At 45.5% G+C, this 57671-nt stretch carries 55 protein-coding genes and 1 other annotated feature (2 of these 56 only partly in view); of the genes, 21 read left to right on the forward strand and 34 right to left on the reverse strand.

All coding sequences use genetic code 11. From position 1 onward, the window contains the following. Window positions 1–540: the 3' portion of a HEPN domain-containing protein gene (locus A8L45_RS02300; RefSeq protein WP_068898795.1), read on the forward strand. Its footprint begins 1143 nt before the window's first position; only the last 540 of its 1683 coding nucleotides appear in the window; its start codon lies beyond the left edge, outside the window; its stop codon occupies window positions 538–540. A 327-nt stretch (window positions 541–867) separates the two neighbouring features. Beyond that, window positions 868–2073 (forward strand): threonine--tRNA ligase, encoded by a 1206-nt coding sequence (gene thrS, locus A8L45_RS02305; RefSeq protein ID WP_083228153.1) that lies wholly within the window; start codon window positions 868–870, stop codon window positions 2071–2073. 57 nt (window positions 2074–2130) lie between these two features. On the opposite strand, the gene A8L45_RS02310 is transcribed toward thrS, so the two are convergent. The 5 genes from A8L45_RS02310 to A8L45_RS24385 form a co-directional block, all read right to left on the reverse strand. Continuing rightward, window positions 2131–2916 (reverse strand): LytR/AlgR family response regulator transcription factor, encoded by a 786-nt coding sequence (locus A8L45_RS02310; RefSeq protein WP_068898799.1) that lies wholly within the window; start codon window positions 2914–2916, stop codon window positions 2131–2133. Then, window positions 2913–3968: a sensor histidine kinase gene (locus A8L45_RS02315; RefSeq protein WP_068898801.1), complete on the reverse strand. Its 1056-nt coding sequence runs from the start codon at window positions 3966–3968 to the stop codon at window positions 2913–2915. The genes A8L45_RS02310 and A8L45_RS02315 overlap by 4 nt, the downstream gene beginning before the upstream one ends. Window positions 3969–4247: 279 nt before the next feature. After that, window positions 4248–4676: a hypothetical protein gene (locus A8L45_RS02320; protein ID WP_068898803.1), complete on the reverse strand. Its 429-nt coding sequence runs from the start codon at window positions 4674–4676 to the stop codon at window positions 4248–4250. A gap of 13 nt (window positions 4677–4689) precedes the next feature. Beyond that, the gene (locus A8L45_RS02325; RefSeq protein ID WP_068898805.1) at window positions 4690–6198 is read right to left on the reverse strand and encodes a S8 family serine peptidase; all 1509 of its coding nucleotides are present in this window, start codon (window positions 6196–6198) and stop codon (window positions 4690–4692) included. Then, window positions 6090–6743, reverse strand: a complete 654-nt coding sequence (locus A8L45_RS24385) for a hypothetical protein (protein ID WP_068898807.1) — start codon at window positions 6741–6743, stop codon at window positions 6090–6092. Before A8L45_RS24385 ends, A8L45_RS02325 begins: the two co-directional genes overlap by 109 nt. Before the next feature lie 320 nt (window positions 6744–7063). Between A8L45_RS24385 and A8L45_RS02335 the strand changes: the two genes are divergently transcribed. Beyond that, on the forward strand, window positions 7064–7951 hold the full coding sequence (locus A8L45_RS02335) for an AraC family transcriptional regulator (RefSeq protein ID WP_068898809.1): 888 nt from the start codon (window positions 7064–7066) through the stop codon (window positions 7949–7951). 58 nt (window positions 7952–8009) lie between these two features. Here A8L45_RS02335 and hisIE read toward each other — a convergent pair whose 3' ends face one another. From hisIE to A8L45_RS25455, 12 genes are all read right to left on the reverse strand, one after another. After that, a complete protein-coding gene (gene hisIE, locus A8L45_RS02340; protein ID WP_068898811.1) occupies window positions 8010–8642 on the reverse strand; it encodes a bifunctional phosphoribosyl-AMP cyclohydrolase/phosphoribosyl-ATP diphosphatase HisIE in 633 nt (210 codons plus the stop codon). Then, window positions 8639–9412, reverse strand: coding sequence for an imidazole glycerol phosphate synthase subunit HisF (gene hisF, locus A8L45_RS02345; protein WP_068898813.1), 774 nt, complete (start codon window positions 9410–9412; stop codon window positions 8639–8641). Before hisF ends, hisIE begins: the two co-directional genes overlap by 4 nt. Beyond that, window positions 9394–10131, reverse strand: coding sequence for a 1-(5-phosphoribosyl)-5-[(5-phosphoribosylamino)methylideneamino]imidazole-4-carboxamide isomerase (hisA, locus tag A8L45_RS02350; RefSeq protein ID WP_068898815.1), 738 nt, complete (start codon window positions 10129–10131; stop codon window positions 9394–9396). Before hisA ends, hisF begins: the two co-directional genes overlap by 19 nt. Window positions 10132–10139: 8 nt before the next feature. Continuing rightward, window positions 10140–10739, reverse strand: coding sequence for an imidazole glycerol phosphate synthase subunit HisH (gene hisH, locus A8L45_RS02355; protein WP_068898817.1), 600 nt, complete (start codon window positions 10737–10739; stop codon window positions 10140–10142). 2 nt (window positions 10740–10741) lie between these two features. Beyond that, on the reverse strand, window positions 10742–11815 hold the full coding sequence (gene hisB / locus A8L45_RS02360) for a bifunctional histidinol-phosphatase/imidazoleglycerol-phosphate dehydratase HisB (protein WP_139122286.1): 1074 nt from the start codon (window positions 11813–11815) through the stop codon (window positions 10742–10744). Between the two features lie 25 nt (window positions 11816–11840). Further along, the gene (hisC, locus tag A8L45_RS02365) at window positions 11841–12881 is read right to left on the reverse strand and encodes a histidinol-phosphate transaminase (protein WP_175401888.1); all 1041 of its coding nucleotides are present in this window, start codon (window positions 12879–12881) and stop codon (window positions 11841–11843) included. Window positions 12882–12886: 5 nt separating this feature from the next. After that, window positions 12887–14200, reverse strand: coding sequence for a histidinol dehydrogenase (gene hisD / locus A8L45_RS02370; RefSeq protein WP_068898823.1), 1314 nt, complete (start codon window positions 14198–14200; stop codon window positions 12887–12889). 6 nt (window positions 14201–14206) lie between these two features. Continuing rightward, entirely contained in the window at window positions 14207–15103 is an 897-nt protein-coding gene (gene hisG / locus A8L45_RS02375; protein ID WP_068898825.1) for an ATP phosphoribosyltransferase, read from the reverse strand. 18 nt (window positions 15104–15121) lie between these two features. Continuing rightward, window positions 15122–15256 (reverse strand) — a sequence feature (His leader region). Between the two features lie 286 nt (window positions 15257–15542). Next, window positions 15543–15743 carry a hypothetical protein gene (locus A8L45_RS02380; RefSeq protein WP_068898826.1) on the reverse strand — a complete coding sequence of 67 codons (201 nt, stop codon included), beginning with the start codon at window positions 15741–15743 and terminating at the stop codon, window positions 15543–15545. Between the two features lie 128 nt (window positions 15744–15871). Next, window positions 15872–16348, reverse strand: a complete 477-nt coding sequence (locus A8L45_RS02385; RefSeq protein ID WP_083228155.1) for a YchJ family metal-binding protein — start codon at window positions 16346–16348, stop codon at window positions 15872–15874. A 78-nt stretch (window positions 16349–16426) separates the two neighbouring features. Next, entirely contained in the window at window positions 16427–17329 is a 903-nt protein-coding gene (locus A8L45_RS02390; RefSeq protein WP_281181480.1) for a glutamine synthetase family protein, read from the reverse strand. Next, window positions 17233–17835, reverse strand: coding sequence for a type I glutamate--ammonia ligase (locus A8L45_RS25455; protein WP_281181479.1), 603 nt, complete (start codon window positions 17833–17835; stop codon window positions 17233–17235). Before A8L45_RS25455 ends, A8L45_RS02390 begins: the two co-directional genes overlap by 97 nt. A 312-nt stretch (window positions 17836–18147) precedes the next feature. On the opposite strand from A8L45_RS25455, the gene A8L45_RS02395 reads away from it, so the two are divergent. The 7 genes from A8L45_RS02395 to A8L45_RS02425 all read left to right on the forward strand — a co-directional run bounded on the left by A8L45_RS02395 (window position 18148) and on the right by A8L45_RS02425 (window position 25999). Beyond that, window positions 18148–18996: a gamma-glutamyl-gamma-aminobutyrate hydrolase family protein gene (locus tag A8L45_RS02395; protein WP_245680627.1), complete on the forward strand. Its 849-nt coding sequence runs from the start codon at window positions 18148–18150 to the stop codon at window positions 18994–18996. Then, complete coding sequence (locus A8L45_RS02400; protein ID WP_068898828.1) at window positions 18971–20317, forward strand: glutamine synthetase family protein; 1347 nt, start codon at window positions 18971–18973, stop codon at window positions 20315–20317. The genes A8L45_RS02395 and A8L45_RS02400 overlap by 26 nt, the downstream gene beginning before the upstream one ends. A gap of 112 nt (window positions 20318–20429) precedes the next feature. Then, on the forward strand, window positions 20430–21818 hold the full coding sequence (locus tag A8L45_RS02405) for an aspartate aminotransferase family protein (RefSeq protein ID WP_068898830.1): 1389 nt from the start codon (window positions 20430–20432) through the stop codon (window positions 21816–21818). 131 nt (window positions 21819–21949) lie between these two features. Then, window positions 21950–23050 carry a polyamine ABC transporter substrate-binding protein gene (locus A8L45_RS02410; RefSeq protein ID WP_068898832.1) on the forward strand — a complete coding sequence of 367 codons (1101 nt, stop codon included), beginning with the start codon at window positions 21950–21952 and terminating at the stop codon, window positions 23048–23050. 86 nt (window positions 23051–23136) lie between these two features. After that, window positions 23137–24258 (forward strand): polyamine ABC transporter ATP-binding protein, encoded by a 1122-nt coding sequence (gene potA / locus A8L45_RS02415; protein ID WP_068898835.1) that lies wholly within the window; start codon window positions 23137–23139, stop codon window positions 24256–24258. Next, complete coding sequence (locus tag A8L45_RS02420; protein ID WP_068898837.1) at window positions 24255–25178, forward strand: ABC transporter permease subunit; 924 nt, start codon at window positions 24255–24257, stop codon at window positions 25176–25178. The genes potA and A8L45_RS02420 overlap by 4 nt, the downstream gene beginning before the upstream one ends. Then, window positions 25175–25999 carry an ABC transporter permease subunit gene (locus A8L45_RS02425; RefSeq protein ID WP_068898839.1) on the forward strand — a complete coding sequence of 275 codons (825 nt, stop codon included), beginning with the start codon at window positions 25175–25177 and terminating at the stop codon, window positions 25997–25999. Before A8L45_RS02420 ends, A8L45_RS02425 begins: the two co-directional genes overlap by 4 nt. A 56-nt stretch (window positions 26000–26055) precedes the next feature. Here A8L45_RS02425 and A8L45_RS02430 read toward each other — a convergent pair whose 3' ends face one another. Both A8L45_RS02430 and A8L45_RS02435 read right to left on the reverse strand, forming a co-directional pair. Beyond that, window positions 26056–27075 (reverse strand): DUF6670 family protein, encoded by a 1020-nt coding sequence (locus A8L45_RS02430; RefSeq protein WP_175401885.1) that lies wholly within the window; start codon window positions 27073–27075, stop codon window positions 26056–26058. Window positions 27076–27318: 243 nt separating this feature from the next. Further along, window positions 27319–27867, reverse strand: a complete 549-nt coding sequence (locus A8L45_RS02435; protein ID WP_068898843.1) for a cupin domain-containing protein — start codon at window positions 27865–27867, stop codon at window positions 27319–27321. 353 nt (window positions 27868–28220) lie between these two features. Between A8L45_RS02435 and A8L45_RS02440 the strand changes: the two genes are divergently transcribed. Then, entirely contained in the window at window positions 28221–29531 is a 1311-nt protein-coding gene (locus A8L45_RS02440) for an NAD(P)/FAD-dependent oxidoreductase (RefSeq protein WP_068898846.1), read from the forward strand. Window positions 29532–29597: 66 nt separating this feature from the next. Here the strand turns inward: A8L45_RS02440 and A8L45_RS02445 are convergent, their stop codons facing one another. From A8L45_RS02445 to A8L45_RS02470, 6 genes are all read right to left on the reverse strand, one after another. Then, window positions 29598–30191: an NAD(P)H-dependent oxidoreductase gene (locus tag A8L45_RS02445; protein WP_068898848.1), complete on the reverse strand. Its 594-nt coding sequence runs from the start codon at window positions 30189–30191 to the stop codon at window positions 29598–29600. A gap of 752 nt (window positions 30192–30943) precedes the next feature. Continuing rightward, window positions 30944–32440 carry an aldehyde dehydrogenase gene (locus tag A8L45_RS02450; protein WP_068898851.1) on the reverse strand — a complete coding sequence of 499 codons (1497 nt, stop codon included), beginning with the start codon at window positions 32438–32440 and terminating at the stop codon, window positions 30944–30946. Window positions 32441–32748: 308 nt separating this feature from the next. Further along, the gene (locus A8L45_RS02455; RefSeq protein ID WP_068898853.1) at window positions 32749–33567 is read right to left on the reverse strand and encodes an SDR family NAD(P)-dependent oxidoreductase; all 819 of its coding nucleotides are present in this window, start codon (window positions 33565–33567) and stop codon (window positions 32749–32751) included. A 133-nt stretch (window positions 33568–33700) separates the two neighbouring features. Then, window positions 33701–34519 carry an SDR family NAD(P)-dependent oxidoreductase gene (locus A8L45_RS02460; RefSeq protein ID WP_068898855.1) on the reverse strand — a complete coding sequence of 273 codons (819 nt, stop codon included), beginning with the start codon at window positions 34517–34519 and terminating at the stop codon, window positions 33701–33703. Between the two features lie 27 nt (window positions 34520–34546). Then, on the reverse strand, window positions 34547–35338 hold the full coding sequence (locus A8L45_RS02465; RefSeq protein ID WP_068898857.1) for an SDR family NAD(P)-dependent oxidoreductase: 792 nt from the start codon (window positions 35336–35338) through the stop codon (window positions 34547–34549). Window positions 35339–35406: 68 nt separating this feature from the next. Next, on the reverse strand, window positions 35407–36870 hold the full coding sequence (locus A8L45_RS02470) for a flavin-containing monooxygenase (protein WP_068898859.1): 1464 nt from the start codon (window positions 36868–36870) through the stop codon (window positions 35407–35409). Between the two features lie 109 nt (window positions 36871–36979). On the opposite strand from A8L45_RS02470, the gene A8L45_RS02475 reads away from it, so the two are divergent. From A8L45_RS02475 to A8L45_RS02485, 3 genes are all read left to right on the forward strand, one after another. Continuing rightward, window positions 36980–37645, forward strand: coding sequence for a TetR/AcrR family transcriptional regulator (locus A8L45_RS02475; RefSeq protein WP_068898862.1), 666 nt, complete (start codon window positions 36980–36982; stop codon window positions 37643–37645). A gap of 299 nt (window positions 37646–37944) precedes the next feature. Then, the gene (gene aptA / locus A8L45_RS02480; RefSeq protein WP_068898864.1) at window positions 37945–39279 is read left to right on the forward strand and encodes an omega-aminotransferase AptA; all 1335 of its coding nucleotides are present in this window, start codon (window positions 37945–37947) and stop codon (window positions 39277–39279) included. 40 nt (window positions 39280–39319) lie between these two features. Beyond that, window positions 39320–40804 carry a CoA-acylating methylmalonate-semialdehyde dehydrogenase gene (locus A8L45_RS02485; protein ID WP_068898866.1) on the forward strand — a complete coding sequence of 495 codons (1485 nt, stop codon included), beginning with the start codon at window positions 39320–39322 and terminating at the stop codon, window positions 40802–40804. A 314-nt stretch (window positions 40805–41118) separates the two neighbouring features. Here A8L45_RS02485 and A8L45_RS02490 read toward each other — a convergent pair whose 3' ends face one another. From A8L45_RS02490 to A8L45_RS02500, 3 genes are all read right to left on the reverse strand, one after another. Continuing rightward, window positions 41119–41649, reverse strand: a complete 531-nt coding sequence (locus tag A8L45_RS02490) for an EAL domain-containing protein (protein ID WP_175401886.1) — start codon at window positions 41647–41649, stop codon at window positions 41119–41121. Between the two features lie 183 nt (window positions 41650–41832). Continuing rightward, window positions 41833–42561: a UDP-2,3-diacylglucosamine diphosphatase gene (lpxH, locus tag A8L45_RS02495; protein ID WP_068898871.1), complete on the reverse strand. Its 729-nt coding sequence runs from the start codon at window positions 42559–42561 to the stop codon at window positions 41833–41835. A gap of 42 nt (window positions 42562–42603) precedes the next feature. Next, window positions 42604–43101 carry a peptidylprolyl isomerase gene (locus A8L45_RS02500; RefSeq protein WP_068898873.1) on the reverse strand — a complete coding sequence of 166 codons (498 nt, stop codon included), beginning with the start codon at window positions 43099–43101 and terminating at the stop codon, window positions 42604–42606. A 404-nt stretch (window positions 43102–43505) separates the two neighbouring features. On the opposite strand from A8L45_RS02500, the gene cysS reads away from it, so the two are divergent. From cysS to speB, 5 genes are all read left to right on the forward strand, one after another. Further along, on the forward strand, window positions 43506–44891 hold the full coding sequence (gene cysS, locus A8L45_RS02505; protein ID WP_068898875.1) for a cysteine--tRNA ligase: 1386 nt from the start codon (window positions 43506–43508) through the stop codon (window positions 44889–44891). Between the two features lie 361 nt (window positions 44892–45252). After that, window positions 45253–46761, forward strand: coding sequence for a carboxypeptidase-like regulatory domain-containing protein (locus A8L45_RS02510; RefSeq protein WP_245680628.1), 1509 nt, complete (start codon window positions 45253–45255; stop codon window positions 46759–46761). 154 nt (window positions 46762–46915) lie between these two features. Next, window positions 46916–47830 (forward strand): LysR family transcriptional regulator, encoded by a 915-nt coding sequence (locus A8L45_RS02515; protein ID WP_068899005.1) that lies wholly within the window; start codon window positions 46916–46918, stop codon window positions 47828–47830. Window positions 47831–47965: 135 nt separating this feature from the next. Then, window positions 47966–48142 (forward strand): hypothetical protein, encoded by a 177-nt coding sequence (locus A8L45_RS24970; RefSeq protein WP_217492109.1) that lies wholly within the window; start codon window positions 47966–47968, stop codon window positions 48140–48142. A 14-nt stretch (window positions 48143–48156) separates the two neighbouring features. Beyond that, entirely contained in the window at window positions 48157–48912 is a 756-nt protein-coding gene (gene speB / locus A8L45_RS02520) for an agmatinase (protein ID WP_217492110.1), read from the forward strand. Between the two features lie 67 nt (window positions 48913–48979). On the opposite strand, the gene A8L45_RS02525 is transcribed toward speB, so the two are convergent. From A8L45_RS02525 to A8L45_RS02535, 3 genes are all read right to left on the reverse strand, one after another. After that, the gene (locus A8L45_RS02525; RefSeq protein WP_083228158.1) at window positions 48980–49930 is read right to left on the reverse strand and encodes a VirK/YbjX family protein; all 951 of its coding nucleotides are present in this window, start codon (window positions 49928–49930) and stop codon (window positions 48980–48982) included. A 252-nt stretch (window positions 49931–50182) separates the two neighbouring features. Beyond that, window positions 50183–51019, reverse strand: a complete 837-nt coding sequence (locus tag A8L45_RS02530) for an ion transporter (protein WP_068898879.1) — start codon at window positions 51017–51019, stop codon at window positions 50183–50185. 95 nt (window positions 51020–51114) lie between these two features. Then, window positions 51115–51753, reverse strand: coding sequence for a YchE family NAAT transporter (locus A8L45_RS02535; RefSeq protein ID WP_068898881.1), 639 nt, complete (start codon window positions 51751–51753; stop codon window positions 51115–51117). A gap of 567 nt (window positions 51754–52320) precedes the next feature. Between A8L45_RS02535 and adhE the strand changes: the two genes are divergently transcribed. Further along, window positions 52321–55029 (forward strand): bifunctional acetaldehyde-CoA/alcohol dehydrogenase, encoded by a 2709-nt coding sequence (gene adhE / locus A8L45_RS02540; protein ID WP_068898883.1) that lies wholly within the window; start codon window positions 52321–52323, stop codon window positions 55027–55029. A gap of 82 nt (window positions 55030–55111) precedes the next feature. On the opposite strand, the gene A8L45_RS02545 is transcribed toward adhE, so the two are convergent. Beyond that, complete coding sequence (locus tag A8L45_RS02545; RefSeq protein WP_068898884.1) at window positions 55112–55786, reverse strand: SDR family NAD(P)-dependent oxidoreductase; 675 nt, start codon at window positions 55784–55786, stop codon at window positions 55112–55114. Window positions 55787–56057: 271 nt separating this feature from the next. Then, window positions 56058–56567: a VC2046/SO_2500 family protein gene (locus A8L45_RS02550; protein ID WP_068898885.1), complete on the reverse strand. Its 510-nt coding sequence runs from the start codon at window positions 56565–56567 to the stop codon at window positions 56058–56060. A gap of 595 nt (window positions 56568–57162) precedes the next feature. Here A8L45_RS02550 and A8L45_RS02555 point away from each other — a divergent pair. After that, entirely contained in the window at window positions 57163–57615 is a 453-nt protein-coding gene (locus tag A8L45_RS02555; RefSeq protein ID WP_068898887.1) for a hypothetical protein, read from the forward strand. 5 nt (window positions 57616–57620) lie between these two features. Here A8L45_RS02555 and A8L45_RS02560 read toward each other — a convergent pair whose 3' ends face one another. Beyond that, a protein-coding gene (locus tag A8L45_RS02560) for a MalY/PatB family protein (protein ID WP_068898889.1) crosses the window boundary here: on the reverse strand, window positions 57621–57671 show its 3' portion. The gene runs 1125 nt beyond the window's last position; the window shows 51 of its 1176 coding nt (coding positions 1126–1176); its start codon lies beyond the right edge, outside the window; its stop codon occupies window positions 57621–57623.

Here is a 57671-nt window from a genome sequence, read left to right on the forward strand (position 1 = left end):
TTAATGAAGACAATCCGGGATCAGGTATCTCATGGCTCTCAGGTTAAAACCAAGGAACCTTCATCCATTCGTCATGAAATGATTCGGAAAGATCGCCTGCTGGTACTGCTTTTATACCTCGTGTTTGATGAGTTGGGTTTCACTCGTCAACAGTTTGCAAGTTGCTTATCGCGATGCAAACAACGATTTGTCCATAATGCTCACCTTGATGATAAAGAAATTGAGAAGCTGACCAAAAACATTGAGGTGCTGCCGATATCACACGCTATCAATACGAAAATATACCCATCATTTAGACGCAACATCGTCGTGATTTTTGATCCCGACAATCAGACTTACGCCATTGATCAAGAAGCCAGTGACCTGACTCAAACATCGTCTACCGTTTTCAATCGGAGGGGATCTGAGCATATCATCGAGTCAGTGAGAAAAAGTCTGTCTGAAAAGGGGTACAGTTCGTTTGATATTGTGCAACGCGCTTACTTATCCTTTGATGGCAATGAACACTCTTTCACGAGTGTTATTAAAGTATCACGCTGAATATCGATACGGCCTAATTTGAAACACTGCGCCATATTTTTGTAGTTGCTCGCATCGGGACTTTTTCAGGCGTTGACTTAGCCGCCAATTTGCAGGATGTTTATTTCGAGCAAAGAGGCTGTTATAAAAATAATACGGGGATAAGCCTCGGCATTATTTACCTGAAAAGCGCGAGAAAAGAATGAATATATTTATTGCAGACTGCCAACATACCACCACCACGACAACCACCTAGTTTGTCGTGTTGGCGTAGACTGCAATATTCAAAGGCTGACATGATATCGTGTCAGCCTTTTTGGTCTAAGCCCATCTACCGCCCTCGATGTCATGCCAGCCCTCAACGACCAGAGGGAAGCAATGATGAAAAATGCACACCGAAAATTAGGTATCGAACTATCACTTTTTGACATGAGTCCTCATGCTGCAGGCATGGTAGCTTGGTATCCGAAGGGGTATTACATCTTTAATCGAATTGAGGATTATATTAGGCAACAGCAGCAGGCGTTTGGCTATCAGGAAATCAAAAGCCCAGTGGTTGGTAAAGCCGAACTCTGGCAGTTATCCGGTCACTTTGATAAGTATCGTGAGGAGATGTTTTTCCTTGGTAACGATGCGGAAGCAATGGCACTGAAACCGATGAATTGCCCGTTTCATATCAGTGTGTTTGAGCAGCTTTGTCCATCCTACAAATCCCTTCCTCTGCGGCTAAGTGAGTTCGGTATGTGTCACCGCAATGAGCCTTCAGGGGCATTAAATGGCCTACTTCGCTTAAGGCAGTTCCATCAAGATGACGGTCACATTTTCTGTCGTGAGGATCAGATCCAGCAAGAACTCAGTGACTTTGTCGAGATGCTCTATCGTGTTTATCAAAAGTTTGGCTTTGCAGCATCAGACATTCGGGTCGATATTTCACTGCGGGGAAAAAATCGTGCTGGCAGCGATGAGATATGGGACAGAGCAGAGCGGATACTGCAAGAGGGACTTGCCATGCTTGATATTCCCTTTGATTTGTTGCCGGGAGAGGCGGCATTTTATGGGCCTAAAGTCGAGTTCGCACTCCGGGATGCGCCGGGTAGGGAATGGCAATGTGGCACTTTTCAGCTCGATTTTGTCCTTGCAGAGCGGCTTGATGTTGGCTTTATTAACGAACAGGGAGAGCGAGAACATCCAGTGATCCTTCACCGCGCCGTGCTGGGGTCTCTTGAGCGATTTATTGCTATTTTGCTTGAGCACTATCAAGGTAAGCTGCCTGTGTGGTGTAATCCTGACGCTATTTCTATCATTCCAGTTTCGTCACAGCATGAAAAGAGAGCGAACGAGGTTGCTGAAGCGTTGTCGGCGCTGAGCCTAGCCGTGTCAGTTGATACTTCTGAAAACTCTATGTCGTACCGAGTTCGTCATCATTTTAAGCGCAAAGGGAATTTGGCAATCATTATTGGCGACAAGGAATGTGAGAGTGGTTTACTGTCAGTCAGGGATAAAAAATCTCAGAGGCAAGTGAGCTTGGCAGATTTACTTGGCGAACTTGAGTAATCTCCCGCGTTACGACGTAATTGACGGCAGGCTATATAACCTGCCGTTATTCTCTTGCTACATGCCTTTGAACATGACTTGAGATGCTCGACTGACTGGCAGTTTCCGGCCATGGACAAAAGCAGTCATTTTCCCCGTAAAATCTTTGCTGACTCGTTCAAGTTCACGGACATTGATGATAGTTGAACGATGAATTTGCCAGAAATTGTCCGGATCAAGCTGAGAAGTCAGCTCTTTGAGGGATGTACGGATAATATATTCTTCAAACAGATTTTCGCTTTTTGCGCAGTAGACTGAGACATATTTGTCTTCTGCTTTGAAATACGCCACGTCGTCGACCAAAACCAAATGAATATCGTCTCCTTTTGATGCTCTGATCCATTTCATATAGCTGGCAGCAGGAGTAACCTTTGCCTGAAGCTGCTCTATCAGGCTGGTGATGTCTGGCGCAGATTGTGGAGAGGGCGAGGCCAAACGATCCTGTACCTTCTGGCATGCGGTGAGCAGGCGGGTCTCATCAAGAGGTTTTAAGACATAATCGACCGCATTTTGCTCAAAGGCTTGCACGGCATAGTCGCTGTAGGCAGTCGTGAAAATAATGTGTGGTACCTTATCCAGTCTGCTGACTTTCTGCGCCAATGTGATCCCATCCAGCCCTGGCATATTGATATCCAGAAATACCACATCGGGTTGATTAGCTGAGATAGCATCAAGTGCCTGCTGACCATTTTTGCATTTGGCCGCAATAGACAGTTCTGGCCATATTTCAGCGAGCATATTATCGAGATGTCTCAGCAATAGAGGCTCATCTTCTGCCAGCACGGCACTATGTATCTGGCTCATTTATTGTCCTCTTCTATCAAACTATTCAGCGCTGATTTTGACACAGAAAGGCATGATACAACGCCTTGGGGAGTGTTTTCTGAGACGCGCAGCGATGCCTTTCCATCAAACAGTTTGTCGATTCTTGCTCGGATATTTTTTATTGCGATCCCGTTACCTTTTCCTGATGATTCCCCACTCAGACCAATACCATTATCTGAAACGGAGAACGTATATTCCTCCTCACTCTGGCTAAAATTTATCTCGATATGACCTCTTTCTGTGTGAGGCTCAATGCCATGTACCACGGCATTTTCAACCAGCGGCTGAATGAGAAAAGGCGGTAGGTGTATACCTTGGATGTCAGGATCGACTCGAATATCGAAGGTCATTGCCCCCCCGAGACGAATTTGTTGAATGGTTAAGTAGTTACTTATCAGGTCAGACTCACGATGTAATGGCACCAGCCTTTCTCTGGTTACCTCAAGAGAGCCTCTTAACAAAATAGTCAGGTGACGAAGCATGCTTTGCGCTTTCTCTGGCTCCATACCTATGAGTGCATCGATGTTTGCCAGCGTGTTGAACAGAAAGTGGGGTTCAATTTGGCTCTGTAGCTGCTGCAATTCACTGAGCACCAGTAATTTCTCTTGTTCAGCCTGCTTCCTGCGTGCCTCTTCTAATGCTTGCTTTGCCTGATGTTTTTGTTCCCTGTTATGCAGATAGTAGATACAAATCAGCGTAAAAGTGAGGCCAAGTAGAAAGGTGGGTTTGAGTGCTGACAGTGACGGGTCTTTATCAATCAGAATGACGTAACAGTTCAGGGTGCCAAGTGCCAATGCCAGAGGTACGACAACGAAGCCCCTAAATGTTTCAGACCAGTTTGGAAATAGCCAGTAGCTGAGCCATGACAGACCCAAGTTCGAATAACCGTAGCCAAAGCTGACAATCAAGTGCCCGATATACGAGGTGCCCCATATTGAATATGTGAAGATAGAAATTACAAGGCAAAGACCACTGGTAATAAAGACACTGGCACTCCAGCGATTTGAGAGAATAGCGTTGGCGTTGAGCATTCGGTTGTCCTGAGCTTAATTAACTTATAGTAATTCAAATAGCAGATTTTTCCGAAGTCCATTGAGTTGATAACGCTTGTTGTCGCTCGAAAAAACACTCCGTATTTGTTGGAATTAGAATACAGTCAAGTGCGCTGAGATAACCTACTTTGCGATGTGTAGTGATTATTTTCTGTCAAAGGTCAAAAAGAGCGATGAATGGTTATATCGTTTTATTGAAAAATAAAAGGGGAGGCCGTTAGATGCCCCCCCTTTCTCTACTATTAATTACTCAACATGTTAATTGGGTATGTTGAGGTTAGCCTGAACTTCAATCTCTGCGTTTAATACTTCAGCCTGCTCTTCAAGCCAGGCTTTCTTAGATAACAGTTCAACGTTGGGCGGGTATTTCAGAAGCCAAAACCCCCCGCCAACACGCATAATCGATGCATCTGGATCAGAAAACGAGAGAGTGTCGTGATCGGCTGTCTTAATAATCACTGAACCTGTTAACTTCCCCTCAAGTGCAAGTGGTTCGTTAATGACTAATTGACCCGCAAAGAAACCGGGCTGTTGTCTCGATTGAATATTGTTATTCGGCTCTGCAGAACCACTACTTTTTACTTTGTATGAAAAGCCTTTACTAACAACGACATCTTGAGATGCAAAGGCAGACATACTGAGCCCTGAGAGGCAGACAGCTGCGGCCAGTACTTTTAATTTATTCATCTTTGTTACCCTATCAATGGCCGTAGATACGTAATTCAGCTTTCGCTAAAGACCCCAGAGAGTCATTATTCGGTAAAGTGAGAGTGGTTGTTGAGTTGTTACTTGCGTTCCACTCGCTTATTTTTACCTCTTCATTATTTGTGTCGATAGCTCTTATTCTCCATGTGCCCTGCGCTTTCTCATCAAGGAAAGCGTTGCTTAAAAATAGCAATGCTTCTAATGGAGCCTTGGTATCACTATTTGTCAATTCGCTTATATGTTTGAAATGGATATTTCTCGGTGTTGCCACGACTGAGCGAGTGCCACTCGGTGAGATGACTTCCAGAGCGAGGTCGTTGAGTCGCTGGTGGTCAAGCGTTACTCGGAGCTGAACTGCTTCAACGAGCATGTCCTCAGACACTTCTATCGTTCTCTCCAGACCATTAAAGTCCTCTGGAATATCCGCTGGTAAGCCCTCAGCTTCGATAAATGATGTTTCGGCTAAAGCAGGTAGTAATGAATAACCTCGCGTAGCCATCTGAACTGCTTTGGTGGCGTCTAGAAGGCCGTAGCCATACCAGTTGTGGAACGTGTTGCCTGCTGCATTGGTTACCCAGCCTGGCTCTGCCACATAAAATTGTCCATTTTGATAGAGAATGCCCGATTCGAAGTCCTGATCAATTTTCTTCGCTGTTTTTGCCATGATGTAACGCACATCACGCCATGTCAGGTCAGGGTTTGCTTCCATAACAAGTGCAGCAACGCCAGAGGCAACAGGAGCGGCTGAAGAAGTGCCGTTAAATTGAGAGGTATAACTACAATCGGTTCTTTCCTGAATGTCTTGGTTAAGTCCACCTGAATAATTGCCCTGATAGGATTTCGAATAGCCGCGGTCACAGCCCTGTACATCCGTTGTAATCATGGCTGGATTGTTGACACCATATTCGCCACCAAATGCTGCGAACATTACTGAAGATCCTGTTGTGGAGTAACTGGAACGCGGGTTATTCTCATCCGCACTGGTAGCAGACACTACGGTATTGTAAAAAGTAGCATTGAACGGATCTGCGTTAGACAATTGATGCGGAAGCTTACTTTCCCCCTCTGTTTGCTCTGCTCGAGAAAAATATTTTAATCCTAAACTGAGCTCATTGAATCCGTTACCTGCAGATTTAATCTGTAAAAACGGGTTTGGGTTATTTTTGTAGTAGTTTTCTGTATAAGCTAATTCTGCTGCAAAAAATGTTGAGGGGAGCAGAAGGGGTAAACCAAACCCATAGCTTTGGTTGATGACATCCGCATCTTTGGTCTCATTACCGCCGTGAGAAGCTATGAAGGCCTTGAAAGTTTGCGCGTTTAAGTAGTTAAAACCAGAGAGACCCGCATCGGGGGCGACACCGCGTCCACCAATTCCATTGAACCCCTTAGCTGCAATCAGTCCGGCGACAGAAGTACCATGGTCACCACTTGTACCTTCGGGAGACGGATCATTGTCATTGTTCGCGAGGTCTCTTGAGGCTCCGGGTACAATGTTGTCTGCCAAATCTTCTTGACGTAGCTCAGACCTGAATCTACCACCGCCACATGGATTGACTCTCCTGTCAGTCCTTGACGGTGCAGCTGACCGATATTTAAATCGAATCCAGCAGTTCCTCTGGATGCGGAAAAGGCGAATTGACCTTTGTTGTTTAAATGCCACTGTTCACTGTATAGAGGATCTGTGTCATCAGTGGCCTGATCATTTACCTGCTGCGTGAGGAAAGTATATTGTTTCGACTCTATCTTGCTATTTACGTTGGTACTGATAGTTATTTTCACAGGTTCTGCAAACGGCTTTGCGACGAGTGAGAAAGAACCATCTCTTTCTATATCAAAAGAAACGATGTCGTCTTCAGGACTATCGATTTTGTATTGAATAGAGGAATTGGCTGATTCGCCTGCGTCAACGTCTATCTTGCCAGTAATACTCGTCCCTTTAGTAACTAAAACTGTCCCACTGGGATTAACGTTGTTATTTCCGTCATCACTACCACCACAGGCAGTCAAAATAGAAACTGCCAGTAGAGTAGGAACAAAATTTGGTTTCATATTTTCAAGCTCTCATGTTTTTCACTTTTAGGGCTTTTTATCGGTATGAGTGAAACAGATAAATAATTCTGGGCATTATTTTAGAGTGAAAGCTCATTTTGTATTTCTTGTGTGGGGTGGATATCAAAGATGAAGAATTTGCATATAGATCTTCTGTGTAAATACAAAATTTAGAGTGGAATAAAATTAAGACTTTGAAAAATAATGATTTAAATAGGTGTATTTTTGTCTCTAATGCTGGACTTTAAACTAAAAAATCCGCAAACATTATCAATCGGCTCTGACATATCGTAACTGGGCAGTCACAACGAGAACGAAAAATGAAAAAGAACACAGAAGACAACTACCTAAAGCGGCTTTATCAGGTTATTGACTATATCTATAGCCATATTGATGAGAGTCTGGATGTAAACCGTTTGGCGGAAGTTGCCTGTATGTCGCCTTATCATTTTCATCGCATTTATCGCAGTGTTATTGGTGAGCCTGTGAATGCGACGGTTCGACGTTTGAGGCTGCATAAAAGTGCTGCCATGTTGTTACGCTCTGAGCATGCATTGCTCGATGTTGCGGTAGCCAGTGGCTACCGAAGCAGTGAAGCGTATAACCGCGCGTTTAAGAAAGAATTTGGTCAAACGCCGGGGCAGTTCAGAGTGCAGGGAGAAGAACAAAACATACCATCTGTTTTCTCCCAGCGAATGATGACGTCAGAAGAGAGTGATCACACTATGTACGATACTGAACTGGAAAATTTTGAGGGTCTCAAGCTGGTTGGTATTCGCCATCTGGGCGACTATATGAATATTGGTCAGGTATTTGAAAAACTCCTGATGTCTGCCGGACAATATCAATGGTTTCGTCAGGATACGCGGATGATAGGCATCTATTATGACGATCCCAGTTCAGTCCCGGTGGAAGACAGACGCTCAATGGCCTGCATGACACTGCCTAAGGGCGCTGAGATACCTGAGGGGCGTGGACTGGAGGTGTTGGATGTACCAGCCGGGAAGACAGTGAGTTTACTGTTTAAGGGAAGCTATGCCGAGTTAGAAAAGCCGTATAACTGGTTGTTTGGAGAGTGGTTACCGTCAAGTGGCCTGGAGATGGAAAACTTCCCAGCGTTTGAGGAATATCTCAACGACAGCCGTGTCACGCCACCGAGCGAATTAATGACGAGAATTCACTGTTTAGTCAAACCCGCAGTAGTTTAATTAACGTTGCGCTGATGGATATTGGTATGTAAATACTCCCCATCAGCGCATTATTTTATTACTTATGCCTTTCCTTCAGCTTCTCCGCCACATCAGCGAGCGAAAAGCCTTGGTCCAGCAATAAGACAGTCAGATGGTAGATCAGATCTGCTGACTCGTTGATCAGCTCCTCCTTGTCACCCGACGTCGCTGCGAGCGCAACTTCGACACCTTCCTCCCCCACTTTCTGCGAAATGCGTTTGGTGCCTTTGGCAAATAAGGACGCCGTATAAGATGAATCAGAATCGGATCCTCGACGGGATGCCAGCACTTGCTCAAGTCGGTGAAGGAACACCATGGATGGGTCGTCGAGGCTATCCTCGCCGAAGCAGGTGAGGTCACCAAGATGACAGGTGGGGCCGATCGGATTAGCCTGAACCAGCAAGGTATCTCTGTCACAGTCGAGTCGAATCTGCTTGAGTTCAAGTACATTGCCGGATGTTTCCCCTTTCGTCCACAGACGCTCTTTCGAGCGAGACCAGAAGGTTACCTGACCCGTTTTTTGGGTTTTTTCTAACGCTTCCTGATTCATGTAGCCCAGCATGAGAACCTGACCGCTGGCAACGTTCTGGACAATGGCTGGAACAAGGCCATTAATTTTTTCCCAGTCCACCTGTTCAGCCAGTGCTGTTTGTGTGTTTTCTTGGCTCATAGGCGGATCTCCACATTCTGTTGTTTGAGGTAGTGTTTCAGCTCACCGATATTAATGATTTGTTTGTGAAAAACAGACGCTGCGAGGGCTCCATCGACATTAGCGATATTGAAAGCGTCGGCAAAATGCGGCATTTCACCTGCGCCGCCGGAGGCAATCAGCGGCACCTTACAGACAGGACGTACCATGTTGAGTTGCTCAAGATCGTAGCCTTGGCGAACACCATCCTGATTCATCATGTTCAGGACGATTTCACCAGCACCACGACGCTGTACCTCTTGAACCCAGTCTCGGGTTTCCCATTCGGTAACCTGAGTGCGGGATTCATCGCCAGTGAATTGATAAACCTGATACTTCCCTGTTTCTTTGTCGTAATAGGAGTCGATGCCCACCACAATACATTGAACACCGAATTTCTCAGCCAGCTCGGTGATCAGATCCGGGTTTGCCAATGCAGGTGAATTAATTGAGATCTTATCTGCGCCAAACTCCAGAATTCTGCGGGTATCTTCTGCCGTTTTGATGCCGCCAGCGACACAGAACGGGATATCAATGACTTCTGCAACTCTTGCTACCCAGCTTTTATCTACGACACGGCCATCGCTTGAGGCAGTGATATCATAGAACACCAACTCATCAGCGCCTTCTTCTGCATAGCGTTTTGCCAGTGGAACAATATCGCCAATAATTTCATGGTTACGAAATTGCACCCCTTTCACCACCTGGCCGTCACGGACATCAAGGCAGGGAATTATCCGTTTTGCCAGCATGCGAACGCCTCCTCAGCAGTGAATTTTCCATCAAGTAACGCGCGGCCAACAATAACGCCAGAAACACCTGTTCCTTTCAGTGCTTCAATATCTGCCAGTGAACCGATGCCGCCTGATGATTGAAACTGTACGTCGGGATAGGCGCGACAAATATCGCGGTAAAGGTCAACATTCGATCCCGCAAGGGTGCCGTCTCGTGATATGTCAGTACAGAGGACATGCTTCAAACCGACTGAACTGAAATCTTCAACCATGGCTTCGAGTGTCAGTGATGACGTTTCCTGCCAGCCAGAAACAGCAACCAGTCGCTCACCGTCTTCGTTGATGTTGATGTCCAGTGCCAGCACGATATGTTCTGGCCCATATTTCTCCATCCAGCGTTTTACCTGTGATGGTTCTTTCACCGATGTGGATCCGATAACAACGCGTTTGGCACCTGCCCGCAATAACTCGACCACGTCTGATTCTTTTCGGACACCACCTCCAATCTGGATCTTGGCTGGTGTGCTGTCGATAAGCCGGGTGATGATATCTATTTGACGCGCAGATGTGTCTTTAGCACCAGTCAGGTCAACAAGGTGCAACCAGTCTGCGCCCGCCTGATGATAAAGGTTGAATTGATCAGCAGGATCAACCTTGTATTCGGTTTTCTGGCCATAGTCACCTTGATAGAGCCGAACGACCTGACCATCAATTAAATCTAATGCGGGGATAATCATCCTTGCTCCTACATCTCGAGAAAGTTTTTAATCAGTTTGGCTCCAGCTTTACCGGAACGCTCCGGATGAAACTGGACACCAAAGTAGTTTCCGCTTCGCACTGCTGCGCTGAATGGCTGCCCGTAGTCGCATTGACCTATGGTGTAATCGCCAACTGGCATGGCATAGCTGTGAACGAAATAAAAGTAACTGTTCTCAGGTAAGTCTTTGAACAGTGGATCGTCCTCTTTAGCTGAAACTGTATTCCAGCCCATATGGGGTAGGGGCTGCGCACCTGTTTCCATCAATCTGGTATCTGCGTCGACATGGTTAAGGCAAGCCACAGCTTCTTTGCCTTCCTGTGACGTTTTACCAACAGCTGCATACCTACGACAGATACCAAGCAGTGGCTTTTCGACTTTATTGACCAGCTCAATCAGATCTCTGTCGCGCAGGTTTTTCATTGCTTCACCTGCGGTGCCGACGCCGGGCAGAAACAATTTATCCGCCTGCAGTACTTTCTCTGGTTCACTGGTGACAGTAACGGTGTAGCCAAGACGCTCGGCGGCAAAGCGGACAGAGCTGACGTTGGCACAGCCGGTATCAATGATGACAATGTTATCACTCATACTTACAGCACCCCTTTGCTACTTGGCAGCTCATTACCCTCAACACGTATAGCCTGACGCAGGGTACGACCAAATGCTTTGAACAGGCTTTCGACAATATGGTGCGTATTTTCGCCGCTTGAAGACAGGTGTAAGGTACAGGCCAGCGTATCCGTCAATGAGCGGAAAAAATGCTCTACCATCTCCGTCGACAGGTCGCCTACTTTTTCTTGTGTGAAAACTGCCTCGAATTTGAGGTAGGGGCGGCCAGATAAATCGAGCGCGCACTGTGCAAGGCATTCATCCATTGGCAGGCTGAAGCCAAAGCGGCCAATGCCTCGCTTATTGCCCAAAGCCTCTTTCAGCGCTTGTCCCAGCGCCAGAGCGGTATCTTCTATTGTGTGGTGATCATCAATATGCAGATCGCCATCCACCTCGACGTTCATCCGGAAACCGCCATGAGTGGCGATCTGATCCAGCATGTGGTCAAAAAAGCCGAGACCAGTGCGAATCGTATTACCACCACTCTCATCAAGATTTAGAGCGATGTTGATATCGGTTTCTTTTGTCGTCCGTGTGACACTGGCTGTTCGGGGCTGGGTGGTCAGCAATTTCACAATGGTTTGCCAGTCCATTGTATCCGGGTGGTATTGAATACCTCTGATCGCCATATTTTCAGCCAGTTGAAGGTCGGTCTCACGATCGCCAATGACAACTGAGGTCTGAAAATCAACCCGACCTTTTTGAAGGTAGTCTTTGACTAACCCAAGGCTTGGTTTGCGGCAGCCACAGCCATCATCGTCAAAGTGCGGGCAAATCAATACATCATCAAATCGGACACCTTGAGAGGAGAAGATCTCCATCATCATATTGTGCGGTGCATCAAAATCAGCCTGCGGGTAGCTGTCAGTGCCCAGTCCGTCCTGATTGGTGACCATTACCAGTTTATAACCAGCGTCCTGCAAAGATAGCAGGGCCGGAATGACAAAGGGCTCCAGCTTCAGTTTGTCGAGTCTATCGACCTGAAAATCAACCGGAGGCTCAACAATTAAGGTGCCATCGCGGTCAATAAAGAGAATTTTTTCTTTCACACACACATCCTTTCGGTGTCAGTTATTATTGTTATGCCAGTTGCTGTCGAATAAACGCCAGCGTCTTCTCACATTCTTCCCGGTTACCAACACTTAACCGAATACAATTTTCTATTGGCGAGCGCCGCAGAATAATGCCGTTGTCCCATAGTGCAGAAAACAGTGCGTCTGCATCAGGAAAGCGCGTCAACAAAAAATTGCCGTAGCCGTCAAACACCTCGACACCGGGTAACATCGACAAGCCAGCCTGAAGATAGGCACGGTTAGCACTGAGATCGAGGGTCTGAAATTTCATCCTGGCAAGGCCAGCAGCAGACAGTGCCTGACAGGCAATTTCTTCTACTGGGACCGGCACAGGGTAAGGCGGTATCACTTTCAGCATCAGGTCAATAATGGTCGGATTTGCCAAGGTAAACCCGCAGCGAAGCCCGGCCAATGCGAACGCTTTTGACAACGTCCGTAAGATGGCAAGGTTAGGGTACCGTGCCAGCAAATCTGTGCTTGTCGCCTCAAGGTGGAAATCGATGTAGGCTTCGTCGAGCACCACAATCGCCTTGTCTTTCGTCATCTCCAGCAGGCGCTCGATATCCCGACGCTCAATCAAGTTGCCAGTGGGATTGTTAGGATTACAGACAAAAACCAGTTTTACCGTGTCGAGCGACTGTTCGATAGCAGGTAAGTCGAGTTGCCAGTCATCCCGAAGCGGGACAATTTTTCTGTTCACGCCGCAGGTTTCTGCGCTCACACCGTACATGCCGTAAGTTGGTGGGCAGAAAAGAATACTGTCCTGTCCCGGCTCACAAAAGGTACGGATCAGCAATTCGATGCCTTCATCGGCACCGCGGGATGTCAGTACCTGCTCTGATTGCAGTCCCGCGTAAGACGCGTATGCGTCAATCAGTGCCTGAGGCTGACAGGTGCTGTATCGATTTAAACGATTTCCGCTGACTGTGTAATCATTATCAAACGGTGACTCGTTAGCGTTTAGCCATACATCGCCACTGCCGCCCAAGCGGCGTGCGGATAAGTATGGGGTCAGTTGCCGGACGTTTTCACGGGCTAAAGCTTCAATGTTCATTAGCCTTCCTCTTTTCTTTTTCTTTCAGCTTCAAGAGCCTTAACCCTTATCGTGACAGCATTTCTATGGGCATCCAGCCCTTCGGCATTGGCCATTGCTTCGACCGTCGGCGCCAGTGATTCCAACCCTTTAGGTGTCAGCTTTTGTACCGTCATACGCTTACTGAAATCCGCGAGCCCAAGGCTTGAATAGGTGCGGGTGTAACCATACGTCGGTAGAACGTGATTGGTTCCTGAAGCGTAATCGCCAACAGATTCAGGCGACCAGGCTCCGAGGAAAATAGAGCCGGCATTATCCAGCAGAGGCAAGAGTTCACTTGGGAAATCTGTCTGCACGATAAGGTGCTCAGGTCCGTAACGATTAGAAATTTCTACGCACTCTTCAAGGTCTTCAGCAATGATGATCACACTGGATCCAAGTGCCTGTCTGGCGATGTCGGCTCGGCTCAGGTGATTGAGTTGCTCTGCAACAGCGGCTGACACTTTTTCAGCCATTGCCATACAGGGGGTCAATAAGACCACTTGAGAATCGGGGCCATGTTCTGCCTGACTGAGCAGATCCGCAGCAACAAACTCTGGATTGGCATGGGTATCGGCGATAACCAATACCTCTGAGGGGCCCGCTGGCATGTCGATAGCAGCCCCTTTATGGTCATTGCTGACCTGCTGTTTGGCCTCAGTCACATAGGCATTGCCCGGACCAAAGATTTTATCAACTTTCGATACTGTCTCGGTTCCGTAAGCCATTGCAGCAACAGCTTGTGCGCCACCCACGTTATAAACTTCAGTGATGCCACAGAGCCTTGCAACGTATAAGATTTCGTCGGCGATGGGTGGGGGTGAACAGAGAACCACTTTTCGACAACCTGCGATTTGAGAAGGCACGGCGAGCATGAGCACGGTCGATGGCAGAGGAGCACTACCGCCGGGAATATACAAGCCGACTCTCTCAATGGGACGTGTCAGCAATTCACAGTAAACACCCGGCATAGTCTCTACTTTGACTGGCGATGGTTTCTGCGCTCGGTGAAAGCAGGCGATGTTATTATAAGCCTGTTGAAGTGCTTTCTTAATTTCAGGTCCAAGACGAGTCACGGCCTGATCAATTTCTTCTTCTTTTACCGCAATAGATGTCAGCGGCACGTTATCAAATTTCAGGGTCAACGCTTTGATGGCCTCATCGGCCTCGGTTCGAACCTGTCTGATCACTTCGCTAACTGCGTCACTGATCGCCTGACTGTCACTAACCGCAGGGCGCTCAAGGATGGCCTCCTGCTGATTTTCACTGAGTGTTTCCCACACCACCGTCTTCATCGTGCATTACTCCATCATTTTTTCAATCGGCAGCACCAGAATTGAGCTGGCACCCAGCGCTTTTAACTGTTCCATCGTTTCCCAGAACAGGTTTTCGCTACTAACAAGATGGACAGCAACCCGCTGTTTATCGTGGGCAAGTGGCAGAATAGTAGGGTCCTCAGCGCCGGGGAGTAAGGCCACAACCTTCTCAAGCGTATCACTGGGGGCGTGCAGCATGATGTATTTGGACTCTTTGGCCTGAATAACACCCTGAATACGGGTAAGAAGACGCTGAATCAGCTCAACTTTGTCCTGAGCAAATTCGCCTTTCCGTTGAATCAACACAGCTTTGGAGCGGAAGATGATTTCGGCTTCTTTCAGACCGTTAGCTTCAAGTGTTGCGCCTGTCGATACAAGATCGCAGATGGCATCGGCAAGTCCTGCACGCGGGGCAACTTCGACTGAGCCGTTGAGCATACAGGTACTAAAGCTGACGCCTTTTTTATCAAGATAATCTTTCAGGATGTTCGGGTATGAGGTGGCAATTCGTTTGCCGTTTAGGTCTTCAGGTCCGTTGTAAGTGTTGTCCTTATCTATCGCAACCGAGAGACGGCAGCCACCAAAGTCGAGGCGTCGAAGTAGGTCGTATTCAGCAGGCTTGGCCATTGCGATGCGCTCAAGGCGAACTTCTTCCAGCTCGTTTTCGCCAATAACGCCAAGGTCGACCACACCATCCATAATCAAGCCCGGAATGTCATCATCTCTCACCAGTAACAAATCGATTGGCATATTTTCAGCGTGGACGACCAAGCGTTCTCCGCTGAAGCTGATTTTTACTCCGCAGCGTTTTAATAATTCCTGGCATTCCTTAGCCAAGCGTCCTTTTTTTTGTATTGCTATGCGCAATCTTTCTGTTTGCATTGTCTATTCCCTGTCCTAAAACGAAAAACCCCCGGAATCTCTTCCAGGGGTCTCAAATTCTTTTTTGTAATGACCGATGGAAGCACTGCCTTCTTTGCCTTCCAGTCGAAACCACTCCTCCCGAAAGACTAATCAGGATGATGATGGTGATGAAGGGTCATTAGCTGTGTTTCCATAATAATAATGCGCTATTCACTTTACTTACGAATTGTTATTCACACTAACAAACTTCTTAGATAATGCAATAACTTATTTTTGCGGCGACAGTATTTTCTGTCAGTAAGGCTTCTTTTTTCACAACAGAACATAAGTAAAATTCTAAACGTTTATAGCAACTTAAATGATGGAAAATGGAAGGGGAAGTGGATTTATCTTCTGATTATTCTTTCAAAGCTAGAAGAATTTTTATCGAAGATGAGACAGAAAAGGAGAGCAAGCATTAGACATAAATATCGAGCTTACCGGAGTCGGCTGCAACAGAGCAGGTGTCTTCATCTTGATGTTTAGTCATTTCATCTTGAAAAGACTCAATGCTGCCATTTTTTTGTTGTTTTTTCGATTGCTCATCCTCTTTCCGACCATCGCGGACGACCGGATTTAGATGAGCATAAGTAGCTGATAATAAATTAGATAGCACCATAACTTTTTCGCCAGCGAATATATCTACTCTTACCTAGCATATCGGCATGGATGACTATTTCTTTATTTTCGGTGCTTTTCGGGTCTGCTGTATTGTTGCTTAAGCAGGTTCACCCAGTCTCTGATGCCTCAGCCGCAACATTTTTTGAATTTTTTGCCGCTTCCACATGGGCAAGGATCGTTTCTACCCGCTTTGATAGTACCGGGAAATACACCGTCGATATAAAACCAGAGCGGTTTGTTATTGACATTTTCAAGCAGAAAACGAGATTTTTCATGCAGGCAGAACTGTTGCCCCTGATCAGAATAGTGGGCTTTAAATTCAACATATCCCTGTTTGCCACTTTCATCGATACTGCTATTGATAACCTGCAAGCCAAGCCAGTCACTTTTTATTGAGTCTTCAATCCCCTGACGATGCTGCTCTGCCTGACAGCTGGGATGATAAGTACTCACGACAAAGTCGACTAAACCAAGTTCATGTGCTGCGTAGCGTGCTCGCATCAGTTTTTCCGGGTGATCAACGCTGGCATGATCTTGGTGGGCGGGCTGGCAGCATGCATCGTACTGACGTTTGCTGCCACATGGACAGGTTTGCTCTGTCATGGTCTTTCCTGAAACAGTGATAAAAACAAGCCGCTATTCTGGGGAGCGTACTGAGTACTGTCAAGGCAGACTCCCCGCTCAAAATGTGTGTAAGTACCAGTCGTATTCTAACTGGGTAATGTGCTGTTCAAATTCCTGTAGTTCTTTTTCCTTACAGGTTATGAAAACATCGATGAAGTCGTGACCAAGATACTGACGAATGGGTGCAGATGCTTTTAATAAACGCAGTGCATCCCGCAGGTTTGTGGGTAGATTTGGCTCTGTCTTGTCGTAGGCGTTGCCAGTGATGGGTTCAGGAGGAGCCAGACGATTGTCAATGCCATAGAGGATTGAGGACAATAACGCAGCCATCATCAGATAGGGATTCGCGTCAGCGCCAGCGACACGGTGTTCAATCCGGGTCGCTTCTTTTGGACCTGCGGGAACTCTCAATGCCGTCGTTCGGTTTTCGATTCCCCATGAGGTGGCACATGGTACATAGAATTCAGGACTGAAACGTCGGTAAGCGTTGACGTTGGGACACAGAATTGCCATGTAATCCTGCATCAATGTCAGTAGACCGCCGACAGCATGGCCCAGTGTCTCTGTGGGTTTGTTGCCCTCTGTTGGGGCAAAAATATTTCGGCCCTCATCATCAAGAACACTGATGTGAAGATGCATACCATTCCCTGCCTGATCGGGGTAAGGCTTTGCCATAAAAGTAGTTTCAAGGTCGTGTTGGTGAGCCACATTCTTGATCACCCTTTTAAGTAATACAGCATGGTCGCAGCTCGCCATTGCATCAGGGGTATGTTTGAGATTTATCTCAAACTGTCCGGGTGCAGACTCTGCCACTATGGTATCCGCGGGGATATTCTGTTGTCTGGCCGCGTCAATGATATCGTTCAGTAGCTCGGCATGTTCATCAAGGTCATCAAGGGAGTAAACCTGAGTGGCCTCCGGCCTTTTACCCGTAAGCTGCGAAACGGTGGGTGCGGCAATCCCTCGCTGTCTCCTTGTTCAAGAAGATAAAATTCCAGCTCGAAAGCAGATACTGGAGTAAGCCCACGTTCTTTGAACTGTCGTAAGACTCGCTGCAATACCATGCGAGGGTCTGCAAACATGGGTGTCTGGCTGTTTTCATACATGCTCATCAACAGTTGAGCGATCGGCCTCTTTTGCCATGGCTGCATACTGAGGCTGCCGGGGACCGGATAGCAACTCGCGTCAGACTCACCAATTTCAAGCCCGAGTCCGGTCTCTTCAACAGGTAAGCCCTTAATTGTCATACCGTAAATGGATATGGGTAATGATACCCCTTTGCTGTATACCTTTTCTAAACTGTCTCTCTCTACACGCTTACCGCGAACAATTCCATTCATGTCGGTCAACAACAGGTCAACGAACTGGATGTCTGGATGATGTTCAAGGAACTCTATTGCTTCTTTGCGTTGAGCCAAATTAACGTCGGAAGGAGAAAACAGTTCCCTGTCACTGTGATAACGCATGATTCACCGCCGTGTGTAAATTATATTAATCACATAAACTGCATGATTAAGTGAATATCAAACATCCTTTCTTGTCAATTTATCGCCTCAACACTGATGATGCATAGCACTAATTACCAACATAATATGAATATTTAGTGATATATGTGTATTAATCAAGAGAAAGTGAAATGATGTTCAATAGGGGGTTTTGGGGGTTATTGCGTCATTTATTTTTTACGTGTAGTGTGTGAAAAAATGAACACTAAATGCGATCTAGATCCAATATCAAAAGTGCCACAGCAATGATATGAGGTGACAATGGCGCCATGCGTGACTGCGAATAACAACATTGAACAGCAATGGACTGGCAAGCCCGGCGATGCGTTAACGTCTCGGGACAGGGATATTCCGCTGGTTGGTGTGGTTGCCTGCAATAAAAAGATGGGGTTACACAACTTTCATATTGCAGGTGAAAAGTACTTGCGCGCTGTCACTGAGGGAGCGGGCTGTTTACCACTAGTTTTACCCTCTTTCTCTGATCCTGAGATCTTGGCTGCATGTGTTCGAAATCTCGACGGGCTCTTATTCACCGGCTCGCCCTCCAACATTGAACCTCATCATTACAGTCGCTTGCCAAGTGCGACTCCCGAGGATCATGACGCGAAACGCGATGCGTTTGCACTGCCATTAATCAGGCTGGCCTTGGAAGCGAATATACCTTTACTGGCGATCTGCCGTGGCTTTCAGGAAATGAACGTTGCGTTGGGTGGTTCTTTGCATCAACAGCTTCATCAGACCGGACGTTTCATCGAACACAGAGAAAACAAACAATCTGATGTGAACATTCAATATGGTCTCTCGCATTCCGTGGCTATCGAGCCGGGGGGTATTCTCGAACAGGCTTGTGGGTCTGAGGTGCGTGAAGTCAACTCTGTACATGCACAGGGTATTGACCGTTTGGGTAAACATTTGAGAGTGGAAGCCCGGGCACCCGATGGACTCATTGAAGCGATTTCTGTCGATAGTGAGGGGTTTGCTCTGGGTGTTCAGTGGCATCCTGAATGGAAAGTCACAAACAATCCCTTCTATTCAGCTATCTTCAAGTTATTCGGGGATGCATGTTGGCATCGAATTTCGATGCGTGAGAGGGATTATGAACAAACTGAAAAAATGGCTTAAAGATAACAAGATCACGGAAGTCGAATGTGTAGTCAGTGACCTGTCAGGTATTGCCCGGGGAAAAATTGCCCCTGTCGATAAGTTTATCAGTGAAGGTGAAATGCGATTGCCTGAAAGCGTGCTGTTACAGACCGTTACTGGCGACTATGTCGATGATGATATTTATTACTCCTTGCTTGATGAAGCGGATATCGACTTCATTTGTAAGCCTGATGAAGATGCCGTGTATCTGTTGCCATGGACCATTGAGGAAACTGCGCAAATCATTCACGACAGTTACGACAAGATGGGTAACCCCATCGAGCTGGCTCCGCGTAACGTGCTGAAAAAGATTCTGAAGCTTTACGCAGACAAGGGCTGGCAACCTGTCGTTGCCCCTGAGATGGAGTTTTATCTCACCGCGCGCAGCGACGATCCGGACTTGCCTTTGCAGGCACCGATTGGGCGTTCCGGGCTCAAGGAAACGGGGCGACAATCCTTCTCAATTGATGCGGCGAATGAATTTGATCCTCTGTTTGAAGATATGTACGACTGGTGCGAAGCGCAGGGGTTATCTATCGATACCCTGATACACGAAGAGGGAATGGCGCAGATGGAAATCAATTTCCGTCACGGTGACCCTTTGCAGCTTGCGGACCAGATCTTTGTGTTCAAACGCACGTTGAGAGAAGCGGCATTAAAACATCAGGTTGTGGCGACATTTATGGCCAAACCTATTACCAATGAACCGGGTAGTGCGATGCACCTTCACCAGAGCGTGATTGATACGGAAACACAAAAGAACATTTTCACGAATGAAGACGGCACCATGTCGTCGCTCTTTCTCAGTCACATTGCTGGGTTACAGACGTATGTGCCAGAAATGCTGCCGATGTTTGCGCCGAATGTGAATTCCTTCCGTCGTTTCTTACCTGACACCTCTGCGCCAGTCAACATGGAGTGGGGCGAGGATAACCGCACCTGCGGCTTACGCGTTCCCAACTGTACCCCTCAAAGCCGTCGGGTGGAAAACCGCCTGCCCGGTGCAGACGCCAACTGTTATCTGGCCATTGCGGCTAGTTTGTTGTGTGGTTACATCGGCATGGTAGAAGAACTCAAACCTTCACCGCCAGTTCAGGGGAGAGGGTACGAATTACGCAGTCCCATGCTGCCATATACGCTGGAGTCTGCGTTGGAACGAATGGAGAGTTGCGAACAGGTCTCACAATATCTGGGAGAGTCTTTTGCTAAAGGTTTTATCGCGGTGAAACGTGCGGAACAAGAAAATTTCAAACGTGTGATCAGCTCATGGGAGCGAGAGTTCCTGCTGCTCACAGTGTGATGGACGAATGCGGTGTTGGTTACAGAAGCACTGCGAAAGATGACACCACGGAGTTTGGCGTCATAGGACCGGGTTAGCCGGGACGATTTGCGATTTGAGATGTGGAGGCAATATGTCCGATCAGAATCTTGCTTACAACACGGAATGGTTACAACAACAGGATAATCAACATTACCTTCATCCTTTTTCCGATCATAAAACCCTGAGAGAGCAGGGAGCCAGGATGATAGTGCGAGCCGATGGGGTTTATATCTGGGACAGTGACGGTAACAAAATACTTGATGGCATGGCAGGGCTCTGGTGTACCAATATCGGTTATGGTCAGTCCCGTCTGGCAAAAGCAGCTTTTGATCAAATGAATGAGCTTCCTTATTACAACAGCTTCTTCCAGTGCGCCCACCCACCCGTGGTGGAGTTAGCCAAAACGATTGGCGAACTTGCTCCCGCGCATATGAACCAAGTTTTTTTCACTGGCTCAGGTTCTGAATCTAACGACACCGTTCTTCGTATGGTTCGCCACTACTGGACTCTGAAAGGACAGCCGGAAAAATTCACCATTATTGGCCGTCACAACGGCTATCACGGCTCAACGGTGGCAGGTGCGAGTCTTGGCGGTATGAAACCCATGCACAGTCAGGGCGGACTGCCAATACCCGGTATTCATCATATCCCCCAGCCTTACTGGTTTGGTGAAGGGGGCGACACAACACCGGAAGAGTTTGGTATTCAGGCCGCTCGCGAGCTTGAAAGCGCCATCCTTGATATCGGCGCAGACAAGGTTGCCGCCTTTATCGCAGAGCCTATTCAAGGAGCAGGTGGTGTGGTTATTCCACCAGATACTTACTGGCCCGAGATCAAGAATATCCTCGCTCGTTACGACATTTTGCTGATCGTTGACGAGGTGATTTGTGGCTTTGGCCGGACAGGTGAGTGGTTTGGTAGCCAATACTACGGTCTTGAGCCAGACTTTATGCCAATAGCTAAGGGAATGACATCAGGTTATATGCCAATGGGCGGGGTTATCGTCAGTGACCGTGTGGCAGGTACGTTTGAGCAAGAGGGCGGAGAGTTTTTTCACGGCTATACCTATTCTGGTCACCCTGTCGCTGCTGCCGTGGCGCTTGAAAATATCCGGCTGATCCAAGAAAACAAGCTGGTGGAATACGTCAAAAATGACATAGGGCCATATCTGCAAACCGCATGGCAAACACTGTCGGACCATCCCCTGGTTGGCGAGACACGTGGCGTTGGATTGCTCGGCGCATTGGAGCTGGTCAAAGAAAAAGCAGGCAGGGTCAGATTTGATTCGGAGTTAGATGTGGGCGGGATGTGTCGCACGCTTAGCGTCAGTAACGGTTTAGTGATGCGGGCTGTCGGTGACACCATGATCATCAGCCCTCCGCTGGTGATCAGTCATAGCGAGGTTGATGAGCTTGTGTCTAAGGCGCGTGAGGCTCTGGATTTAACCATGGAGGCCTTGCAGGCGGAAGGACTCTATTAAACGACAAAAAGATTTAGGTTGTTTTGTCTGCCGTTGGTAGACCTGTAATACCGGGGTTGTGCAAGCACTGCCCAAACGCCGAACAGGAATGTGCCTGTTCGGTTCATGGATACAGAAAACAAGGAGAAATCATGAAAATGTCAATCGGTAAACCGGTAACGGCGATTTTGTTGTGCAGCCTTGCGTTAACCTTTCAAGCCAGTGCAGAGGAGATCCTCCGAATTTATAACTGGAGTGATTATATTGCTGAAGACACCATCGAGAACTTTGAGAAAGAGACAGGAATCAAGGTTACATATGATGTCTATGATGGTAATGATGTACTGGAAGCCAAGTTACTGTCCGGAAATTCCGGCTACGATATTGTTGTCCCATCAAGCAGCTATCTCGCCAAACAAATTAAAGCGGGTGTGTATCAGAAGCTCGACCTCACCAGGCTGACAAACAAAGGCAATTTGGATGTGTCTCTGATGAAACGCCTTCAGAATGCAGACCCGGGCAATGCTCACTCTATCCCCTACCTATGGGGAACCAATGGAATTGGTTACAACCTGGACAAAGTCAAAGCGGCACTGGGTGGTGAACTTCCTGAGAATAAGCTCGATTTGTTATTTAAATCCGAATATGCATCAAAGTTGAAAGGCTGTGGTATTGCTATTGTCGATGCTGCTGATGAGGTGTTCCCGCAGGTTCTCCACTCGCTAGGGCTGGATCCGAACTCCAAGAATAAGGCAGACTACAAAAAAGCAGGGAAGAAGCTGGCCGAGATCCGCCCTAATGTGGCGTACTTCCATTCCTCTCGCTATATCACTGATCTGGCAAATGGCGATATCTGTTTAGCCTTTGGCTTTTCAGGCGATATTTTTCAGGCTGCATATCGAGCTGAGGAAGCAGGAAACGGTCAGAATGTCGTTTATGCCATCCCAAGCGACGGTGCAATGTTATGGTTCGATACGATGGCAATTCCGGCCGACGCCAAAAATGCAGCGAATGCCCACAAGTTTATGAACTACATATTGCGACCTGAGGTGATAGCCCCAATCACTGACTATGTAGCGTATGCCAACCCCAACCCTCCCTCAAACAAGTTACTCGATCCTGAAGTGCTGAATAACCCGGCTATTTATCCTCCAGAAGAGACGCTGGCAAAACTCTTTGTTGCTGAAGTACTGCCAAAGAAAATCAGCCGCGAAATGAACCGTATCTGGACGCGGATGAAAACAGGCAAGTAACTTGGATTCCTGACAGTGGAGCCTTTCTGCTGTCAGTGTTTTCCTGATTTTCCGCTTTTTTGGCTGAGCAGGCAGGATGCGTAGGTATGGAAAATGGAAATATAAATCAAAGTCGTTCATCGGATGAATTGCTGCGGATAGACCGGGTGAGCAAACTCTTCGGTGAAGTGAGAGCGGTCGATGATGTATCGCTGACCATAGACAAATGCGAGATTTTTTCTCTTCTTGGTGGCTCAGGATCAGGTAAGTCAACATTGCTCAGAATGTTGGCGGGATTCGAAAAACCGTCCACTGGGCGTATCTATCTCGATGGTGAGGACATCACCGACTTACCGCCTTACGAAAGACCCATCAATATGATGTTTCAGTCTTATGCACTGTTCCCCCATATGACGGTCGAACAGAATATTGCCTTTGGCCTGAAGCAGGATAAGTTACCGAAACAGGAAATTCGGGAAAAGGTCGTTGAAATGCTTAAGCTGGTGCGAATGGAGGCTTATGCCAAGCGCAAGCCCGATCAGCTTTCTGGCGGTCAGCGTCAGCGTGTGGCATTGGCCCGATCATTGGCAAAAAGACCTAAACTACTGCTGCTCGATGAGCCCATGGGCGCACTGGATAAAAAGCTGCGTACCCAGATGCAACTGGAGGTTGTAGAGATCCTTGAGCGCGTTGGCGTGACATGTGTGATGGTGACTCACGATCAGGAAGAGGCCATGACCATGGCTGGCAGAATCGCCATCATGCACGAAGGCTGGATCGCACAGACTGGGACGCCGACAGACATTTATGAAAGCCCAAACAGTCGGATGATCGCGGAATTTATCGGATCGGTAAATCTGTTTGAGGGAGAGATCGTATCTGACGAAGTGGATCACTGTATCATTCAGAGTCATGATATTGAGCAACAACTCTTTATCGGCCATGGTGTTGCCACTAACGTGGAAGACAATAGAGTCTGGCTGGCACTCAGACCTGAAAAAGCCTTGGTGACCCGTGATAAACCGGATGACAAGTTTAACTGGTCAAAGGGTATCGTCGATGATATTGCCTATCTCGGCGGCAACTCGATTTACTATATCCGTCTTCCCAGCGGTAAGGTCGTCATGTGCAGTATTGCCAATGTGTCCCGGCGGCAGGACAGACCAACATGGGAAGACGAAGTGTATATCAGTTGGGAGGCCACCAGTGGAGTGGTGTTGCGGTCATGAACGGGGCTGCAAAGAAAAAGCCGCTGGCAAAGCTGCTGTTTCCCAAAGGACGACATCTGACAATAGGCATTCCCTTTTTTTGGCTGCTGCTGTTCTTTACCCTGCCTTTTGTTATCGTTCTGAAAATCAGCTTTTCTACTGCCGCGATAGCAATCCCGCCATATGAAGCCATCGTTCAATACGCGGATGAAGTGATTCAAATTGCTCTGTATTTGGAAAACTATCTCCTGCTGTTTGAAGATGACCTTTACTACAAGGCTTATCTCAGTTCGGTCGAAATTGCTTTCTTTTCAACCCTTGGTTGTTTGTTACTGGGTTATCCAATGGCATATGCCATTGCACGTGCGCCAGCGAGGCAGCAGACTATTCTGTTGTTGTTGATCATGTTGCCGTCATGGACATCATTTCTTATCCGTGTATATGCATGGATGGGACTGCTCAGCAATACCGGGCTGGTTAACAGTAGTTTGATGTGGCTCGGGATCATCGATCAGCCAATCCAGATTCTCAATACCAATGTCGCTGTGTATATCGGTATTGTTTACTCGTATCTTCCCTTCATGGTTCTGCCGCTTTACGCCAATCTGGTCAAGCTTGATATGACGTTATTAGAGGCCGCAGAGGATTTGGGGTCTCGCAAACTAAATACTTTCTGGAAAGTCACTTGGCCACTGTCAAAAGGCGGAGTCATCGCGGGTTCCATGCTGGTGTTTATACCTGTTGTTGGCGAGTTTGTGATTCCAGAGCTACTTGGTGGCCCAGAAACATTGATGATAGGCAAAGTACTGTGGCAGGAGTTCTTTAATAACCGGGATTGGCCTGTCGCATCGGCACTGGCGATTGTTATGTTGGTCATCTTGATTATTCCGATAAGTCTTTTCCATCATTATCAATCCAAGGACTTGGAGGCCAGACGATGAGACAAAAGCGTTTTTCTTCCTTTGTGCTGTGGGGCGGACTGATATTCCTTTATCTGCCCATGCTGATTCTGGTGATTTACTCGTTTAATGCTTCTAAGCTGGTGACAGTCTGGGGCGGGTGGTCAGTGAAATGGTACGGCGAACTTTTCCGCGATGAGCAAATATTAAATGCCGTGTGGACCAGCCTAAAAATTGCCTTTTACAGTTCCAGCATGGCGGTGATACTCGGTACGCTGGCCGCATTTGTGATGACGCGTTTTCATCGCTCCAGGGGCAGGTTTGCCCTGTCGACGATGATCACAGCTCCTCTGGTAATGCCAGAGGTCATTATCGGTCTATCTTTACTGCTGCTCTTTGTCCAGATGGGTGAGCTATTTGGCTGGCCAGCAGAGCGGGGAATGACCACAGTATGGATTGCCCATTCGACATTTTGCGCTGCCTATGTCGCTGTCGTAGTCTCTTCCCGGTTGAGAGAGATGGATTTCTCAATTGAAGAAGCTGCAATGGATTTGGGGGCTACACCGCTGAAAGTCTTTTTTGTGGTAACTATCCCTATTATTTCGCCTTCATTGATTGCGGGTTGGCTACTCAGTTTCAGTCTGTCTCTCGATGATCTGGTGATCGCCAGCTTTGTGTCAGGGCCGGGTTCAACAACCTTACCTATGGTTGTCTTCTCGTCCGTTCGCTTGGGTGTCTCGCCAAAAATCAATGCGTTGGCGACCTTGATTATTCTTGCTGTTGCGATGGCCGCTTTCATTGCGTGGTACTTTGCCCGGCGAGCAGATCAAAAGTCTCGTGCTGCACTGGACGCGCAGGGATGAGCCCAGTTTGAGACTTTAAAAAGAATGCACCTGAACCTCTGTCTGTAACCAGAGGTTCAGGCCCTACAATCAACATATTCAATATACCCGCGACCACTGACAGCCTCTCCTTCAAGCTCCCCATGATATTGATAACCGCCAACATGGCCTCTGAGTAAACCATATGTCATTGGAGTATCTACTGTTCCATGTATTGTCAGTAAACTATCTCCGTTTTCATCGCTCGCAGTCCAAGTGAATGTCTCAGGCAGCCTGGTATGTCTTCCCTCGGGTGTTATTGTGTCAGCGTCCTCGAACTTGGTAACCTTAAAATGTGTTTTACGTTGATTGCTGTATTTAACCAGCTCACCCCGCCTTCGAATATATGCCTCTCGAGTGACTGGCTTACCTTTTATCATCAAAAGAGCCAATAAAAGCTGGGTGTTTTCATCAATATGAATAATCTGATAAGTGAAAAAATCATAGGGGAATCGATAAGCATGGGAGATTGGCTTATTGAACAGGCTATACAAACTTATCAAATTACAGTATTCGAAACAGCCATGTCCAGATATTAATTTATCTACCCCTTTGTTTGAAATATGTCCTTTAAAGTCTGCCATCAATGAGAGGTGCTTATATACCGGATTATGAATAAACCAAGTAACGTTATCGTGACAGGTCAATGTAATATCAAGATGATAATTATCATGAGACATTTGGAGACGAAACTCTGGATATTGGCCGGATATTGTTACGTCATCACCATATTTAACAAGGCTACCATCTGGAGACATTTGACAGTCACGATCAACTGAATAAGAGGCAAAGTTTGAGGTTTCAGGTAATGCAGTTCCGCTTACCTGAGTGACATTTCGTCTCGGGGTATCAACTAGCATATAGTCGTTATCTATCATCTTTATCCCCGATGAACCGATAAAAGACATTAGCGAAAAATACTTAAATGGCTCAGGTAAATTAGGAATCATCACACCATAGTGAGTACAGCTAAAAAATCGTCTGTCGATATTGGGTCGAATTATTTCAGGAGAGCCGAAGCGTTTTAATCGCTCCTCCTTTGTTGAATCAATTCCCATAAAAATTTTATATAATGCTCGTTTAGCTATATTCAAGTTACTCACTCCTTTCTTGAATGAACATTCCAGTTTCAATTTATATTATCGAAAAAATATAAATTAGCTGTGCCTTTTTTAGGAATGTTATTTTTTGAATGAGTGAGTTTTTATATTTAATTAAACTGTATTCATAAGCATTTTTATACAATGCAATACATTTAAGAAATATAATTCCAGATACCATTATGCATCTGGAATTATGAATTAGAAATTAGCGGGTGTAGTGGCACTAAAAAGGATGCATGTTTCATCGAAGGGATTATTAAAGCGATGTGGACGGTTACTGTCAAAATAGTAACTATCACCTTTATCAAGGATGTGTATTTCATCGCCGACAGTCAGTTCCAGTTTTCCTTCTATGACTATGCCTGCTTCTTCACCGTCATGTTGAATCATGTCCGAACCGGAGTTTGTTCTTGGCGGATACGTTTCATGGAGAACAGACAGGACACGATTGGGAAAATCTTTGCCGACCATCTTCATAGAGACATCACTTGAGCCAATTTCAAGCAGATCCTGTTGTCGATAGACGACAGGTACACTGTCTACCTCGGCAATGTCGGAGGAAAAGAAGTCTACCAGTGACATAGGAATACCCGAGAGCACCTTCTTCAGTGAACTGACAGAGGGACTGACACTGTTTTTCTCAATCATCGAAATGGTGCTGTTAGTGACACCTGCCCGTTTGGCCAGTTCACGTTGGGATAATCCTCTTTGTTTTCTGACGGCTTTGAGGTTAGCTCCGATATCCAAGCTGTATCTCTCCTTGCTTGCAATGTGTGTTGTCTATCAATACAAGTTGACAATAAAAGTGAAAACTTGCTCAGAGGTATAACATAACACACTGGGCTGTAATTGATTTTGAACATTGATCCTAATCACTGATGGAGTGATTTCAAGCAGTTTCTCTCTGAGAACAGTCTGCTACTCGAAGTGATTTTGAAGAGTTCTGTATCTATCCAACTAAAATTACTCATAAATAATGATGTTGAGTGTGTATTTCGTGTCTCAGTTGTTGTTATTCCCACGAACTTTCCCCAAACATTATTCACTCCTTTGTCAATAATAGCGTAATATTTGTTTAATATATTTTACGGAGAAGGTATATGTCTGGCTTTCTTTCCGGCCAATCGCACACAGGTTCCTATTATGCGGCGACGGCAAAATACACGCAGAGTTACCCGATATTGGAAGACAATATCGAGGTGGATGTTTGCATCGTCGGAGGAGGTTTCAGTGGTGTTAACTGTGCCCTCGAGCTGAAAAGCCGAGGATTTGACGTTGCTCTATTGGAAGCCAATAAAATAGGCTGGGGGGCGTCGGGCAGGAATGGCGGTGAACTTATTCGTGGCATAGGTCATGGCTTGGAGCAATTTTCTAACCAGATAGGTGAGGAAGGCGTCCGGTCGCTAGAGCTTATGGGCATTGAAGCGGTAGAGATTGTAAAGGCTAGAGTTGCTGAGCATCACATTGATTGCGATCTCACTATGGGGTACTGCGACCTTGCGATGAAAGGCTTACATATAAAAGAACTCCAGCATGAATTTGAGCAGCTTAAACGAAACGGATACCAGCATGAGTTGAGGATATTAGATAAGTCTGAGCTGGGTGAAGTCATTGGGTCAGAGCAATATGCTGGCGGTATGTTGGACATGGGTAGTGGACACCTTCATCCATTAAACCTTGTAACGGGTGAAGCTCAGGCAGCCAGCGAAATGGGTGTGAAAATCTTTGAAAATTCCCCAGCGGTCTCAATACGCAAGGGAGATAAGCCTGTCGTGAATACCGAGATGGGTCAAATTCGTTGTCAGTATCTGGTTCTGGCTGGCAACGCTTACATAGGCCATAAACTTGAGCCTTATATTGGCGGAAAAGTCTTACCTGCAGGCAGCTATATCATTGGTACTGAACCTCTGGAGGATGCGATAGCGAATGACATTATTCCGCACAATATGGCATTCGCCGACATGAGTATCGACCTCGACTATTACCGTTTATCCGCGGACAAACGACTGCTATTTGGCGGTCTCTGTACCTATTCGGGTAAAGATCCTAAAGACATCATCGCTGCGTTGCGTCCTAATATGGACAAGGTCTTCCCTCAGCTCAAAAATGTGGCTATCGACTTTAAATGGGGAGGGATGATTGGAATAGGTGCTAACCGATTGCCCCAAATTGGCCGTTTACCGGATGCGCCAAATATTCTCTTTGCTCAGGCTTATGCCGGGCATGGGGTCAATGCTACCCACCTTGCGGGCAAGGTGATTGCGGAAGCTCTGGCTGGACAGGCCGAACGTTTTGATGTGTTCTCCCGCGTAAAACATATCACGTTTCCGGGAGGGCCATTGCTTCGCTCTCCCTTACTGGCGATCGGGATGACCTACCACAGGCTGAAAGAAGCACTCAGTTCTGGCTAGCAGAAATATCAAGGAGCCTTTGGCTCCTTGATGAAATAAGCGTCTATCGAGATTTTTTGCCAAAAATCACATGCCGTGGATAAATGCCTTCCCTGCTTCCAGCATATCTCTATGTACGGGGCCAAGGGCTCGCGCATAGCCTTCTAGCAGTGTCATGGTGTATCGACATCTTTCATCAAAATGTGGCTTGGTACAGTGCAGGTTCTGGTCAAGTAGCGCACTTACATCACGGAAAATAAGGTGATCAGGCAGGAAACAAACATGGTTATTTTTGCTGCCTGTCAAACGTAATTCGCTGATTGGATAAACTCCATTAACACTTGCTGATACGCTGACGGCAAGAGCAGGCTTGTGTGCCATTTCTTTTGCTGTAGAAAGCATCAGAAAGTTTTTCAATGCGGGCGTTGCCATTCCGTGCCATTCGGGAGTGATGAAAATAAAGGCATCTGATGTGCTAAGTCCCTCTGCGATCTCTTTCCACGGTTTCCACTCTTCTCCACCTTTCCCAATATTCTCATTCCAAAGGGGCAAGTTAATTGCGTGTAGATCCAGAATATTTACCTGTTCGAAACTTGATTGTGCGATCTTGCCCAGATATTGAGCGACTTTTTCACTCTGAGAATTGGCGCGTTGACTGCCTGCAACGATGGTGATTTTCATCTTTATTCCTTTCCCTGACGAGTGCTTCGAGCACATTTTGATTAATGGTTTTATTTGATAAGTAGATATTTTTTATATCCGATTACTGGGTGGGATTTTTATTGATTGTGTTTTTCATTACTATTTTTTTCTAATAAAAATAGAATCTTATTATGATTTTTTCATTTAATTACGAGCGGCATCACCATGATAACCAGAGGCTAATGGCCTTTTAATCATAAGTTGAGTGTGGGCTGATCAATGAATGAGACCTTGATTAAAAATACCCCTCCATTTTAATTTTCAAAGCCATGGTGAGATTGTGGGCTACTGAGATAGAAGGGAATGGGAGATGCAGCAATTTGTACTTTGCATCCTCTTTCCTGAATTGATTCAATTGATTCACACGGTGATATCTGTGATTGGAAATAGCACCGTGTGGAAGAAATCCTCATTTAGCCTATCGCTGTTTTTTCTCTTCGGTTAATCGTCTTGTCTGACGGAGTACTTTTGTTCTCACTTGCTTTTCTCGCGGTATGACGGGCCGTCAATATTGCTGTTAAACCCAAGGTGATGAGTAGTCCCCGGACGATAACTGAGGATGCGGTGTGTCTAGGGTTAAATTTGCCAGGTTTTTAAATCTAACCTTTACGATTTATTATTAATTAAAACAGTCACTTATTTTTGGGGCGAGGGGCAGCTAATTAGGCTGAAAAGCCAACGTTATCGTTAGCTTGTTATGCGAATGCAATTTTTCAGAGTCTGTTTGAGACTTAAAGCTTTATCCAAGTCGCCTTTACTTCAGTGTACTTCTCAAATGCATGAAGTGATTTGTCCCGACCGTTTCCTGATTGCTTATAACCGCCAAAGGGTGCCGTCATATCACCACCATCATATTGGTTAATCCAAACCATTCCTGTTCGCAGAGCCTTTGCCGTTTTATGGGCGCGACTGATATCTGACGTCCATACAGCTGCAGCCAAGCCATAGTCACTGTCGTTGGCAATCGCAATGGCTTCTTCTGCTGTATCAAAAGTGATCACAGACAAAACAGGGCCAAAGATCTCTTTTTGTGCAATGTCCATTGCATTGTCAACACCATCAAACATGGTAGGTTGAACGTAGAGTCCCCCTGTTTCAGCCATAGCTCTCTCACCGCCGGATACAATTTTGGCACCCGCCTGCTTTCCGCTCTCGATATAATCCATGACTGTCTCGAGCTGGTTTTGGTCTACCAGCGCGCCTACATTGGTATCCGGGTCTAAGGGATGGCCGGGACGCCATGCTTTGAGTGCGTCAGACACTTTAGCAACAAATTCATCTTTAATACTGCTTTCTACTAATAGGCGTGAACCAGCAATACATACTTCACCCTGATTAAAAGCGATTGCAGAGGCTGCGGACTCAGCGGCTGCATCAAGGTCTGGCGCATCGGCAAATACGATATTTGGGCTTTTTCCGCCTGCTTCCAGCCAGACCCTTTTCATGTTTGACTGCCCGGCATAAATCATCAGCTGCTTGGCGATACGTGTTGAACCAGTAAAGACAAGTGTGTCGACATCCATGTGCAGAGCCAGAGCTTCACCTACGCTATGCCCATACCCGGGCAACACATTCAGTACTCCCGGTGGGATGCCCGCGTCAATGGCCAGTTGAGCAACTCTGATTGCTGTCAGCGGCGACTTCTCAGAAGGTTTGAGGATCACCGAATTACCGGAAGCCAGTGCAGGTCCCAGTTTCCAACAAGCCATCATCAGCGGGAAATTCCACGGTACAATAGCAGCAATGACGCCGACAGGCTCCCGGGTAACCATACCGATTTCATCATTCGACGTTGGCGCAATCTCATCGTAAAGCTTGTCAATCGCTTCTCCAGACCAACGCAGCGCATTGGCGGACGCTGGGATATCGATGCTATATGAATCACCGATTGGTTTTCCCATATCGAGTGTTTCAAGCGCCGCCAACTCATCAGCATGCTGTTGAATTAAGTCAGCAAACCTGACTACCAGTCGCTTTCTTTTGGCGGGAGGTAGCTGTGACCAGCTGCCACCTTCGAAGGTGCTTCTGGCATTCTCGACCGCAACGTCAGCATCTGCTTTGTCACAACTGGCAATACTGGCAATTACTGAACCGTCTATCGGGCTGATGCAGTCGAACGTATCACCACTGATAGCTGGCTGATATTGTCCGTTTATGAAGGATCTACCTTCAATACTCAGTGACGCAGCAAATGCTTGCCATTGTTCCTTAGTTTGGGGAGATGTCATATCTGTTCTTCCTAGTACCAGATTTTGGCGGTATGTCGTGTTTGATAAATCACACCATTTTCGTTCGATATATTTTACACTTTAGGTGAGGTGTTCAGTGTATTCAATAGCGATAGTCAACCAATTTTGCCAGTGTTAATAAGGTAAGACAAAGAAGGATATTCGAGGTTTGATATGGGAGTGTTTTAAATAGAGCGTCGTTTTGCTGATTACGTTCTTTTAAAAACAAACCGAGTCTAATGATGAGTAAGGATACTAGGAGAACGCAGACTTACGTTCTCCTCAATGCAGCGAATCTTGAATCGTTATTATCTGACTTCAGTGCGACGAACTTTCATCGCCACACGGAGAATATAAGGGAAGGTATTGGGAAGTATCCGAATTAGCCAGTCTTGAATTCTGCCGTCTGAAATAAAGATTCGACCCTTCTTTTTTCTCACTCCTTGAATGATTATTTTGGCCGCTTTATCCGGGGTAGCGCCTATGCGTTGCAGCATGTCATGAAAATGGGGCGTGTTCGTGCCGTGATAGTCCGAATTGAGGGTAATATTTGTTGCCACTGCACCGGGATGAACAGTATGAAAAGTAATGTTTTTTAGACCGCGAATAGCATGCTCAGTGCGCAAGGTGTCAGTGAAACCTCTGACAGCAAATTTTGTTGTGCAGTAAGGGATGAGATAAGGGAAGGGAAGCAGGCCCTGAGAACTGGATAAATTAATCACCGCCGCCTCATCTTGCTTCACCATCACTGGATAAAGGAGTTTCGTCGTTCTTATCACGCCCCAATAGTTAACGTTGGTTATCCGTTCGAAATCTTCGAGAGAGAGTTCACTGAAGGTACGATCCCCCAGTGCTATGCCTGCGTTGTTAAACAATAAATGAACGTCACCAAACTCCTGTTTAACGTCCTCGACGAATGAACTAATCTGGTCGAGGTCTGACATATCAACATGTTTTGACAGAACTCGTATATTTTTTTTAGCCAGTAAGTGCTCTGTTTCAGTTCTGTCATTGATATCGCAGAAGGCAATGTTAACCCCAAGGTCAGCCAGAGCAACGACCAGTGATTGTCCTATCCCTTCTGCAGCACCAGTCACTACTGCGGTTTTACCCTCGAACGATTTCATTTCACCTCCCTGATATTGATAATCTCCACAGAGTGAACGCATCTTAAATAAGCTGCGAACCCGTTTCTTGAGCTCTCATTACGGTTAACTGATTGTTGGGTCTGGCTATCGATTGAGCTTATGCGCTAGTGCTTTATCTGATAGGAATTCGCCGCCACCAAATGACCCAACGCATGATTGTTGGGAATACGGTAGGAAACAACCTCAAAAGTAAGTCACTTTCATAGCCATCAGAAATAAAAATTCGGCCTTTATTCTTTTTTACACCATCGAGCATAATCTTTGCTGCTTGTGCAGGAGAACATCCTCGTTTTTGTAATTCCTGATGAAATTGCACTGTATTAGGCCCGTGATATTGGGCGTTCAAGGTAATGTCAGTCGCTACGCATCCTGGGTGTACCGTATGGAATGTCATATTGTTTATTCCCCGGATACGATGTTCTGCTCTTAATGTTTCTGAAAAACCTCGAACGGCAAATTTGGTTGTACAATAGGGGACAAGATAGGGTGTCGGCTGAATGCCTGCAGCACTGGATATACTTACTACCGCGGATTCTGGCCTTTTCACCATATGTGGGTAGAGGTATTGTGTTGTCCGGACAACGCCCCAGTAATTAATGTCTGTGATTTTCTCGAAATCTTCAGGGGTCAGCTCGTCAAACGTGCGGTCTCCCAAAGCGACACCTGCGTTGTTCACCAGCAGATCAACACTGCCTAGTGCTTCGATAGTATTATCTATAAACGCGTATATCTGCTCTGGCTTAGTTATATCTACAGTCTCGCTGTAGACTCGCACATTGTATTGAGCAAGCAGTTCCTTTGTCTGGCTTAGATCGCCTATATCAAAAAAGGCGACGTTGGCTCCCTGTTTAGCAAGCTCAACGAGCAGTGCCCGACCAATTCCTCCCGCTCCACCCGTGACGACGGCATTTTTTCCATCGAATGTCTTCATGTTATATCTCCTTGCGAACGGGTCACATTACGAAAGACGTTGGTTGATAATGATGCTCCATAGACTCAACGGACAAAACTTGGATGCCAGCCATACGGGAAACGACATGTATCCATAAACGATTCTTTGTCGCTTTTTTCGAATACCATTAATCACGTGACGGGCAATTTTTTCTGGTGGGGTTTTTAGAAACGTTTGATGAAAATGAATAGCTTTCTCATCACCCCGACGACTTATATTGGTGTTGATTCCGCCGGGATGAACACAATGAATAGTGATTGGAGATTGGTAATATTCTGTCATCAACGACTGAGTGAAACCTGCAACAGCAAATTTAGCCGCACAATAATCGGCACAGTCTGGTATACCAACCATTCCAAATATGCTGGATATATTAACGAGAGCGCCCTCATTATTGGCTTCTAGGTGAGGAATAAATACCTTAGTACCATTAAAAACCCCATTGAGGTTGACCTTTAGATTTCGGTTAAAGTCATCACTATCCATGTCTTTAACCGATTTTCCAGACGTTTCTATGCCAGCATTATTTATAATGACGTGTGCATATCCCATCTCTTTTTCTAATCGATCACCAAATTTTTTCATTTCAGTGAAATCAGAAACATCAAAGGCCGCTGTCAGTATTTCTGTATTTTTTCCTAATGCTAGAATGTTATTTTTGGTTACATTTAAAGACTCCTCGTCAAAATCATTGAGCGCGAGTTTAGCCCCAAGCTTGGCAAATTCAATTGCGTAAGCCCGTCCCATACCAGACCCGGCTCCTGTTATAACAATTATTTTATTTTTAAAATTATTCATCAACTGTTCTCAATATGGGTTTTTAAACATACGATGATTTAAAGGTGTTGCTGGGTTGACTATTAATTTTATGAAAATATGTGGTGTTCATTTTTTACTTTTCTTGTCATTAAGTGATAGCTAAAGCTGAAACCTGGATACATTGCAATTACTTTACCGCTTTTACTTTTATACCAGCTATTACATCCACCTTTATGCCATACTGTTTTCTCCATTTCTTTATGGAGTTTATTAGTATATCTCTCTTCAGATTCTGATTTTACTTCGAACGTTTTGAAGCCATTTTTTTCACATTTCATTATTGCATCAATAATATAATTCATTTGTGATTCAATAATGAAAATAGCTGAGGTATGGCCAATTCCGGAGTTTGGTCCGCAAGACAAAAAGAGGTTGGGGAACCCAGGTAATGTTGTTCCCACATATGCGCGAGGATAATCTTCCCAAACCTGTGCGATATTGAGGTTATTTTTGCCCTTTATCGGATACGAAATCACCCCGTCAGTTGCATCATAACCTGTAGCGTAGACAATCAAATCCAGATCAACCTGCTTGCCTTGCGTGGTTAAAATACCCCTTTTATTGATTTCTTTGATACCATTTTCTCTGAGGTATAAATGCGTATTGTTGCGATTATACGTTTTCAGCAAGTCGTTTGAGAGAATAATACGTTTACATCCTATCGTATAATCTGGAGTAAGTGACTTCCTTAGCTCTTCATTCTCTACTTGCTTTTTCAAGTGCCACATAGCCTGACGCTGAGGCACATTCTTCATCATCCACTGTGAGTACTTAAAGCCAACCATCCTCGTTTCAAGACCCCAGTAAATGGCATAGCGTACGAGTTTATAGATTGACTTTATACCCAATAGTTTACGTTCAATTTTACTGAACACTCTGTCTGGTCTGGGCAACACCCAATGAGGTGTTCGCTGAAAAACATGGAGTGTTTCGACATCTGGAGCAATCGTTGGAATGACCTGTGATGCACTTGCCCCTGACCCAATAACGGCCACCCGTTTTCCATGGTAGTCGTAATCCTGATTCCAATTGTTGGTGTGGAAGGATTCGCCCTCGAATAATTCTTTTCCCTTGAAATTAGGAATAACTGGCGTACTTAGGGGACCAGTACAGTTGATTATAAACTGTGCTTTATAGTTCTTGTCGCCATTAATTATAACATTCCATTTTCTCTCAAGGTTGTCCCACTTTATTTTCTGAACGTTCTTATTTAGTTTTATTTTATCTTTTAGGTTATATTTTTCTATTATATTGTTTGTATATTGCTTTAACTCGGATTGTTCAGCAAACATTCTTGACCATGGGAAGGGTTCAAAAGATAGCGAATATAATGGAGACTGAACGTCAACGGCGGCACCGGGGTATGAGTTCTGACACCATGTTCCACCAGTAAAGCTTCTTCTCTCTAATATAACAAAATCACTTATACCATTATTAATTAAATTTATCGCCGCGCATTGTCCGCTAAAGCCGCTACCTACTATCACAACCTTGTGTTGAAAAAACTCCATATCTTCCCCGACCGAAACTTCTTAATGATAAGTTTGTTTTTAGCTATAATGGGGACATGCTAGATCTGAAATCACTTGTAGTCAAATTAGAAAAACGGAATGTTATAAGATGTCTAATAATGAATCAATTGTTAAGGATTCGAGAAATTATGCTGGTGTAAGTGCTCAACAAAGAGCACAAGAACGTAAAGATAAACTCATGAGTGCAGCTCTAGAGATTGTGGGTACCCAAGGCTTTAAAAACGCGACTGTGAGAACAATTTGCAAAGAATCTGGCTTGACCCAGCGTTATTACTACGAAGCATTCGAAAATGCTGAAGATATGCTTATTCAACTTTATAACCACGAGTTGAAGCGCCTTTATTCCCATATTCAAACCGTCATTAATAATGAGAAAAAAACAGAAGAAAAATTACGTGCTGGCCTCAGAGCATATTTAGAAACGCTTTATAATGACCCGCGGATTGCCAGAGTAATTTTAAGTGAGGTGCTCGGCGTGTCTGAAAAAGTTGATTTAGCATATCAGACGCATACAAATAGATTTGTTACTTTTTTGACTGTGTTGTACAAACAACTAGTTTTCGATTCAGTGAAAAAAAATCTTAATCTTCCTTACGAGATGTTCGCACGTGGTTCTGTTGGTGCTGTCGTTTTTATTGCCAGAAACTGGGTAATGACAGGTTATGAAGAAGACCTTGATAAATTAGTTGATGATATTTCCTTCTTACCCACCAAGGTGATTAAACACAGCGGTAAATTGCGATTTTTCTTGTAAGTACAATTCCCTCCGACTGCAATGTTTTTGCCAGATCAATAAACGGGTTTTTGTTTTACCCGCTTTTTGCTCCGGGCCTTACACAATTATATGCATATCTGTGTCAACTCGACTGATTGTCAGATGAGTGCTTCTTAGTCAAAAGTTCACGTCTTCATTTAAATGTACTTGTTCTCAATATTGAACTTGGGTGTTAAATATATTTGTATTTACCGTTCGTTATTTTTGACATAGTATTTAAACAGTAAATCTCACTGGCCGTGATGCAGCAACCTTTACACGTTGAAGGAGACATGGACATGGAAAAATCAGGGCGGGATCAACACAAAGGTGAACTTGAGGCGTTCTGGATGCCGTTCACTGCAAACAGACAATATAAGTCAGCACCCAGACTGATGACTCATGCAGAAGGCATGTATTATCAAGACGATAAAGGCAACTCTGTTTTAGATGGGACTGCCGGGCTGTGGTGTTGTAATGCAGGCCATAGCCGTAAAAAAATCACTGAAGCCGTCAGCGAACAAATTGCCAAAATGGATTTTGCGCCAACGTTCCAGATGGGCCATCCATTACCCTTTCAACTGGCAGAGCGGCTCTCTGCACTCACTCCGGATCCCCTCAATCGAGTCTTCTTTACTAACTCAGGCTCTGAATCTGTCGATACTGCGTTAAAGATAGCTCTCGCTTATCATCGTGCTAACGGCGAGCCGCAGAGAACACGGTTTATCGGGCGTGAAATGGGATACCACGGGGTAGGGTTTGGCGGTATTTCTGTCGGAGGTATTGGCAATAACCGTAAAACGTTTAGTGGCCAATTGTTATCTGGCGTTGATCACCTTCAACATACTTTAGACCTTGACCGCAATGCATTTAGTCGTGGATTGCCTCAGCATGGAGCTGAGCGGGCCGAACAACTCGAACAACTGATTAATTTGCACGGTGCTGAAAATATTGCCGCTGTGATTGTCGAGCCGTTATCCGGCTCTGCTGGTGTCATTCTACCACCAGAAGGATATTTAGAACGTCTCAGATCCATTACCGCAAAATACGGTATCCTGCTGATTTTTGACGAAGTTATCACGGGTTTTGGGCGTGTTGGAGATGCGTTTGCCGCAAATCGCTGGAAAGTGACGCCAGATATGATGACTACCGCAAAAGGATTGACCAACGGCAGCATACCAATGGGAGCCGTCATGGTCAGTGACTTCATTTACGAAGCCTGTATGTCAGGGCCTGAAGGAGTGATAGAGCTGTTCCACGGGTATACGTATTCCGGCCATCCTGTTGCAGCAGCGGCTGCGTTAGCCACCCTTGATATTTATGAGGAAGAAAAGCTGTTTAGTGCTGCCGATCGAATGGCGAGTGTGTTTGAGGAAGCGGTTCATTCACTGGCTGATTGTCCTAATGTCGTCGATGTGCGAAATGTCGGGTTGGTTGCGGGAATACAGCTGGCACCCAGTTCAGAGGGCATTGGTAAACGCGGATTCGCTGTTTTCAATCGTTGCTTCCACGCAGGGACTCTTGTCAGGGCGACAGGAGATATCATTGCGCTGTCTCCTCCTCTGATACTGGAAGCAGACCATATCGATCAGATGGTGACGACACTGGCTGAGGCGATCAGACAGTCGGCTTAAATGTGCGCAGAACGGAACGACAGACTATAGAGAGCGAAGGATGACAAAGGTAACGCATTATATCAACGGACGAAACACACCAGCCAGTGAGCGCAGTCAGGCAATTTTCAATCCGGCCACTGGTGAGGAAACTGGAAGAGTATCACTGGCTTCTGTTTCAGAAACAGAGCAGGCTATTGCTGCAGCAAAAGCGGCATATCCAGCATGGTCTGAGATGTCGGCACTCAAGCGGTCGCGGATATTGTTCAACTTTCGGGCTCTGCTTGAAACACATATGGATGAGCTGGCTGAGTTAATCACTCTTGAGCACGGAAAGGTGCTTGAGGATGCTAAAGGTGAAATTACCCGGGGGCTTGAAGTTGTTGAATTTGCCACTGGCATCCCGCATTTGCTTAAAGGCGAGATCAGTGAGCAAATCGCTTTAGGAATAGATGCGTGGTCTCTCAACCAATCGCTTGGTGTCGTGGCCGGTATCTCCCCATTTAATTTTCCTGTGATGGTACCAATGTGGATGTTCCCGATTGCTATTGCCTGTGGGAATACCTTTATCATGAAACCCTCTGAAAAAGATCCCTCCTCAACACTTCGAATTGCAGAACTTCTAACGGAAGCAGGTCTGCCTGACGGTGTATTCAACGTCGTGAATGGTGATAAAGAGGCGGTCGATACATTGCTGACTCACCAAGATGTTGAAGCAGTCAGCTTCGTTGGTTCGACACCTGTCGCTGAATACATTTACAAGACAGCGTCTGAACATGGTAAGCGGGTTCAGGCCTTGGGGGGGGCTAAAAACCATATGGTTGTGATGCCAGATGCCGATTTAGATCAGGTTGTGTCGTCATTGATGGGGGCTGCCTATGGTTCTGCTGGCGAGCGTTGTATGGCAATTTCTGTTGCAGTGGCTGTGGGAGAAATTGGTGATACTTTGATTGAGCACCTCAAACCAAAAGTTGAGAACCTCAGAGTCGGGAATGGCTTGTTACCGGGAATGGAGATGGGGCCTTTAGTGACTCGTGATCATCTCGATAAAGTGAAAAGCTATGTCGACAAAGGTGAGGAAGAGGGGGCAAAGCTGATTGTGGATGGTCGCTCTGTCAGCGCGAAGAACAACGGCTTTTTTCTTGGTGGGTGCTTGTTCGACAATGTGACTCCAGAAATGACCATATACCGCGACGAAATCTTTGGTCCTGTGCTGAGTGTTGTCAGGGTAAAAGACTACAGTGCGGCGGTGCAGTTAATCAATGAACACAAGTATGGCAATGGCACAGCAATTTTCACCCAAAACGGCGATGCAGCAAGACAATTCTGCCACGAAATACAAGTGGGTATGGTAGGTGTCAATGTGCCAATCCCGGTTCCAATGGCGTTTCATAGTTTCGGCGGATGGAAGCGATCCCTATTTGGTCCGCTTCATGTCCATGGGCCGGATGGCGTGCGTTTCTATACCCGGAGAAAAGCGATAACGGCCCGCTGGCCGACCGGCTTACGCTGTGACCCTGATTTTGTGATGCCAACGTCGAGTTAAGCTTTTGCCTTCTTCCCAGATGCCAACGCATTTTTTGTTCAGGAAATAGGTGAAGGCCGCGCTAGCTTAAGGTGATCACTGGCATTGGTAAGGAAGTAAAAATACACAGGCAAAATATTAGACAAGGGGAGACTGCCGGCGTGCTGGTAAGAGCGTGCCAGCAGTCAGGGGGATGTTAAACTTGTAACGAATACCTTGATTTGTATCAATAGTAACTGATCTAAAATCAAAATATTACATAAATAAATGTACCTTCGTCGCAAAATATAGGTGTTTCAAGTGGAAGTCGCGACGTTACAACCTTGTCTCATTTTTCAATCTGATGTTCGTACCCAAGTGACTGCCTCACTAGCCTCAGCCTTGCTCAGTGACAGATTTTCTGGACGGTGCAATGCATAACCCTGGAATAAATCAAATCCCAGTGACAGAGCCTGATCGACCTCAGCTTGATTCTCCAGCTTTTCAGCCAGTAGTTTGCATTTACGATCTTTTGGAATGAGGCGAAGAAGTTGCAAAATAGTTGAAGAGCTCAGTGCGCTAAAATCAATTTTTACGATATCGGCAAGAGGTAAAATATCAAGCCAGCTTCGGGTCGGCTGAAAGTCATCGAAAGCAATTAAAAAACCCTTTCTCCTCAGCTCTCTGATTGTGGCGATCAATGTTCCGTCGATATCACAGGACTCGAGTATTTCAAAGACCAGTTGTGATTGGGGAAATTTACTAGGGTTACAGTCAGTGATCGACTTATGACTAAAATTGACAAAACACGGAAATCCCTTAGAGATAAAGTTTGTCTGTGTCGCGGTTGTATTGAACGTCATATCGAGGACGGCCTGCGTTGCCATATTGCCATCCACGTTTGGAAATACGTTGCTCTTTCCACATCTAAATAAGAGTTCATAGCCGAAAAGATCGCAATTTTTGTCGAATATACCTTGTCGAGCAATACCAGCATCCATGCTTATATATCTCTTTTGTGTCGCAGTAATATCAGTGATTCATGTCGAGCTTTTCACTCGCTCAATCTTTTATTCGGAAAAACGTCGGTTCTGTAGCTCTGCGCCTTCACTCGTTACAACGAGTACGGAGCCTTGCTCGTACCAGTCGCCAAGAACAATTCTCTGACCTCTACGTCCATTGACGGTAACCTGATGAACATCTGGCCTGTGTGTGTGGCCGTGAATCAACAAATCGACGTTTTCGTCAGCCATCACATTGAGAACAGTTGCTTGCTCAACATCCATGATCATCTGGGACTTTTGTGCATTGTGGCTTTTGCTACCACTTCGCAGACGTTCACCGATTTTACGTCTTATACCCAGCGGCAACCTAAGATAGAGCCACTGTATGAAAGAATTGTGAACCTTTTGACGATATTGTTGATAAGCGAGATCTTGCGTGCAAAGTGTATCGCCGTGCATGATGAGCACGGGTTTTTCGTAGAGATTCACCACGCAATGTTCGGGTAACAGCTTAATACCTGTTTCCTTCGCAAACCGCTTACCAATAAGAAAGTCACGGTTCCCATGGATAAAATAGACGGGGATGCCTTTGTTTGTGAGTGCCTTTAAGCCAGTTTTCACTTTGTGATGAAGTGGCGCTTCGTCATCGTCACCAATCCATGCTTCAAATAAATCACCAAGAATATATAGGGCGTCGGCTTCAGGGGCTTCTTGTTCTATGAAGGTGAGAAAACAGTCTGTAATTTCAGGGTGTTCGTCACTTAGGTGTAGGTCAGAGATAAAGAGGGTGGTCATAAATAATGAGAAAGTGGGCAATGGCCCACTTTCCTGATTTCCTTATTCTTCAATAGTTACGCTGTTGATCAGTACTTCTTCAACAGGAACGTCTTGGTGCATATAGCCGAAGTTACCTGTTTGAACGCCTTTGATCTTATTAACAACGTCCATGCCTTCGACAACTTCGCCAAACACACAGTAACCCCAACCGTCTGGTGTTTCAGATTTGAAATCCAGGAACAGGTTGTCGTTAACGTTGATGAAAAATTGTGAGCTTGCAGAGTGTGGTTCCATGGTACGCGCCATGGCAAGAGTACCAATTTTGTTGCTCAGGCCATTGCTCGCCTCATTCTTGATAGGAGCGCGGCCTTCTTTTTCTTCCATACCTGAAGACATACCACCGCCCTGGACCATGAAACCATCGATTACACGGTGGAACAGCGTGCCGTCATAAAAGCCGTCACGACAGTACTGCAAAAAGTTTTCTGCAGTGACCGGAGCTTTGTCTGAGTTCAGTTCAATTTTAATATCACCAAAAGTGGTATGAAGGATTACCATGTTAACTTCCTATCGTTAGTGCATCGGCATTAAAGGCGTGATTCTATCCCAAAGGGGCGCAGTTTCAAACCTTGGCGATGCGTCTTCAAGTCAACTGTAGCGTTACTTATACCGTGATGTGATATTGACGACTATGTTTTGAGACCTTAACAATCATGAATACACTATGCTAGCAATTGACGTTCTCGGTTTGTAAAACATCTTGTTGGTTAATGCGCTGGCTGGTTGCGGGCAGTCAACATTATTCTTGTACAGTTTCCGGATTAAACGTATCACGTTGCCTTTTACGCATGCCTGTAAAGCTCACTGTGAAATAGGGCTAAAACAAACTGCTTGAGCTAAATTCGCTATCATGTACGATTAGCCTTCATTCACGACTATTAACAATGAGTAACCCTAAAACCATGTTAAAGATCTACAACTCACTCACTAAGCAGAAAGAAGAATTTACACCCATTGAGCCGGGTAAAGTTGGCATGTATGTGTGTGGGGTTACGATTTACGATTTGTGTCACATCGGTCATGGCCGTACTTTCGTGTCGTTCGATGTGGTTTCACGCTACCTCCGTTACTTAGGATACGATCTGACGTTTGTCCGCAATATCACTGATATTGATGACAAAATTATCAAGCGCGCAGCTGAAAATAATGAGAGCTGTGATGATCTGACGGAGCGTCTTATTGGTGAAATGTACGCCGATTTCGATGCGCTGAATATGAAACGCCCTGATGTGGAGCCACGTGCGACTCAGCATATTGCTGACATTATTGCACTGGTTGAACGCCTGATTGAGCGCGGCTATGCCTATGTAGCGTCAAACGGTGATGTGCTGTTCGAAGTGGCTAAGTTTGACGAATATGGCAAATTATCACGTCAGGATCTCGATCAGCTTCAGGCCGGTGCCCGTGTCGACGTTGAGGAAGCCAAGAAAAGCCCGCTCGACTTTGTACTGTGGAAAATGTCGAAGCCAGGTGAGCCGACTTGGGAATCGCCATGGGGACCAGGTCGTCCGGGTTGGCATATCGAGTGTTCAGCAATGAACTCCGCAATTCTTGGTAATCATTTTGATATTCACGGTGGTGGTTCTGATCTTACGTTCCCTCACCATGAAAATGAAATTGCACAGTCCTGCTGTGCTCACGACACGCAGTACGTCAATACCTGGATGCACAGCGGCATGGTGATGATTGATCGCGAGAAAATGTCAAAGTCACTGGGTAACTTTTTTACCATTCGCGATGTACTGGCGCATTACGATGCAGAAACTGTTCGCTACTTCCTGATGTCCGGTCATTACCGCAGTCAGCTCAACTACAGCGAAGAAAATCTCAAACAAGCGCGTGCGTCAGTAGAAAGACTGTACACTGCTCTGCGTGGTCTTGATCTCACTGCGGAAGCCGAAGAAGGTGAAGACTTTGTTGGCCGCTTTGAAGCTGCAATGAATGATGATTTCAATACGCCGGAAGCCTACTCAGTGTTGTTTGATATGGCGCGAGAAATTAACCGCTTAAAGTCTGAAGACAAGGCAGCAGCATCAAAATTGGCAGCTCGAATGCGTCAACTGGCAGATGTTCTGGGTCTGTTGGGACAAGAACCAGAAGCTTTCCTTCAAGGTGGCGCTGATAGCAGTGACGATGAAGTGGCAAAAATTGAGGGATTGATTAAAGCCCGTAATGACGCACGTGCGAGTAAAGACTGGGCAGCTGCTGATGCGGCCCGTGACGCGCTGACTGAAATGGGCATTGTTCTTGAAGACGGCCCACAGGGAACGACTTGGCGTAGAAAGTAAATTTTAATCACCTTCTTTCGTTTTTAGAGAAAAAAGCCTCACTTAAAATGAGGCTTTTGTTATATTATGTAAATCTAGTAATATAAAATTTCATCTCAGCCGATAGTATTATATATATATTGATTATCTATCCATTCATTATTTTTATATAACTCGATATTAATAAATTAAAATGTCTTCGATTACATTCCAATAAATAATAATTGTCATTATTATTTAATTTTATTTTTTTTGACGGCGATAGTATAAGTATCCTTATTCAATATAAATACCTATATAGATTGAGGATTTCATGTTTGACTGACAGTCAAATAAGACTCTTACCAGATTATATAAATCAATTCAAAGGAATGGAATGATTATGAAAAAACTTCTATTAATATTGGCCTGTATTTCTTCTAACGTATGGGCTGAAAAACAGAATAACGATGATAGCTACAATCGTTCGCTTACACTAAATAAAGGCGCATTTACAGCTTCAGTATTTGGCAATACGGCAGTCGCTGGAAAACACCTTTACGAAAAAGAATATGGTCATTGGACATACAAGGGTGAGCTACCTATTTACGCACAGAAACGCTTAGTTGCAAAAAGTGTATCTATTCACCAACACCTCATTGCCATTGGACATGGTTCTTTATTTACTGAGAACAATAAGATATCAATTTTCAAAAAGAACTATTCTTCATGGCCATACCAATGGGATATTGCTCATGAGATACCTCAACCTTCCAATGCCAGCAATCTATTTGGCGAGACGGTATATATTGATAATGATTTATTAGCGTTCACTGTATCTTCAAAGCAAGTTGATATATACACGCCAGTGAGTGGTAAATGGCAATTTAATCGGTCTTTAAGATTACCCGATGGTACGACGGGTGATTTGGGAACCGATATTAGACGAGAAGGCGACGACCTTTTTGTCAGCGTTTTCAAGGCAAATAGAGTTAATGTCTACTCTATCTCAAATGAGTTTATGTTAACCCAGCAAATTCAAAGACCCAATGATATTGGTGTTTATCAAAGTTTTGGGTGGTCATTAGATGTTGAAGACGAGGTACTTGCCATATCCGCCTACGGCTACCCGGGAAATGTTCAGATTTATAATAAAGATACCGAAGGTAATTGGACTGAAAATCAATTGTTGTATTCTCCAGTATCAGATGGTTACTTCGGACATGATGTTGAGTTAAGTGATGGACAACTATTCGTTGGTGATGACGAAAATAAAAGTATCTTTCAGTACTCACAAGTCAATGATAAGTGGTCTTTGACAAATATCAAAAGAGGAACCAGCTCTGATTTCGGCTACGCCTTTGATGTTGAAGATGGTGCGATGTTTGTTGCCGGGGAAACCAACATAACACTATTTACAGACGATATCTTTGAAGTTGAAATTCATGGTCGTGTGCTTGATCATCTCGGTACACCATTATCTGACACAACCGTTTCGGGTTATTTGTCTGATGCGGTGACCGACGAATCAGGTTTGTTTCGTGTAAAGGTGCCAGTTGGTTGGTCTGGAACACTTAGCGCAAATAAACTTAGGTTCAGTAGCACAGACGAAATTACTTTAAACTGGGTATCTCAGGATACTGATGTCTCTGACTTGACGCTAAAGTATGAGGGCGGTGATATTAGGTATTCTGCTTATTTCTATGATGATATGTGTAGTGCTGATGATATTCAGTTTGAAAATATCAACAGCCGGAAAAGGTCGCCAAATTATTTCTCTATTTCTCTTCCCTACGGTTGGTCAGGAGAAATAAGGCCCGTTTCTGAACATTGCCAATTTACCCCAGAATCAGTGAATGTCGATTATGCATTGCAGGGTGATATTTTCATCTTTGATGCGTCGGAGCGTTAAAGCACTGCAGCTCCCTCGCCGCTGTGAGGGAGCTTTTGATATTCTACCTACAAATTACGCATATCATCATATTCGGACAATCCTACTGACTTCCGCCTACTATAATTTTGTCATTATCAAAATTAACGCTTTGAACATTGAAAAATACAAATATATGAAAGTAGCAGGAAGTGATATTCGATTACTCAGGGTGTTCGACACTGTTGTTCGCCATCAAGGCTTTTCAGCGGCACAAACGGAACTGAATGTCTGTCAGTCGACAATCAGTAACCATATCAGTGCGCTTGAAGTAAGGCTGGGTGTGACACTTTGCCATCGGGGGCGAGGAGGTTTTCGGCTGACTGAGCAAGGAGAGATTGTTTACCCTGCCGTTCAACGCTTACTGGCTGCCATGGACAGTTTTGCGTCAGAGGTGACAGAAGTAAAAGGGAAGCTGGTTGGTGAACTCAAGATTGGTGTCGTTGACAGTATTAGCTCTGATCCCGGTAATCATCTGGCTATGGCTATTTCCAGATTTAAGGAGCGACCAAATCGCGTTGAAATATTGATGCGGCAACTTACGCCACAAGAGCTCGAATTACAGGTTCTGGACAGTCGGCTAGCACTCGGTATTGGTAGTTTTCCTCATAAGGTGGATGGGTTGGTCTATGAACCGCTTTATGAAGAAGTTCATGGACTCTATTGTGGTCAAGGCCACCCGTTTTTCTTGTCCAGCGAGAGTGATATTACCGAGGAGTCAATCAACCGGGCAGAGGCTGTTGGACGTAGCTACTGGCGTGATTTCATGCCTGAGTCAGTTAAGCTTGGAAATGTGACTGCATCTGTACTGCAACTTGAGCCCCAACTGATACTGATCCTCAGTGGCCATTATATCGGATTTTTGCCAGAGCATATGGCACTTCCGTTGATAGAGCAGGGGAGGTTGCGCCAACTCAGAGCCTCGTCGATGACATACAGTTGCTGTTTTGAGCTCATCACAAAAAGGGGGGCGGCCAAAACACTATCGACGGAAACGTTTATCCAAGATTTACGGAGTAGCCATCCCTATCCCTGCCGTTCGGCTATCTGAATGGTTCACTCTCATACCCCTAGCCATGTATTGATAAACATCAATGCTGAGTTCAAACCCCGGCTATATTTCGTTTGATAAACCATTGCTAGGCTATTTATGTTGATGAGCTATAGCAAAGGGAGATCATTCGGGATGACATATAACCAGCCCCTTGGTGGAAATGAAATGCCCCGCTTTGGTGGAGTCGCATCTATGATGAGATTGCCAGTTTACGATGATGCCAGCGGCTTGGACGCATGCTTTGTCGGTATTCCTGTGGATATTGGGACATCTCATCGTCCCGGCGTCGCTTCGGACCTCGCTCAATAAGAGCAGAATCGTGCTTGCTAAGACCCTACAATATGGCAACGGGGGCTGCGCCTTTTGATTCGCTTCAGGTTGCTGACGTTGGTGATGTCGCCATTAACACGTTCAACTTACAAAAAACGGTCGATATTATCGAGCAGGCTTACAATGACATTCTCATCCATGACTGTATTCCGCTCACACTTGGCGGGGATCACACCCTGACGTTTCCCGTACTTAAGGCCATGGCAGCCAAACACGGTCCGGTTGCTCTCATTCATGTTGATGCTCACGCTGATATCAATGATCACATGTTTGGTGAGCAAATTGCTCACGGTACACCTTTCCGGCGCTCGCAGGAACTGGGATTACTGGATTCTGACGCTGTGTTTCAGATTGGATTGAGAGGCACAGGATATGAACCAGAGGATTTTAACTGGTCGAGAAGCCGAGGCTGGACAGTCATTCAAGCTGAAGAATGCTGGGGGCAGTCATTAAAACCTATCATGGCAGATATTAGAGACCAAATTGGTGAACGGCCAACGTATTTATCGTTTGATATTGACGGTCTTGATCCTGCCTTTGCTCCTGGCACAGGCACCGTAGAGGTTGGTGGACTGACGATTTGGCAGGCACTGGAAATTATTCGCGGTTGTCACGGACTGAATTTAGTGGGCTGTGATTTGGTTGAGGTGTCTCCAACTTATGACCAAAGCGGAAACACGTCTTTAGTCGCAGCCAATCTGCTGTATGAGATGCTTTGCGTACTTCCCGGAGTGAGCCATCACAAATAGTGGTTCATTTTTTCATGAGTTATTGGGCATTACGTTATAAAAAAGTCGGGCTACACACCCGACTTTTTTATTGTTGCCAACGAATGGCATCAATTGCGTTTTTTACCGCTTCTTGCGTTTCAGCAAGCCACTTATAACGTTTTTCATAGAGGCGACGTTTCGTCTTCTTCAGCGTTGAAGGATCTTTGCGTTGAGGTTCGATATCCAGTTGATACTCAAATTTATTCAACACTTTGCCACCAAATTCACTCCACAGTTCATCGTGGTCAAAGTTAACACGGTTTCGCTTTGAGCCCATGTAACGCAGAGCCTGATAAATGTGGCCTTTATTGCTGACCGCCACGACGCGCTGACAATCGAGTAATTTTGCGATCATCAAAGTGATTTCTACCACCAGTGATTTGGTTCGCAGGCCATGCAGTGAGCGGGTTAGGGTACGAATCAGTGCGGGTCTGTCTTCTATATTGGCTGATGCACCCTGAAGTGCGCCGATATACAGTGTTCTCTCTCGTTCGCCGCCGATGGTAAACGCCAATGTGTATACCACTCGTTGTTGGCTATCTAACAACATCACCATCAGATCACCTTCACGTGACTGACTGTTGTGGTACTTAAGAACAAGGCGGTAGCTATTTTCGTTACGGTCATTAAAAGACAGCAACTCATAACCTTCTTCGGTGTAGAATTTTTCTAGGTTCTCGCCAAATGTTGCTTCCAGTAAACGGAAATGCTGGTTGATCAGCGTCGCCCGTTGCTCTGGTTTAATGTTGAGATTTAGGTAAGGCTTTAGCGGCTTTTCGTGAAAGTGTTTGTTGTCTTTCAGTATTGCAGAGAGTATCGGACTGGAAAAAGTCTCGACCGTTTGATTGACGATATCAGGCTTGGTCATTCCCCATAAGCAAAAACGTCCGCGATAGCGAATCTTTTTTATGCCTTTGGCATCTGGGTATATGGTCTTCGACAATGCTCGCAAACTCTGTTTGGTTGGCGCCATGGCAGTGGCCTGTTGTTCTATCATCTATCACCCTCTCACTAGGTAGTCAGCAAACATTTTTAAAGAAGAAATAATGACAATGGTCATTAAAAAACGATGTTTAATTTTTGCTTGCTATTATGCCGTGCAAGATTGATTTTGCAACACGAGTCAAATTTTGGCGAAAAATGTAATGAGGAGATAAAAAGAGTTTTCGGCTAGTAAAAAATTAATAATTTCAAATATTTACTAGCCATAAGGTACGTATGGAGAGTGGAACTTTATCTTTACATTATATCAAACCAGACGCTTATCAGGTTCAGGCAATTCACTGCCGCAATGCTTACAGTAAAGAGCATCTGATTCGTGCCCATTTTCAGAGCAATTCGGGCATTTCACCAGACGACGATGGAGATTAATTTCCTGCCCCATTTGCGCTGTGATAATCCCAGTAGGCACAGCAATAATGCAATAGCCCATCAACATTGTGAGTGAAGCCAACCCTTTGCCGAGGTCGGTTTGTGGAACCAGATCGCCGTAGCCCACTGTTGTCATTGTTACAATTGCCCAATAAATACTGTATGGGATACTGGTGAAACCATGCTCAGGGCCTTCAATGGCAAACATCAAGGACCCAAAAACGGTAACCAGAACGAATACCGTCATAAAGAAAACCATGATCTTGCGTGCGGACATCCTCAGTGCGCTGAGAAGAAAATTAGACTCTTGTAAAAATCTAACCAGTTTGAGAATTCTAAAGATCCTCAGTACCCGCAGCAGCCTGATAGCCATAAGGTAGCTTGCGCCGGGAATAAAGAGGGCTAAGAAGGTGGGTAAGACGGCAACGACATCGATAATGCCATAAAAACTTCTCGCATAAGCAAGCCTGTGTGGAGAACAATAAAGCCTGAGGAGGTATTCAATGGTAAAAAATGCTGTAAAACACCATTCAATTGTATAGAGCAGGGTGCCATATTTTTCTTTATAGATACCGACTGAATCAAGCATCAACACCACGATTGAGCTGATAATTACCACGATTAAGGCGATATCAAATGCCTTGCCAGCCTTGGTATGCGTGCCGAATATCATTGTGTAGAGATGTTTCTGCAGCGGGGTTTGCTTGTTTTCCATGAATGTTCGCGATAAGAGCTAATAATGATCAGTAGTGTATCAGGGCTGCCCGTCAGGGTTTGAGACGGGCAGAAAACTTCTTCATCAAATCGATATTATGCCAGCCCGGGGAACAAGGCGCGCAGACCATTGGCAATAAACTCTACGCCGAGTGCGCCAAGTATCAGGCCCATGATCCTCGTGATAACGTTGATACCTGTCTGACCAAGATAGCGGACCAACTTAGGAGCGATTAAAAAAAGCAGGCAGATTCCAGCAGAAAAAAGTGCAATGGTGACGATCAATCCAAAGGTATCCACTGAGCTGGGATAGCGGGATGAGTAAACAATGGTTGAACTAATAGCACCGGGTCCGGCAAGCAACGGCATGGCGAGTGGTACCACGCCAATTTGCTCGCGACTCATACTCTCTGACTGCTCTTGTTTGTTCTGTTTCTCTTCCCCTAGCTTACCGTTCATCATGGTAAACGCGATACTCACCAATAACATGCCACCGGCCACCCGGAATGAGTCTAGCGATATACTGAACACATCAAGTAACAGTTGGCCTGCCAGCAGAGAGACAACCAAAATAGCGGCGACGGCGAGACTCGCAGTATAAGCAGTCTTTTTGCGCTCTATCGGTGATTCGTGTGCTGTCAGTGAAACAAAGATAGGCATAATGCCGAGAGGGTTGACGGCAGCAAAAAGTCCGACAAAAAATTGTAAAAAAATAACGAATTCTGGATTGCTCATTTTGGCGGCTCAATAAAAATGGGCGTTGTGATAAGAGCGCTAGTATACAAGTCAGCAATCAAAATCCAATCGGATCATACAAAAAATAATAGTGAATTGTTCTATTGCGGAAGGGTGCTCTCTTTAGGGGCTTTATGACATCCAAATGAAGTTGTTCACATCCGCATCACTCTGGGCGTTTTTTTAATATTTTCGTCACTTTTTTCTCTTCTTTATCTGGATTTTTGCTTCTATTTTTATTCCGTATTTCTTGGCTTAATCGGAGTAATCCACTGTTTTGGCGGGGATCAACCTCGAAGGGTTTCCAGCAAATAAATAGTGATTAATCTCTCAGCTAGAAAGAGACCAATAACAAAAGCCAGTCATCTCTGATCCAGATCAATACCCATTCGTTCCGAAAAATCATAATTAAATCTGAAATTTATTTACTTATTGCCTGTAAGTCATGTCATGAGTTGTGTTGTGGTAAGCGACGGAATACTGGGTAAATGGCACCAGTCATGAACGTAAAGGAATTAACCGGGCAATAACTAAAGTACATTTTAAGTTAGGTATGTAGGAGACATTATGCCTGTAACGAATATTGCTGAATTAAATGCCATGGTGGCGCGTGTAAAAAAAGCACAGCGGGAGTTTGCAACCTTTTCGCAGGAGCAGGTTGATAAGATTTTCCGAGCAGCATCACTGGCTGCTAACAATGCGCGCATTCCCCTCGCGCAGCAGGCTGCTGATGAATCAGGTATGGGTATTGTTGAAGATAAGGTGATTAAAAACCACTTTGCATCAGAGTTTATCTACAACAAATATAAAGATGAAAAGACCTGCGGCGTTCTCGAAGAAAATAACGAATTTGGCACTTTTACTGTCGCAGAGCCTGTTGGTTTGATTTGTGGCATTGTTCCCACGACTAACCCAACATCCACTGCGATTTTTAAATCTTTAATCTCATTAAAAACACGCAACGGCATCATTTTTTCTCCCCATCCACGAGCGAAAAACTCAACCAATGATGCAGCGAAGTTGGTACTGGATGCAGCCGTTGCTGCTGGTGCGCCAGAAGGAATTATTGGCTGGATCGACCAGCCGTCCGTTGAACTGTCCAACGCATTGATGAAGCATGATGATATCAACCTGATACTGGCGACAGGTGGACCTGGCATGGTTAAAGCTGCCTATTCCTCAGGTAAGCCGGCCATCGGTGTTGGTGCGGGCAATGTCCCTGTTGTTATCGACGAGTCTGCTGATATTAAAAGGGCGGTGGCCTCTGTCTTAATGTCTAAAACGTTCGATAATGGGGTGGTTTGCGCCTCAGAACAGGCCGTGATAGTGATGGATGAGGTGTATGAAGAAGTGAAAGCCCGATTTGCTTCCCACAAAGCTTATGTCTTAAGTGAGCAGGAAGCGGAAAAAGTCCGGAAGGTGATCCTGATTGATGGCAACTTGAATGCGGACATCGTAGGTCAACCCGCTATTCATATTGCAGAAATGGCAGGCGTTACCGTGCCTTCTGACACCAAGGTTCTTATCGGTGAAGGCACTGAGATTTGTGAGGCAGAGGCATTTGCCCATGAAAAATTGTCTCCGACTTTGGGTATGTTCAGGGCCAAAAGCTTTGAAAATGCAGTAGATATGGCGTGCCAGATGGTTGAAATGGGAGGTATCGGTCACACATCAGGTCTTTATACAGATCAGGATATCAATCAGTCACGGATCAAATACTTTGGCGATAAGCTCAAAACGGCACGTATCCTGGTCAACATTCCAACGACCCACGGTGGCATAGGTGACCTGTACAACTTCAATGTTGCCCCTTCATTAACCTTGGGATGCGGCTCATGGGGTGGAAATTCTATCTCGGAAAATGTGGGGCCAAAGCACCTCATTAATACAAAGACAATTGCCAAGCGTGCTGAAAACATGTTGTGGCATAAGCTGCCAAAATCGATTTATTTTCGTCGGGGCAGTCTATCTATCGCCCTGAGTGATCTGGAAGGTAAAAAACGTGCTTTCATTGTGACTGACCGTTTTCTTTTCAACAATGGTTACTGCGATGAGGTGGTTAGCCTTTTAAAAGCACAGGGCATGGAAGTTCAGACATTCTTTGATGTTGAGGCGGATCCGACTCTCTCCGTCGTTGAAAAAGGTGCAGCAGCGATGCGTAGTTTCCAGCCTGATGTCATTCTGGCGCTTGGTGGCGGCTCACCTATGGATGCAGCGAAGATTATGTGGGTGATGTATGAACACCCGGATACACATTTCGAAGAGCTGGCTATGCGTTTTATGGATATTCGTAAGCGCATTTACACTTTCCCTAAAATGGGTAAAAAAGCAGAGTTGGTCTGCATCACCACCACCTCAGGAACAGGTTCAGAGGTGACACCGTTTGCCGTAGTGACTGATGACAAAACGGGTGCTAAGTATCCACTGGCCGATTATGAGCTGACACCCAATATGGCGATTGTTGATGCCAACTTGGTGATGAACATGCCAAAATCACTCACTGCATTTGGCGGCTATGATGCTGTCACACATGCACTGGAGGCTTATGTTTCAGTTCTGGCGAATGAATACTCTGACGGACAGGCATTACAGGCGCTGAAATTATTGAAGGAGTACTTACCTTCGAGCTACGCCAATGGCGCGAAAGATCCGATAGCCCGTGAAAAAGTCCATAATGGCGCTACCATTGCAGGCATGGCTTTTGCCAACGCATTCCTTGGGATTTGTCATTCAATGGCCCACAAAATTGGTGCGGAATTCCATCTGCCTCATGGTTTAGCTAACGCACTGTTGATCTCAAATGTTGTTCGCTTCAACGCCAATGACAATCCGACTAAGCAAACGGCTTTCTCTCAGTACGATCGTCCGCAGGCACGTCGTCGCTATGCAGAAATTGCTGATCATCTTGGATTAAGTGTGGCAACAGACAGAACGTCAGCAAAAATTGAGAAATTACTGGGCTGGCTTGAAGAGCTGAAATTGCAGTTGGATATCCCGCCATCGATTCAGGCTGCTGGCGTACCTGAGGCCGATTTTATTGCGAAATTAGACGAACTGGCTGTCGAAGCCTTTGATGACCAGTGCACCGGGGCAAACCCAAGGTACCCTCTGATCAAGGAACTAAAAGCTGTCTTACTGGCCTCTTATTATGGCAAGCCTTTTATCGAGGGCGAGACAGTGGAAGGCACAACTGTCATAAAGGAAAGTGTGGATAAGGCCTTCAAAGAAATAGTGATAAAGAAAGCGGAAGTGAAACGGAAAAAAGCAAACGCATAAAGCCAACGTAAAAGGCATTTATGAGAAGAGAAAGCCGGTTTTAACGACTGGCTTTTTCTTTGACTCGGTTAGCCGGGCAGCGTTAACTGGCTGCCTCAAGGATCCTTCCGGTGAAACTGTCATTTGCCACAATATATTCAGCACCATCTATCATATCGTAATTAACCGCAGGGTCCCGACGCAGTTGACCACGACTGTTGGAACGTATGCAGGGCAACACCCCGGCAACGCGAATATTAACGGGCGCGAGCTCCTTTGCCCAGCTTTGTGTCAGGCCTCTTATTACAGCATTTGAGCTGTCAATAGAACGTTCGCTGTCGTCAATAGTGAGGTTATCTGGGATGTTAACGATAACACCATGTCGCCCCTCATTGAGCATACTGAATGCAGCGCCTCGTCCAAAAAGATAGAGATTTGAGGCAACATCTGTAATGTACGTATCTACTGTATCGCTGTTAGCGAGAAGGTTTGGTATATGTCCTGTCTGCCAGTAATTAATGAGCACGTCCACAGCCCCCATTTCGCGACTGACCTGTTGAAAGAATCCACTGATGCTTTCAACACTTTTGTCAGCGAGAGCAAAAGAAAAACAAACACCACCTGACTGTTTGCACAGTTCATAGGTTGCCTGTAATTCCTGGCATTGAGTGTCCACTAAAGCAACGCGTGCGTTGAGCGAGCAAAAGTGTTCAGCCATAGCCCGTCCTGTTGGACTACCTGCGGCAGTGATCACAATTACTGATTTCGCTATATCCATTTTTCTGACCTTTTATGTTGATCTATTTGGACTTATTCAAGGTTTATACACGCTAGCCAACAAGTTAACCCCAGCTTTTTAACTGGTGGATAACAATTTTGGTACATGTTTCGCATTTTTGTTGTGAAACTGCTCATAAAAGTAGTGTGCAAACTGTGTGCAAAATTACAGAACGATAGGTGATGTAAATCGTAGTAAGGGTATAAAGCGTGGAAGGTAAGTTGCTGGTTTTAAAAGAGTATGAAAATAAAAGTCATTAATTATCAATTATTTAAGCATAGCTATTTATTTCTTTAAATCGTCGGGCTTCATTGAGCTGACGATAAAGGTTTGCTGGGTCTAAACCGGTTTCTTTACTTTTTTCGCCTGACAGGCGTCTGCGTTGGTGTCCGGACAAATTATGATAGACATCTTCACCTAAATTGTGGGTTCCCTCGGCAGGAAAATGTAAAGCTGGAGGAGAAACATAGCCGCTAAGCTTTGCACTGGTTAAGCCGGCATAATGAAAAGCGTGAGACTGCTGCTCTGCGCGCTCATAGTCAAGGCTGTCTGCGCTAAGACGCTCTGGTTCAGACAACTGGAACAGGCGGCGGAGCTCGTCGTCTGTCTTTTCTTCTGTACAGACCACTTCAACAGGTTCAGTCTCGGTACTGTCCCCTGACAATAAGGCAAGCATCAGGGCGAAGTCAGATCTCCGTCCCTGTGATACAGCATGGTTTAGTTTATCACCAAGCTGGATATCACTGATTAGCGCTGCTTTGTCTAGGGTGTGTAACTGCATAATACCCAGAAGTGAAAAGGTTGTGATTTACTTATCGGCCTTTTTTTACAGGGCTTTAGCGTAAAAAAGGGAGAAATAGTCTGACTGAATACAAAACGAACAACTCTGGGGCAAAACAGGTATGGGTGTCACAGAACATGTGGTTTAAATATATAAATTTCAGCTTTGAAGTTCCCAGCCTTACACAAGAGAGATAATGGAGCGTATCGCATCAGTACTGGCGTCTCTCTTTCGGTATTTCAGCACCTAGAATCACTGTAAATGAGACAGCGGCGAATCAGTTCGTCCCACACTGTAGTGTGAGTATTCTAAAAATGTATCCAGTGATAACCTACCGCTAATCATTGTATATGGCATTATCCTTTTCCCCGCGGGAACTGTGTTTTTCCATATTGAAGGTGGACGTAAATCAATACTAATCATAATTTTACTGGTTTTATCCGCTACGCTCTAGGACAAGGGGTGTATGCTTAAATGATCAGAGCATATTCATGGGCGAGCAACAGATTCGTCTCCAATGCAGTCTGTACCAATGTTTCCTTGATAGTGACGCAGTCTGCCTACATGACATTTTCACACCATACTTGGGTGCCTGATGGGACAAAATATTTCTTTTGATGATTTGGTGAATGCGAGTCAGCTTTCTTTTTTGCGATGGTTGGTTGCGGGATTAATTGTATGTCTGGTAGCACCCTTGGTGTCGCCCTTCGGATGGCTTTTTATCTTTGTTGAAGGCGTAGATCTCTCGGCATTGGCAGTCGTGCTCTCTTACATCCTGTTTATAGGCCTTCCATTTACCCTAGCTTGGGTGGCACTTTTTTCGCTCATTATCCGTTTTTGGAGCCCACAGTTTTCGAGAAGGTCAGCATTTAAGTGGATGATAGGCGGAGGCATTCTCGGTTTCATTATCGTTGCAGTACCCTCGCTGATCGATGCGGGTGACAACCTTGGTGGTCTATCCATCGCTTATCTCTTGATCAGCGGTCTGGTATGTGGTGCATTTGCGGGCTGGTTGTTTCTAAAAGTACTTCTCTTTGGACGACGCTAAACTCATTAGCCACTGAGTCCGTAAACGGCGTCCTCGATTCTCGTTAATGCTTCGTC

The sequence above is a fragment of the Veronia pacifica genome (assembly GCF_001707825.1).
Lineage (GTDB): Bacteria > Pseudomonadota > Gammaproteobacteria > Enterobacterales > Vibrionaceae > Veronia > Veronia pacifica.

Excerpts from the sequence above, each read along its gene's own strand:
- thrS (WP_083228153.1), top strand. The coding sequence starts at position 868 with ATGCCAGCCCTCAACGACCAGAGGGAAGCAATGATGAAAAATGCACAC.
- A8L45_RS02310 (WP_068898799.1), bottom strand. The coding sequence starts at position 2,916 with ATGAGCCAGATACATAGTGCCGTGCTGGCAGAAGATGAGCCTCTATTG.
- A8L45_RS02315 (WP_068898801.1), bottom strand. The coding sequence starts at position 3,968 with ATGCTCAACGCCAACGCTATTCTCTCAAATCGCTGGAGTGCCAGTGTC.
- A8L45_RS02320 (WP_068898803.1), bottom strand. The coding sequence starts at position 4,676 with ATGAATAAATTAAAAGTACTGGCCGCAGCTGTCTGCCTCTCAGGGCTC.
- A8L45_RS24385 (WP_068898807.1), bottom strand. The coding sequence starts at position 6,743 with ATGAAACCAAATTTTGTTCCTACTCTACTGGCAGTTTCTATTTTGACT.
- A8L45_RS02335 (WP_068898809.1), top strand. The coding sequence starts at position 7,064 with ATGAAAAAGAACACAGAAGACAACTACCTAAAGCGGCTTTATCAGGTT.
- hisIE (WP_068898811.1), bottom strand. The coding sequence starts at position 8,642 with ATGAGCCAAGAAAACACACAAACAGCACTGGCTGAACAGGTGGACTGG.
- hisF (WP_068898813.1), bottom strand. The coding sequence starts at position 9,412 with ATGCTGGCAAAACGGATAATTCCCTGCCTTGATGTCCGTGACGGCCAG.
- hisA (WP_068898815.1), bottom strand. The coding sequence starts at position 10,131 with ATGATTATCCCCGCATTAGATTTAATTGATGGTCAGGTCGTTCGGCTC.
- hisH (WP_068898817.1), bottom strand. The coding sequence starts at position 10,739 with ATGAGTGATAACATTGTCATCATTGATACCGGCTGTGCCAACGTCAGC.
- hisD (WP_068898823.1), bottom strand. The coding sequence starts at position 14,200 with ATGAAGACGGTGGTGTGGGAAACACTCAGTGAAAATCAGCAGGAGGCC.
- hisG (WP_068898825.1), bottom strand. The coding sequence starts at position 15,103 with ATGCAAACAGAAAGATTGCGCATAGCAATACAAAAAAAAGGACGCTTG.
- A8L45_RS02380 (WP_068898826.1), bottom strand. The coding sequence starts at position 15,743 with ATGGTGCTATCTAATTTATTATCAGCTACTTATGCTCATCTAAATCCG.
- A8L45_RS02385 (WP_083228155.1), bottom strand. The coding sequence starts at position 16,348 with ATGACAGAGCAAACCTGTCCATGTGGCAGCAAACGTCAGTACGATGCA.
- A8L45_RS25455 (WP_281181479.1), bottom strand. The coding sequence starts at position 17,835 with ATGCGTTATCACAGTGACAGGGAACTGTTTTCTCCTTCCGACGTTAAT.
- A8L45_RS02400 (WP_068898828.1), top strand. The coding sequence starts at position 18,971 with ATGAACAAACTGAAAAAATGGCTTAAAGATAACAAGATCACGGAAGTC.
- A8L45_RS02405 (WP_068898830.1), top strand. The coding sequence starts at position 20,430 with ATGTCCGATCAGAATCTTGCTTACAACACGGAATGGTTACAACAACAG.
- A8L45_RS02410 (WP_068898832.1), top strand. The coding sequence starts at position 21,950 with ATGAAAATGTCAATCGGTAAACCGGTAACGGCGATTTTGTTGTGCAGC.
- potA (WP_068898835.1), top strand. The coding sequence starts at position 23,137 with ATGGAAAATGGAAATATAAATCAAAGTCGTTCATCGGATGAATTGCTG.
- A8L45_RS02420 (WP_068898837.1), top strand. The coding sequence starts at position 24,255 with ATGAACGGGGCTGCAAAGAAAAAGCCGCTGGCAAAGCTGCTGTTTCCC.
- A8L45_RS02425 (WP_068898839.1), top strand. The coding sequence starts at position 25,175 with ATGAGACAAAAGCGTTTTTCTTCCTTTGTGCTGTGGGGCGGACTGATA.
- A8L45_RS02430 (WP_175401885.1), bottom strand. The coding sequence starts at position 27,075 with ATGGGAATTGATTCAACAAAGGAGGAGCGATTAAAACGCTTCGGCTCT.
- A8L45_RS02440 (WP_068898846.1), top strand. The coding sequence starts at position 28,221 with ATGTCTGGCTTTCTTTCCGGCCAATCGCACACAGGTTCCTATTATGCG.
- A8L45_RS02445 (WP_068898848.1), bottom strand. The coding sequence starts at position 30,191 with ATGAAAATCACCATCGTTGCAGGCAGTCAACGCGCCAATTCTCAGAGT.
- A8L45_RS02450 (WP_068898851.1), bottom strand. The coding sequence starts at position 32,440 with ATGACATCTCCCCAAACTAAGGAACAATGGCAAGCATTTGCTGCGTCA.
- A8L45_RS02455 (WP_068898853.1), bottom strand. The coding sequence starts at position 33,567 with ATGAAATCGTTCGAGGGTAAAACCGCAGTAGTGACTGGTGCTGCAGAA.
- A8L45_RS02460 (WP_068898855.1), bottom strand. The coding sequence starts at position 34,519 with ATGAAGACATTCGATGGAAAAAATGCCGTCGTCACGGGTGGAGCGGGA.
- A8L45_RS02465 (WP_068898857.1), bottom strand. The coding sequence starts at position 35,338 with ATGAATAATTTTAAAAATAAAATAATTGTTATAACAGGAGCCGGGTCT.
- A8L45_RS02470 (WP_068898859.1), bottom strand. The coding sequence starts at position 36,870 with ATGGAGTTTTTTCAACACAAGGTTGTGATAGTAGGTAGCGGCTTTAGC.
- A8L45_RS02475 (WP_068898862.1), top strand. The coding sequence starts at position 36,980 with ATGTCTAATAATGAATCAATTGTTAAGGATTCGAGAAATTATGCTGGT.
- aptA (WP_068898864.1), top strand. The coding sequence starts at position 37,945 with ATGGAAAAATCAGGGCGGGATCAACACAAAGGTGAACTTGAGGCGTTC.
- A8L45_RS02485 (WP_068898866.1), top strand. The coding sequence starts at position 39,320 with ATGACAAAGGTAACGCATTATATCAACGGACGAAACACACCAGCCAGT.
- A8L45_RS02490 (WP_175401886.1), bottom strand. The coding sequence starts at position 41,649 with ATGGCAACGCAGGCCGTCCTCGATATGACGTTCAATACAACCGCGACA.
- lpxH (WP_068898871.1), bottom strand. The coding sequence starts at position 42,561 with ATGACCACCCTCTTTATCTCTGACCTACACCTAAGTGACGAACACCCT.
- A8L45_RS02500 (WP_068898873.1), bottom strand. The coding sequence starts at position 43,101 with ATGGTAATCCTTCATACCACTTTTGGTGATATTAAAATTGAACTGAAC.
- cysS (WP_068898875.1), top strand. The coding sequence starts at position 43,506 with ATGTTAAAGATCTACAACTCACTCACTAAGCAGAAAGAAGAATTTACA.
- A8L45_RS02510 (WP_245680628.1), top strand. The coding sequence starts at position 45,253 with ATGAAAAAACTTCTATTAATATTGGCCTGTATTTCTTCTAACGTATGG.
- A8L45_RS02515 (WP_068899005.1), top strand. The coding sequence starts at position 46,916 with ATGAAAGTAGCAGGAAGTGATATTCGATTACTCAGGGTGTTCGACACT.
- A8L45_RS24970 (WP_217492109.1), top strand. The coding sequence starts at position 47,966 with ATGACATATAACCAGCCCCTTGGTGGAAATGAAATGCCCCGCTTTGGT.
- A8L45_RS02525 (WP_083228158.1), bottom strand. The coding sequence starts at position 49,930 with ATGATAGAACAACAGGCCACTGCCATGGCGCCAACCAAACAGAGTTTG.
- A8L45_RS02530 (WP_068898879.1), bottom strand. The coding sequence starts at position 51,019 with ATGGAAAACAAGCAAACCCCGCTGCAGAAACATCTCTACACAATGATA.
- A8L45_RS02535 (WP_068898881.1), bottom strand. The coding sequence starts at position 51,753 with ATGAGCAATCCAGAATTCGTTATTTTTTTACAATTTTTTGTCGGACTT.
- adhE (WP_068898883.1), top strand. The coding sequence starts at position 52,321 with ATGCCTGTAACGAATATTGCTGAATTAAATGCCATGGTGGCGCGTGTA.
- A8L45_RS02545 (WP_068898884.1), bottom strand. The coding sequence starts at position 55,786 with ATGGATATAGCGAAATCAGTAATTGTGATCACTGCCGCAGGTAGTCCA.
- A8L45_RS02550 (WP_068898885.1), bottom strand. The coding sequence starts at position 56,567 with ATGCAGTTACACACCCTAGACAAAGCAGCGCTAATCAGTGATATCCAG.
- A8L45_RS02555 (WP_068898887.1), top strand. The coding sequence starts at position 57,163 with ATGGGACAAAATATTTCTTTTGATGATTTGGTGAATGCGAGTCAGCTT.